Consider the following 56025-nt stretch of genomic DNA (forward strand, 5'->3'; position numbering starts at 1 on the left):
CGCGCGCGGATCATCAACTTCCCCAAAATATGCGGAAAAATCATCCATCGGTCGCCTCCAACTATGGAGACCACCCAAGAATCCCATTCGATCAATCGTTCAAGCCCATATGCGATTCCCCTGCCCTGGAAGGGGAGGTGGCAGGGCGTAGCCCTGACGGAGGGGTGTCACGCTCTCGATAGGGTGACACCCCTCCACCGGCTTCGCCGGTCCCCCTCCCCTTGCAGGGGAGGATTTTAGGGACATGCGCGAAGTCGATCCCGCATTTCCCATTTCCCCCAACCTGCCCTATCCTCCGCCCATGCCCTCCCCCGACCTCATAGACCGCTGGCGCCATCATCTTGCACTCGACCGCCGCCGGTCGACGCATACGGTGCGCGCCTATGTCGCGACGGCGGAGCGACTGGTCGCTTTTCTCGAACAGCATCATGGTGCGGCGGTGACCGCTTCCAGCCTCGCGCGGATCGACCAGGCGGACCTGCGCGCCTTTCTGACGGTGCGGCGGATGGACGGGATCGGCAATCTGTCAGCGGCGCGCGAGCTTTCCGCGGTGCGCGGTTTTCTACGCTTTATCGGCGGCGAGGACGCCCGCGTGCCACTGCTCAAGGGACCACGGGCAAAGCGCGGCCTGCCCCGCCCCATCTCGCCCGACGAAGCCGTCGCGCTGGCGCAGGATATCGCCGAAACCGCGCGCCTGCCGTGGATCGGTGCGCGCGACTGGGCGGTGCTGCTGCTGCTCTACGGCGCGGGACTGCGCATTGGCGAAGCCATGGGGCTGACCGGCGCGGCGCTGCCGCTCGCCGATACGCTGCGCGTCACCGGCAAGCGCAACAAGACCCGGCAGGTCCCGCTATTGCCACAGGTTCGCCAGGCGATCGAGGCCTATGTCGAGCAATGCCCCTTCCCCATGACCCGCGATGAAGCGCTGTTCCGGGGCGCGCGCGGCGGTCCGCTGTCGCCTGCGCTGATCCGCCGCGCCGTGCAGGGCGCGCGCGGTCGGCTGGGCCTGTCGGACCGCACCACGCCCCATGCGCTGCGCCACAGTTTCGCGACGCATTTGCTGGGGCGGGGCGCGGACCTGCGCAGTTTGCAGGAGTTGCTCGGCCATGCCAGCCTGTCATCGACCCAGGTCTATACCCAGGTCGATGCAGCACATTTGATGGACGTCTATCGTAACGCCCATCCGCGGGCCTAACCTTTGGGCCGTCAGGTCACCTACAGCAACAAGCGTATGTAACCGCATGTATTGTCAATAATGCCATTTGCCATAACTAGCCATTCATGGTTCGCACATCATTCTGCGATACCCGACCCCGCACGAACCGGTGATAGCAGGGGATAGCTTCAATGGATAATCGCACCGGCTGGATCATGACCATTAGCTTGATTGTAGTGCTATCCCTCTTAGCTCTGCTGAAGAAGCCTCTCACTGGATATCTATCGCGCAAAAATGGCGTGCAAACAGCCGCGCAACGCTGGGCTGTAACGCCGACTTCCTATTTTCAGCATTATCCCGGCCACGGGCAGGGATATTCTGGCTATACCGATCACGCGGCAATGGGTTACGAAGTGAATGACAGCTTATTGCAACAGTCACCCGAAATGCAGTTTGCTCTCGCAGGTTTTGCGCTGGGCTTCTTGGAAGGAATCGCAGATCGCGACGGCATTGGCGGTAAGCGCGTACAAATCCTTAGCCCAACAATGCTAGATCAACATGCGCTTGGATGGCTGGGCCTGATGCAAAGCAAAGGCATCGACAATGCGCCGCCATCCACCCAAAATCTACATACCATCATCAATTTGATCGGACGTGAATTGCGGGAATCTGGACCCGTCTGCATTCCTTACTGGGAAAAATGGCAGAGCCGGAATTATGGAAATCCTCGTCAAGAAAGCCTGCGCCGAAGTCGGACCACCGCAACAAAGCAGCAGGCACTGGTGATCCATTACGAAGAGCGACGAGAGGATGGACACCGGCTTGGACAATCTGCCGTAATGACCGATTAGGGTTAACCCTTGGGTCGCCAGGTCGCGAGCCGCCATAGATAAATCAGCACCGCCCCGACGACGCAGATTGTCGCCGCCGGGCCGATATATTTGTCGATCTCGCTGAAATTGCGGCCCAGCACGAACCCGGCATAAGCGAGGATGATGTTCCAGATCAGCGCGCCGCCTGCGGTCCAGGCCAGGAATTTGATATGCCCCATCCGAAACAGTCCGGCGGGCAGCGAGATCATCGTCCGCAGCGCGGGCATGAAGCGGAAGACGAACACGACGATCTGGCCATATTTGCCGAACAAGCGATCCAGCGCCTCGACATCGCGCCACTCCAGCGTCGCCCAGCGGCCGTAGCGATCGACCAGCGGCTTCAACCGGGCAAAGCCGAGCACATGGCCGATTATATACCAGAAATAATTGCCGATCGTGGTGCCGATCGTCCCGGCCAGTAGGAGCCAGCCCATGTCCATCCGCCCCTGGCCGACACGAATGCCGCCAATGCCCATGATCAGTTCGGACGGGATCGGCGGAAAGACATTTTCCAGCACCATCAGCAGGAAAATGCCCCAATAGCCGCCCGCATCGATCAGGCGGAGAACCCAGTCAGTCAAACCACGCGCTCCCCGTCATGCCAGCGCACGCTAGCATCCCTCTTTCTTGTCGCGCCAGAGGAAGAAGGGAGATCCCAGCTTTCGCTGGGATGACGATGGAGCATCATGCGGATTAGGCCGCCACGCGCGCTGCCAACCGGGCGTCGATCGCGTCCCAGATCAGCCCGCCGGTGTCGGTCCCGTCGAACGCCTCGATCGAGACGATGCCAGTCGGCGAGGTCACGTTGATTTCGGTCAGCCATTCGCCGCCGATCACGTCGATGCCCACGAACAGCAGGCCGCGACGCTTGAGTTCCGGTCCCATCGCCGCGCAGATTTCGCGCTCCTTGTCGGTCAGCACGGTCTTGGCCGCAGAGCCGCCGACCGCCAGGTTGGACCGGATCTCACCCGCGCCGGGAATGCGGTTGACCGCCCCCGCGACTTCGCCATCGACCAGCACGATGCGCTTGTCGCCCTCCGCGACGCCGGGGATGAAGGCCTGAACCATGAAAGGCTCGACCCATGAGGCGTTGAAGAGTTCCACCAGCGAGGAAAGGTTGGCCCCATTTTTACCGACATGGAACACCGCCACGCCGCCATTGCCATAGAGCGGCTTGACCACGATCTCGCCATGTTCGGCGAGGAAAGATCGCACTTCGGCCAGGTCGCGGGTGATCATCGTCGGCGGCATGAAGCGCGCATAGTCCAGCACGAACAATTTTTCCGGCGCATTGCGGACGCTGGCGGGGTCGTTGACCACCAGCGTCTCATCCTGCACCCGCTCCAGCAAATGGGTGGCGGTGATGTAGGACAGGTCGAACGGTGGGTCTTGCCGCATCAGCACGACATCGACATCGCGGCCAAGGTCGATCATCTCTTCCGGCCCATAAGCGAAATGATCGCCATCCACCTTCTGCACATGCACCGGCCGCGCCTTGGCCAACACCCGGCCGTCGCGGAACGTCAGGTCATGGGCGAGATAATGGTAGAGCCGGTGCCCGCGCGCCTGCCCCGCCAGCATGATGTGGAAAGTCGAATCGCCCGCGATCTTGATGCCCTCCATCGGGTCCATCTGCACCGCGACGGTCAGGGGGTTGAGTTCGGTCATGCGCTGCGCTTCCTTCTTCATCCGTTCGTGCTGAGTAGGGACTGAGCGAAGTCGAAGTCCCGTATCGAAGCATCGCCCGGCCCCCTCCTTCGATACGCCGCTTCGACTTCGCTCAGCGGCTACTCAGGACGAACGGGGAAGCGAGGTTCACCCCCCATGCCAGACATTCGCCAGATGGCGTGGCGGGCGGCCCGGCGCAAGGAGGATGACGTCGATTCGCATATCGTCCCCCGCTTTGCCCAGCTCATGCCACAATATTTCCGCCGCCGCCGCGACCCGGCGCAACCGCCGCTCGTCGATCGCCAGGTCCAGTTCCGCCGCCGTGGCGCGCGCCTTCACCTCGACAAAGGCCAGCATCGCGCCCTTGCGCGCCACCAGATCGACCTCCCCTGCCGCTGTCCGCATCCGCCGCCCGACAATCTGCCAGCCTTTCAGCCGCAGCCACCAGGCCGCGATCCGCTCCGCCTGACGCCCGCGCCGCTCGGCCGTTTCGCGCTTCACCCCTTCAATTCCGTCGCCCGATCGTAGAGCGTCCGCCGGTCCAGCCCCAGCTTCTTGGCCACCTCGCCCGCCGCCTTCGACACGGACAGCCGGGTCAGCGCCTCGCGCAGCGCCGCGTCGGCATCTTCGGCGGTGGCGGGCGGCGCTTCGCCCGGCGGCCCGACCGTCACCACGATCTCCCCCCTGGGCGCGGCCTCGGCATAGCGGGCGGACAGTTCGCTCAGCGTCCCGCACGCCGTTTCCTCGAACGTCTTGCTGATCTCTCGGCTGACCGCTGCCTCCCGGTCGCCCAGATGCGCCGCCATCGCCGACAGGCTTTCCGACAGGCGCGGGCCGCTTTCGTAGAAGACCAGAGTCGCCCGCAATCCCGCCACCTCGTCCAGCGCATCGCCCCGTGCCTTGGCCTTGCTCGGCAGGAAGCCCATGAAAAGGAAACGATCGGTCGGCAGCCCCGACAGCGTCAGCGCTGCGATCGCCGCGCTCGGCCCCGGCAGCGTCGTGATCATGCGCCCCGCCGCCCGCGCGTCGCGCACCAGCTTGTAGCCCGGATCGGAAATCAGCGGCGTCCCCGCATCCGACAACAGCGCGACCGATTCGCCCGCCATCCGCTCGACCAGCCGCTGGCGCACATTTTCGCCGCTATGGTCATGATAGGGCAGCATCGGCCGATCAGAGCCTGCATGGCGGAGCAGCCGCGCGCTGACCCGCGTATCCTCGACCGCGACGACATCGGCCAGCCGCAATACCTCCGCCGCACGGGGAGTGAGGTCACCAAGGTTGCCGATCGGCCCCGCGACGATATAAAGCCCAGGTTCAAGACCCGATGATTGAGTTTCCATAAGGACGCCAGATGACAGAGACGGATGCCTCCCGGCAAGCGGACTTGTTCGCTTCCCTCAAACGCGGCGCACGGCTGGCTTTCGCCGCGAGCGCCCTGCTGCTCGCCGCCTGTCAGTCGATCGTCCCCAAGGGACCGGCACCGACGACGCCCAGCGGCCCGGCCCAGCCGTCCGGCCCGACCGTGACCGAAGGTCTGCCGACCGACACGCTGCGCCATCGCGTCGCGCTACTGGTGCCGATGACCGGCACCAATGCGGGCGTCGGCCAGTCGATCGCCAACGCCACCACGCTGGCGCTGATGGATACCAAGACGGACAAGGTCCGCATCACCACCTATGACACCGCGCTGGGTGCGGCGGCGGCGGCCAACAAGGCGCTCGCCGATGGCAACCGCCTGATCCTTGGCCCCTTGCTGGCCGACGACGCCCGCGTGATCGGGCCGATCGCGGCGCGCGCCAATGTGCCGGTGATCAGCTTTTCCAACGACAGCGGCGTCGCCGGCAGCGGCGTATATATCATGGGTTACAACCCCAATCAGTCGATCGAGCGCGTCGTCGGCTTCGCCCGGCAAAAGGGGCTGAGCCAGTTCGGCGCGCTGATCCCGCGCGGCACCTATGGCGAGCGGGCGGGCAATGCCCTGCTGCGCGCGGTCGAACAGGCGGGCGGCACGGTCGTATCGATGCAGACCTTCGACCGCAGCCCCGCATCGATGACGGCGGCGGTCAAGAAATTGCAGGCCTCCTCCAGCTATGACGCGCTGCTGATCGCCGACAGCGGCCGCGTCGCGCTGCAGATCGCGCCGATCGTGCGCAAAAATGGCGGCGCGACCGCGCGGCTGCTCGGCACCGAATTGTGGAATACCGAAGGCACGCTGGCGGCCAGCCCCATGCTGCGCGGTGCCTGGTTCGCCAGCGTCTCCGACAGCCTCTATCGCCAGCTCGCCACCAAATATCGCGCCCGCTATGGCAGCACGCCCTTCCGCCTGTCCTCGCTTGGCTATGACGCCGTGCTGCTGACCGTGCGGATCGCGCAGGACTGGAAGCCCGGCAGTGCCTTCCCCGCCGCGCGGCTGCGCGACGCGGGCGGTTTTTCCGGCATCGACGGTGCCTTCCGCTTCTCGCGCTCCGGCGTTGCCGAACGCGCGCTCGAAGTGACCGAAATCGGCGCAGGCAACATGACCGTCATCGCGCCCGCGCCCCGCAGCTTCGGGGATTAAACCGACCGTCCGCCAGGCGCAGGATTTTCCCTGTCCTGCGCCTGGCGATGGCGGCATAGTCCCATCTGGTCCGTTTCGGGTCTGAAAAGGGAGCGCTCGTCCATGTCCTTGACCGTCCGCATCCTTGTCGCGCTGATCCTGGGCCTGGCAGGTGGTATCGCCCTTGCTGAAGGGGGTCAGGGGTGGGACGTACCGCTGCTGTCCGTTGCGCAGCCGATTGGCAAGGCGTGGCTCAACGGCCTGCAAATGCCGCTCATCCCCCTCATTTTCGCGCTGCTCGTGACCGGCATTGCGCAGGCGGCCACGACAGCACGCACCAATGGCATGGCCGGGCGCGCCATTGGCCTGTTCGCCCTGCTGCTGGTCGCCTCCTCCACGGTCGCGGCGCTCGTTGGGCCGTTGCTGCTGCAGCTCTGGCCTGTGCCTTCGGGCGCGGTCGGCATGTTGACGGGGGCGCAGGGCGCGGCGGAGGTGCCCGGCGTGCGGCCGTCAGCCGACTGGCTGCTGGGCTTCATCCCCGCCAATCCGATCAAGGCGGCCGCCGAGGGCGAGGTCGTCGCCGTCGTGCTGTTCGCGCTCATCTTCGGCTTTGCCGTTACCCGCATCGCCGACGCGCGTCGCGCGCAGTTGACCGGCCTGTTCGACGCGCTGACCGACGCGCTGCTGGTCGTGGTGCAATGGGTGCTGTGGCTTGCCCCGATCGGCGTGTTCGCGCTGGCGCTGGTGGCGGGCGCGCGGTCGGGCCTCGCCACCGCTGGCGCGTTGCTCCACTATATCGGCTTCATCGTGCTGATCTGCCTGGTCGTCACCCTGCTCGTCTATCCGCTGGTGGCGCTGCTCGGCCGAATCGCGCCAGGGCGTTTCGCGCGCGCCGCCTTCCCGGCCCAGGCCATCGCCTTCTCGACCCAAAGCTCGATCGCCTCGCTGCCTGCCATGATCCAGGCAAGCGACGGGCCGCTGGACGTCCGCCCGACCACGCGCAGCATCGTCCTGCCGCTCGCCATATCGCTGTTCCGCATCACCAGCCCGCCCGCCAATCTGGGCGTCGCCCTCTATGTGGCGGCGATGAACGGGGTCATGCTGGGACCGGTGCAATTGGCCATGGGCGTGGCGATCGCCGCGATCGTCAGCCTGGCCGCGGTCGGCCTGCCCAGCCAGGTCAGTTTCTTCACCACCACCGGTCCCATCTGCCTTGCCATGGGCGTGCCGGTGGAGGCGCTACCGCTGTTGCTGGCGGTGGAGACGGTGCCCGACATCTTCCGCACCGTCGGCAATGTGACCGCCGACATGGCGGTAACGCGCATCATCGATCAGAACGGCGTTATGGAATCCGACGCGCCGTCAGGATCTTGACCGGCGCTTCCAGCATCTGCCCCTTCATCACGCCCTCGCCCGCTGTCGCGGATTTGGGTGCGGCCAGAATGGCCTTCACCACGTCCAGCCCTTCGACCACATGGGCGAAGACAGCAAAGCCCTGATTATCGCCCGGCGCGTCCGGCTGGGCGTCCATGGCGGGCATCTTGCCCAGCACGATGAAGAAGTCGCCAGTCGCGCTCCCCGGCGCATAGCGCGCCATCGACAGTGCGCCCTCATCATGGGTCAGGCCCGTCTGGCTGGTCGGCTCATGCTTGATCGGTGGCCGGATGCGCTTGGGATCATTCTGTGCCCCGCCCTGCACGAAGCCATAATCGGCCGCGCCGACGCCGCGATAAAAGACGGTGCCGTCCAACCGCTTCTGATCGACATAAGCGAGGAAATTGGCGGCGGTGACAGGTGCCTTGTCGGCATGGACGGCGATCACGATCCGCCCCGCTGCGGTGTCGAGCGCCACCTGCACATCGGCGGGCGCCTGCGCCAAAGCGGGCGAGAGGGTCAGGAGTGCGGCGAGCCAAAGGGCGAGGAAGCGAATCATGCCGCCAGCCTAGCCCTTCATGCGCCCGATGCCAGCCCCTCAGCCCTCCAGCTGGCGCAACAGCGCGCGGACGTCGGCGTCGATATCGGGATTGCTCTCGCGCAACTGTTCGATCGTGCGGACCGCATGGATCACCGTGCTATGATCCCGCCCGCCAAAGATGCGGCCGATCTCCGGCAACGAACGCGGCGTCATTTTCTTGGCGAGATACATGGCCACCTGGCGCGGGCGCGCCACCGCGCGAGCGCGGCGCTTGGAGCGCATTTCCGACACGTCGATGCGAAAATGGGCGGCACACACCTTCTGGATTTCGTCCACGGTGATGCGCCGGGCATTGGCGCGCACGGCGTCGGCCAGCATCCCCTGCGCAAAATCCAGGTCGATCGCCCGGCCGGTCAACTGGCCATAGGCGACGAGCTTGTTGAACGCGCCTTCCAGTTCGCGGACGTTCGACCGGATTGAGCGGGCGAGAAAGTCGATTACGGCATCGGGCACCGGCGGATCGCCCGCAACGGCGCGCTTGGCTTCGAGGATCGCCAGGCGCAGCTCAAGGCTGGCGGGCTGGATGTCCGCCACCAGGCCACCGGCGAGGCGCGACAGGATGCGCGGATCGATCGATTCGAGCGCCTGGGGTGCCCGATCGGCGGTCACGACGATGCGCGCGCCGGTGTCGATCAGATCGTTGATCGTGTGGAGAAATTCCTCCTGCGTCGACCCCTTGCCCGCAATGAACTGGATATCGTCGATCAACAGCAGCCGCGCCGCGCGCAACCGCGCCTTGAACGCCATCGTTTCATTGGCGCGCATCGCATTGACGAACTCCATCATGAAACGCTCGGCCGACATGTAGAGAACCGGCGCGCCGGGCGAGTGTGCAGCGAAAGCGGCTGCGATCGCATGCAGCAGATGCGTCTTGCCCTGGCCAGTGCCGCCCTGGATGAACAGCGGGCTGAACCGCGGCTGCGCCTCGGCTGCCATGGCTTTTGCGGCCGAGCAGGCCAGTTGATTGCTCTCGCCCACGACGAAGTCGGCAAAGCCATGGCGCGGCGTGAAATTGACCGCGCTGGCGACGGCCTCGGGCAGCGGCTCGACGACCGGCTCCACGGCCGCGACGTCGAGCAGTCGAGGACCGCTGGCGTCGGGCGCGCGCAGCACGCGGATGTCGCGCACCTCGGCTCCGGCGCTGCGCCAGGCCATGCGCAAACGATCACCAAACTGGCCCGTCACAAAGTTCGCGCTGAAATCCGTGGCGACCAGCAAATCGAGCGTCTGCGAATCGGGGCAATAATCACCCAGCCGAACCGGCTTGAGCCATTGGTCGAACATGCGCGCGCCAATGTCGCGGCGCAGACCGGCGCGGATCATCGTCCAGGTGGTTTCGAGGTCGGCATGTGCCTGTACCCCTGCATCCTCCTGCCAATCCACCACGCCTATAATTTCCGTCATTATCGTGCCGACCCTACCAATATGCCCCCTGCCTTCGGGCAGGAACCAGCGACGCGAACGAACCCACCGGCAAAAGCCCCTGCTTTGCCGAGTCCATCCCATCCACTGACTAAATGACGGCCGCACAGAGATGATTCGACGGCGGCCGGATGTCGAAAATAGACAGGGCGGCTCCCTCCAATCAAGGGCGCGGCGGTTCAAAAAAATGAAATAAAGCCGTTGACTCGGCAAACCCGCAGAAAAGGGTTAGTTGCGAAAATATCGCCATTTTTGAGTTAGTTATTTGGTTATTATCTTGAGGCTACCAGTCGAATCGCGGGAATTGCTTGTGTCCGCTGTGTGACCATCTTGTGAATCAACATGAAAAAGCCCGCTTCCCTGATGGGAGCGGGCTTGTTCATTCCCTGGAAACGGGAAAAGGCTCAGGCGAGCGCGCTGACAGCCTTGGTCAGGCGGCCGAACTTCCGCGAAGCCGTGTTCTTGTGCATCACGCCGCGCGCAACGCCGCGTGCCATTTCCGGCTGAACCGACTGCAGCGCGGTGGCGGCAGCGTCCTTGTCACCAGCGGCGAGGGCGGATTCCACCTTCTTCACCAGGGTGCGGATCCGGCTGATGCGGGCACCATTGATTGCGGCGCGACGTTCGTTGCGGCGGATGCGCTTCTTGGCTTGCGGCGTATTGGCCATTTAGAGTCCTCGGTTCTCGTCAATATTTGAAAAGAGACCAGTCGGACTCGCCAACCCGCCTCATGAAGGTGCGCGCCTTACAAGGGTTCGTTCCGGTCGTCAACCAGTCGGACCCGCTTCACCGCTGACATGTCGGACAGAAAAAGGTGGATCGCCCGCCATCGACGCGGCGCTGCACCGTGCCGCCACAGGGGCATGGTTCGCCTTCGCGACCATAGACGCGCCATTGCTTGGAAAAATAGCCCAACTCCCCGTCCGGCCGCGCATAATCGCGCAGCGTCGATCCGCCCGCGACGATCGCGGCGGCCAGCACCGTGCGAATCGACTCGACCAGCAGGGTAAGGCGTGGACGACTGATCTTCCCCGCCGCTCGCGTCGGCGCGATGCCCGCCATATTCAGCGCTTCGCACACATAGATATTGCCCAGCCCGGCCACGATTCGCTGGTCGAGCAACGCCGCCTTGATCGACGTCGCCCTGCCCTTCAGCACGGCCGCCAGATGGGCGGCATCGAAATCCGGCCCCAAGGGTTCCGGCCCCATCCGGGTGAACGGACCATAGGCTTCCCATGCCTCGCTGCGCACCAGATCGATAAAGCCGAAGCGGCGCGGATCGTTGAGCGCTAGTTGCCGCCCTGCCCCCGTTTCCAGGATCAGATGATCATGCGTGCCGATTTCGGTCGGGTCCACCCGCCATCGGCCCGACATGCCCAAATGAAAGATCATCATGTCGCCCCGATCGGTGGCGATCAGCCCATATTTGGCGCGCCGGGTGAGCGCTATGACGCTCGCCCCCGTCAATCGCTGGCGCAGATCCACCGGGATAGGAAAGCGCAGGTCCGCGCGGCGCGGCTCGACACGGGCGAGAACCGCGCCCTCCAGCACGGATCGAAGGCCCGCAACGGTGGTTTCGACTTCGGGAAGCTCTGGCATAAGGACCATCTAGGCAAGAGCGCTTCCAATTCCCAGCTTCTTGGCTGGAATGGCACGCAATCTCTGTCTAGAGGATCAGGCATGAACGAAACAGCATCCTTTGGCTATCGGGACGTCGATGCCGCCGAAAAACAGGGCATGGTCCGCGAGGTCTTTTCCAATGTCGCGGCCAAATATGATCTGATGAACGACGCCATGTCGGTGGGCGCGCATCGCTTGTGGAAGGATCAGTTCGTCGCCCGCGTCAAACCGCGGCCGGGCGAAGCGATCCTCGACATGGCGGGCGGCACCGGCGACATCGCCTTTCGCATGCATAAATATGGGGCCGACGTCACCGTGTCTGACATCAACCCCGAAATGCTGGGCGTGGGCATGGAACGCGCCAAGAAGAAGGGGCTGGAGGGCCTGCTCTGGTCGGAACAGAATGCCGAGCAACTGACCTTCGCCGATCGCAGTTTCGATGCCTATACGATCGCCTTTGGCATCCGCAATGTGACGCATATCGACCAGGCATTGGCGGAAGCGCATCGCGTGCTGAAATTTGGCGGGCGCTTCTTCTGCCTCGAATTTTCGACCACGACCTGGCCGGGCTTTTCGGACGTGTATGACGTCTATTCGCACAAGCTGGTCCCGCAGCTGGGCAAGCTGTTTGCCAATGACGCCGACAGCTATCGCTATCTGATCGAATCGATCCGCCGCTTCCCTCCCATGCCCCAATTCGAGGGCATGATCCGCGACGCCGGATTCGTGCAGACCAAGGTCGAGCCGATCCTGGGCGGCCTGGTGGCGATCCATTCGGGCTGGAAGATTTGATCCCCGCATGACGTCGCACATCACCCATATCTGGCGGCTCCTCAAATGGGGGCGCACGCTGGCGCGCCATGGCGCTTTGCGCGGAATCGAGCGCGATCCGCTGACGCCAGCCTCCGTGCGGCGGCTGGTGCGGCTCGCGCGCTTCGGCGCCCGCGTGCCCAAGCAGCCGCGCTATGCCGATGCCTTCCAGTCGATCGGTCCAGCCGCGATCAAGCTGGGGCAGACGCTGGCGACCCGTCCCGACCTCGTCGGGGAGGAAGCGACGCTTGACCTGCTGCGCCTGCAGGACGCGCTCCCGCCCGTCCCCTTCGATACGATCCGCAAGCAGATCGAAACGAGCTTCGGCAGGCCGCTGGAGGCCATTTATGCCCGCTTCGATGAAGCGCCGGTCGGCGCGGCCTCCATCGCGCAGGTGCATCGCGCGCTGACCACCGATGGCCGCGATGTCGCGGTCAAGGTCATCCGCCCCGGCGTCGCTGAGCAATTCAACCGCGACATCATGACCTATGAATGGGCGGCTGCGCATATCGAGCAATTGGGCGGCGAAATCGCCCGGCTGCGCCCGCGCCTCGTCATCGCCAATATGAAGCGCTGGACCGCGCGCGAACTCGACCTGCGGCGCGAAGCCGCCTCGGCATCCGAACTCGCCGAAACGATGGTCGCGGAACCCGGCTATCGCATTCCCAAGATCGATTGGGATCGCACGACCGGCAAGGTCATGACGATGGAATGGATCGACGGCATCAAGATTTCCGACCGCGAAGCGCTGATCGCGGCGGGGCATGACCTGCCCGCCATCGCCGCGCGGCTGGTCAACGCCTTCCTGCGGCAGGCGATTGCAGAGGGCTTCTTCCACGCCGACATGCATCAGGGCAATTTGTTCGTGACGGCCAATGGCGACATCGTCGCGATCGACTTCGGCATCATGGGGCGGATCGACCGGCGCGCGCGGATGTGGCTGGCGGAAATTCTCTACGGCCTGATCACCGGCAACTATAAGCGCGTCGCGGAAATCCATTTCGAGGCGCAATATGTGCCCGCGCACCATGATATGGCCGAGTTCGCGACCGCCCTGCGCGCCGTGGGCGAACCGATGCGCGGCAAGCCGGTGCGCGAATTGTCGGTCGGCGGTATGCTCGACGGCCTGTTCGCCATCACCCGCGACTTCGACATGCAAACCCAGCCGCATCTGCTGTTGCTGCAAAAGACGATGGTGATGGTGGAGGGCGTGGCAACCTCGCTCGACCCCGACATCAACCTGTGGGAAACCAGCGGCCCCTATGTGAAAGGCTGGCTGCGCGATGAACTTGGCCCGGAAGCCAAGGCCGCCGACACGCTGATCGAAAATTGGCGCACATTGCAGCGACTGCCGGGCCTCGTCCGCCGGATCGAAGACGCCTTCCCGGAAAAGGGCGGCGCCCCGCCCCCACCCCCGCTGACCGAAGTAAAGCTGATCCGCGTGGGCGGCGGCTGGCGCTATGCGGTGGTGGCGATCATGGCCGCGGCGGCTGGCGTTGGGGCGACATTGCTATTATCTTCATCGCTATGACCCGCGAAGAAGCCATTGCCCGGATCAAACCGCATGAGGCGGAACTGCGCGCGGCGGGGATCACCTCACTCGCGTTGTTCGGATCGGTGGCACGCGGCGAAGCGCGCGCGGATTCGGACGTCGATCTGATGTGCGACATTGAAAAAGGCAAGGTTGCCAGCCTGCTCGACTTTATCGGGTTGCAACTCCGATTGGAAACTATTCTGGGTGCCTCAGTCGACCTTGCAGAACGCAAAATGCTGATGCCGACAATTGCTCGTCATGCTAGTCGAGATACGGTGCCTGTTTTCTGATGCTGGCGGAAGATCGTGATCTTGCCTATTTGCAGACGATCGTGTTGCTCGCAGAACGCATCAAAACCCATCTTGATAAGGTGACGGTCGCCCAGTTCATGGACAGCTACGACGACATTGATCTCCTATCCTATCGCCTGTCGATGGTCGGTGAATATGCCAACAAGCTGTCAGCGAGTTTCCGGGCAAGCCACGATCACATGCCCTGGATCGCGATGATCGGCCTGCGCAACATCGTGGCGCATGAATATGCGCGCGTCGATCCCAGCCGGATATGGGCGACAGCGACCAACGAACTGGCCGCTCTTGAAAAATTATGCCGGGATCAAATCGAATTGCGCGAGTCATGACACCCCGCATCCTCCTCATCATTTCCGGCGGCATAGCGGCGTACAAGGCGCTCGAACTCGTCCGCATGCTGCGCAAGCGCGGGATGACGGTGCGGGCGGTGCTCACCCGATCCGCGCAGGAGTTCGTGACGCCGCTGTCGCTAGGGGTGCTGACCGAGAATCCGGTCTTTACCGACCTGTTCAACCTGAAGGACGAACAGGAAATCGGCCATATCCAACTCAGCCGTCAGGCCGATCTGGTCGTGGTCGCGCCCGCGACGGCCAACATCCTTGCCAAGATGGCCAGCGGCATTGCCGACGACCTCGCCACCACCTTGCTGCTGGCCACGGACAAGCCAGTGCTGGCGGTGCCTGCGATGAATGTGCGGATGTGGCATCATCGTGCGACCCAGCGCAATCTGGAGCGGCTCCACGCCGACGGCGTCCACATCATGACCCCCGACGATGGCGCGATGGCGTGCGGCGAATTTGGCACCGGACGGCTGCCCGAACCCGACGCAATCGTTGCAGAAATCGAGCGGCTGTTGGCGATGCCAAAGAGCGGTGATCCGCTCGACGGACAGCCGGATTTCTCTCCACCTCCGTTCGGTTCGAGCTTGTCGAGAACGCCGCACAACGTTCTCGACAAGCTCGAACCGAACGGGGTTAGCTTGCGCGGCAGGCATATCCTCATCACCGCCGGTCCCACCCATGAACCGATCGACCCGGTGCGCTACATCGCCAATCGATCGTCGGGCAAACAGGGTTTCGCCATCGCCGCTGCCGCCGCGCAAGCGGGCGCGCGGGTAACGCTGGTGGCGGGGCCGGTACATCTCCCCACCCCTCAGGGCGTGACCCGCATCGACGTAGAGACCGCCCGCGACATGCTGGCCGCCGTCGAGAGCGCCCTCCCCGCCGACGCCGCGATCATGGTTGCGGCCGTCGCCGACTGGCGCACCGCCGATGCCGCCGACCAGAAGCTCAAAAAGGATGGCTCCGGCCAGCCCGCGCCGCTCGCTTTGGTCGAGAACCCCGATATCCTCGCGACGCTCGGCCACCATGCCCAGCGCCCCGCCCTGCTCATCGGCTTCGCCGCCGAGACACAGAAGATCGCGGAACATGCCCAAGCCAAGCTGGCGCGCAAAGGTGCGGACTGGATCGTCGCCAATGATGTGTCGGGCGATGTGATGGGCGGCGATGCCAACGCCGTGCAGATCGTCACCGCGTCCGGCATCGACAGCTGGCCCGTCATGCCCAAAGATCAGGTCGCGCAAAAACTCATTGAAAAGGTTGCTGATGCCCTCTCCCCTCACGCCCATTGATATCCAGCTCAAGCGCCTGCTCCATGGCGAGGGACTGCCCGTCCCCGCTTATGCCACCGCCCAGGCCGCGGGCATGGATGTGGTGTCGGCGGAGGAACTGACATTGCAACCGGGCGGGCGGCACGCCGTCGCCACCGGCTTCGCCATGGCAATTCCGCAAGGCTATGAGGTGCAGGTCCGCCCCCGGTCGGGCCTGGCGCTCAAACATGGGATCAGCCTGCCCAACACGCCCGGCACCATCGACGCCGATTATCGCGGCGAATTGAAGATCATCCTCATCAACTTAGGGGACGCGCCCTTCCCGATCCAGCGCGGCGACCGCATCGCCCAGCTGGTGGTCGCCCCCGTTCAGCTTGCCAGCTTCGTCGAAGTCGATAGGCTGGACGATACCGAACGCGGACAGGGCGGCTTCGGTTCGACAGGAGTGTGACACAATGACGATGCTGCTTTCGCTGATGCTGGCCGCAACCCCGGTGGCGGGCGCGGACGCGCCGCCCATGCCGACTGATCTGGCGAGCGTGCCGGTGATCGAAGGCTGGCTGGGGCGCAAGATTTCGCCGCGCTGGTCGGAGGATGTGGCCAAGCTCTATCGACGCGGAGACTGCAGCGGTGCCGTGCCCTATGAGGGATCGCGTTTGCTCGAAATCGGCATGCTGTTTCTGCTGACGGGTGACGGCAAACCATTGAAGGTCGCCCCCGTCAACGCCCGCTGCCCCGGCGTCGAAAAGTTCGTGAGCGGCCGCATCCTTGGTTCGCTGCGCGGTTCCTTCCCCAAGACCGGCGCAGCGCAGCCGCGCTGGATGCGCTCGCAAGTGCGTTTCCTGTGGTCCGACGCGCCGTGACGCTGACTGACGACCAACTCGACCGCTATGCCCGGCATATTGTGCTCAAGGAAGTTGGCGGGTCGGGCCAGGCACGGCTGTTGTCAGCCGATGTCGCGCTGATCGGCGCGGGCGGCATCGGCAGCCCGGCGATCCTCTATCTGGCGGCGGCAGGCGTCGGCACGATCCGGGTGATCGACGATGACGATGTCGCTTTGTCCAACCTGCAACGGCAAATCCTGTTCGGCACCGCCGATGTCGGCGCGCCCAAGGCGGAAGCGGCGATGGTGGCGGTCGCCCGGCTGAACCCCGACGTCAAGCTGATCCCGATCAACGCCCGGATCGATGCCGATAATGCAGCGCTGATGCTGCGCGATGCCGATGTCGTGCTGGACGGCAGCGACAGTTTCACGACCCGTCTGGCGGTGGCCGACGCGGCCCACCGGCTCCGCATTCCGCTGGTGTCCGCAGCCGTCGGCCCGTTCGAGGGGCAGATCGCCACCTATCGCGGATGGGAAGCGGACAAGCCCTGCTACCGCTGCCTGGTCGGCGCGGCACAGGATGCGCCGGAGCGCAATTGCGCCGAAACCGGCGTCATCGGCGCATTGACCGGCGCGATGGGCAGCCTCGCCGCGCTGGAGGTGATCCGCGCGCTGGTGCCGTTCGGCGCGGACATGGCCGGACGCTTGCTGATCGCCGACCTGCTCTCCATGCGATTCCGCACGCTGGACGTGCCCAAAGACCCCGCCTGTCCGGCCTGCGCCGCGCATCTATGCGTCCCCTGAGGATCATCGTCGCGACGGCCGATGCCGAGCGGTTGCGCGGCGCTTTGATCGTGGCGAGTGCCCATGCCGCACTCGGCGGCGCGGCAGCCCTGTTCCTGCAACTCGATGCCGTGGGCCTGCTCCGCGCACCGATCGCCGCGCCCCAGGATGATGCCCACCGGGCAGCGGGATTGCCCGATCTCGCCGCCGTGCTGGCCGAAGCCCAGGCGCTGGGCGTCGCGATCAGCGCCTGCCAGAGCGGGCTGGCGCTGTGCGGAATGACGGCGGAGGATCTACCGAACGGCATCGATGTCGGCGGGCCGGTCGGCTTCCTGCAAGCGACCGACGACGAGGCGCGGCTGCTGATCGCCTGATCTAACGAAGCACCGGAAGGTAACGCCAACGCTCGACGCGGCTCGTGCGAACGCTCGCCTTCACGACAGGATCGGCAGCGGACATCCCGTCGGGCAGAGGCAGCAACCAGAAATGCGCCGCACCGGCCAAGGCGCACAGGCAGAACAGCGCCGCCGCCAGTCCATAGCCTCGCATATTCATGCCTCCTGCTGCTGCACATCCCGCAGGAAAATATCCTCTATCCGCGCGCCGAACAAGTCGGCAATCCGAAAGGCGAGCGGCAGCGACGGATCATATTTGCCCGTTTCTATCGCATTGACGCTCTGGCGCGATATGCCAAGCTGCGCTGCCAAATCGCCCTGGCTCCACGCCCGCTCGGCACGCAGCTGCTTGAGCCGATTCTTCACGCACAGCCCGCCGCGCCGGTTTGCCGCCAATTGACCAACTGACCTACAGCCAGTCCCACGCACCATAATGGCCAGACGAAAAAGATCGGCAGCGCAGGCACATTGGTAAAGAGTTCGAGTAGCCCCCAGACGCTGGTAATCGCCAGGGCAAAGCCGGTAGCGATCAGGAATTTGCGTATTTCCAACATGCGCAGATATTCATCGTCCAGTTCCACGAGGAAACGCGCCATCGCCCAGATCCAGCCCAGGGCGGCAAGGCCGGGCACCAGCGCGATCGCCACGGTCGCGACATTCGCCGCCGCGCCGTCAGGGATCAGCCAGGATGCCAGCCCCACGGCACCGACATAGGCAAGGCTGAGCGGAATCATACGGCCGGTATAGCGCCGATAGGCGGGGTTTCGGGATGCGTTGGTCATGTCAGCCCTCCTACATATGATGACAAGCACCCTTTACATTTCTCGCGCCGCATATGTCAAGTTACATTGACACCGCTGCCCGCGCATTCCCCACCCCCTTCCCTTGACAGGCCGAACCGCCCATTTATGGGGAAGGCGCGGCTTTTGGGGCCGCGACTTGCCCGTATTTCAAGGAAATCCCGTGTCCGCCATGCTCAAAATCACTCTGCCCGACGGTTCCGTGCGTGAAGTCGCGCCCGGCACTACCCCGGCGGATATTGCGGCAGCGATCGGGCCGGGCCTCGCCAAGGCGGCGATCGCGGCGCGGGTCGATGGCGAATTGCGCGACATCATGCGCCCGCTGGAGCAGGACGCAGCGCTCGCGCTGGTGACGGCCAAGGATGAGGCCGATGCGCTGGAACTGGCGCGGCATGACTTTGCCCATGTGCTGGCCGAAGCGGTCCAGCACCTGTTTCCCGGCACCCAGATCACCTTTGGCCCGTCGACCGACGACGGCTTCTATTATGACTTCGCACCCAGCGCGGATCGTGGCCCCTTCACCGACGACGATCTGCCCGCGATCGAGGCGGAGATGCGCCGCATCATCGCCGCCGACAAGCCGTTGATCCGCAAGGAGATCGACCGCGAGACGCTGATCGCGCAATGGCAGGCTGCAGGCGAGACGTTCAAGGCGGAATGGGCGGCCGAACTGCCCGGCGACGAACCGCTGACGGTCTATCATTCGGGGGATGGCTGGTACGACATGTGCCGGGGTCCGCATCTCGCGTCCACCGGGCGGCTCAACCCGGATGCGTTCAAGCTGACGCGCGTGTCCGGTGCCTATTGGCGCGGCGATCAGAAAAATGCGATGCTCAGCCGCATCACCGGCACTGGCTGGCTCAACAAGAAGCAGTTGGCCGAGCATCTCACGCGCCTAGAAGAAGCGGCCAAGCGCGACCATCGCAAGCTGGGCGCGGAGATGGACCTGTTCCACCTGCAGCAGGAAGCGCATGGCAGCGTCTTCTGGCACCCCAAGGGCTATCTCATCTGGCGTCAACTCGAAGCCTATATGCGCCGCGCGATCGACGATGCGGGCTATCGCGAGGTCAAGACGCCCCAGGTGATGGACGCGCGCCAGTGGGAGATTTCAGGCCATTGGGGCAAATATCGCGAAAATATGTTCGTGATCCCCGACGAAGTGCCCAATGTCGAGGATGAAGGCCCGTTGGTATCGGACGATGCCGACTGGATGGCCTTGAAGCCCATGAACTGCCCGGCGCATGTGCTGATCTTCCGCCAGGGGATCAAAAGCTATCGCGACCTGCCGATGCGTCTCTACGAAAATGGCTGCTGCCACCGCAACGAGCCGCATGGCGCGCTCCACGGCCTGATGCGCGTGCGCCAGTTCACGCAGGACGACGCGCATATCTTCTGCCGCGAAGACCAGATTGTCGAGGAAGTCCGCGCCTTCTGCGCCCTGGCCGATCGCATCTACAAGGATTTCGGCTTCACCTACTCGATCAAGCTGGCGCTGCGCCCCGAAAAGCGGTTCGGCAGCGAAGAGATGTGGGACAAGGCCGAGAATGAACTGCGCGACGCGGTGGCGGCGGCGGGCCTCAACACCCCCGACTATGGCTGGGAAGAGCTGCCCGGCGAAGGTGCTTTCTACGCGCCCAAGCTCGAATGGCATCTGACCGACGCGATCGGCCGCACCTGGCAGGTCGGTACGATCCAGTCGGACCGCGTGCTGCCCGAACGACTCGACGCCAGCTATGTGGGCGAAGATGGCGCAAGGCATCGCCCCGTCATGCTCCACCGCGCAATTTTCGGCAGCTATGAACGCTTCATCGGCATCCTGATCGAACATTATGCCGGTCGCTTCCCGCTCTGGTTAGCGCCCGTGCAGGCCGTCGTCGCGACCATCGTGTCGGACGCGGACGACTATGCCGCCGAGGTGCTGACCAAGCTGCGCGCGGCGGGAATCCGCGCCGAAGCGGACATCCGCAACGAGAAGATCAATTACAAGGTGCGCGAGCATAGCCTCGCCAAAGTCCCCAACCTGCTGGTCGTGGGCCGACGCGAAGCGGAGGAAGGCAAGGTCGCGTTGCGCGTGCTGGGCAGCGATGGCCAGACCTTCCTTTCGCTCGACGAGGTGATTTCGCGCCTTGCAAATGAAGTCCGCTCGCCCGATATGTATTGAGGCAGCAATGCCACAGGGTTCGTGATTCCGCTTGCGCAGGACCACGGACCCCTTTCGGCTTTGCCAAAAAGCCGCTAAGAGTCACTCGTTTTTGCAACGACCATAGGAGATACTGCTATACGTCCCCCAATGATGCGCCGCCCACTGGCGCCGCCGCCGAAATCCGGCCCTCGCTACAATGAATTCATCACGGTCCCCAAAGTCCGCGTGATTGACGGGGAAGGCGAGAATCTGGGTGTGATGTTTACGCAGGAAGCGATCGAACAGGCGGCCGATGTCGGCCTCGACCTGGTCGAAGTCTCTCCGCCCGCGGACCCGCCGGTCTGCAAATTTCTGGACATCGGCAAGTTCAAATACGAAGCCCAGAAAAAGGCGAATATCGCCCGCAAGACCCAGAAGACGCAGGAACTCAAAGAGATCAAGATGCGTCCGAACATCGACGATCATGACTATGATACGAAGATGAAGAAGGTCCATGGTTTCATCGAGGATGGCGACAAGGTGAAGATCACCCTGCGCTTCCGTGGTCGCGAACTCAGCCACCAGCAGCTCGGCATGGCCCTGCTTCAGCGGGTGGCGGAAAATGTCGCCGAGACCGCCAAGGTCGAAGCCTATCCCCGCATGGAAGGCCGCCAGATGCTGATGGTCCTCGCGCCGAAATAAGCGACGGCGTTGCCGGGTAGAGAGATGCGAAGGGGCGGTGCCGCAAGGTGCCGCCCTTTTTGGTTGCGCGTGGCCAATGCGCCTTTTGTAACAAAGTATTGCCGCGCCCGCCTGTCACCCCTCCCCCACTTGACGATCGCACCGTCGCCCGTCATCGGCACTCCATATACTGCGACTTACTCGCAATATTAACTGGGGTGAATATTGATGAACCGGGGTTCCTTACTGTCGTCACGATCCAACCGGCTGCGCGTCAGCATGCTGGCGCTTATCGCCGGATTGTCGCCCTGGACGGCCATGGCGCAGGCCCCCGAAGAGGCGGAAGACCAGTCGAACGCGATCGTCGTCACCGCCGCCGGATACGCGCAGGACATCGTTGAGGCCCCCGCCAGCATCACCGTGCTGGGCCGCGAGGAATTGCAGGAAAAGCGGTTCGGCAGCCTGGCCGAAGCCCTGCAGGATGTGCAGGGCGTCGATGTCGGCGGCGAAGCGGGCAAGACCGGCGGCCTCAACATCTCGATTCGCGGCATGCCCAGCGATTATACGCTGGTCCTGATCGACGGCCGCCGCCAGAATGCGCCAGGCGGCGTCACCCCCAATGGGTTCGGCGAAACCTCCACCAGCTTCCTGCCGCCCTTCTCCGCGATCGAGCAGATCGAGGTCGTGCGCGGGCCGATGTCCACCCTCTACGGGTCGGATGCGATGGGCGGCGTCGTCAACATCATCACGCGCAAGGTCGGCGACCGTTGGGTCGGCACCGCCACCGCCGAAAGCACCATCCAGGGCGATGACCGCTTCGGCAATATTCAGTCGATCAACGGCTTCGCCCAGGGTCCGGTGATCGACAATCTGGTCGGCCTGACCCTGCGTGGCAGCGTCTTCCACCGCGAAGGATCGGACATCCCCATCCCCGGCGATCCGGCGCTGACGCTCGGCCGCAATCCGGTGCGGTCGGACATCTACACCTATGGCGGCCGCCTGACCTTCACCCCCCATGCCGACCATGACCTGTGGATCGAATATGATCGCAACGAGCAGAGCTATGACAATAGCGAAGGCCGGCTGGGGACGCTGGGGTCAGGCGGCTATGCGCCGGAACAGCAGTTCAACCGCAGCAATTATGTCCTGGCCCATAGCTGGCGTATGGGTTTCGGCCAGCTCGACACGACGCTGACCCGCAATGAAACCGAAACCATCGGCCGCCTCATCCCCAATGGCACGCCGGGCGCGACGCCGGGCAGCCCCCGCACGCTCGAAGCGCGCAACGATATCATCGACTCGCGTTTCGCGGGCAAGGTCGGCGCGCTCGCCTTCACCGTCGGCGGCCAATATTGGAAGGCCCGCATGGTCGAGGGCGTCGCGCCCGAACCCTTCACCTTCACCCAATGGGCGGGCTTTGCCGAAGCGACCTGGACGATCGTCGACGGCTTCAACCTCACCGGCGGCGCGCGCTATGACGATCACTCGACCTTCGGCAGCAAATGGTCGCCGCGCGCCTATGCGGTGTGGAACATCAACGACAATGTGACGCTCAAGGGCGGCGTCAGCCGCGGCTTCAAGACGCCGCGCGTCGAACAGATTGCCGAGGGGATCATCGGCTTCGGCAGGCAGGGCACGCTACCTTTGCTCGGTACGCCAGGCCTGAGTCCCGAATCCAGCACCAGCTACGAAGCTGGCCTCTATTATGACAGCCATGGCTTTTTCAGCGGCAACGTCACCCTTTTCAACAATGACTTTAATGACCGGATCACCTCCGGCGTCTTCGTGCCCAACTGCCAGTTCGCCGCATCCCCCAATCGGCCAGGTTGCGTCGATGTCGGCAATTTCCCGACGATCGAACAGTTCAGTCAGTCGATCAATATCGACAAGGCCCGGACGCGCGGTGCAGAGGTCGCGACCCGGTTCACTTTCTCGCCCGCCGTCTCGCTGGTGCTCAATTACACCTATACCGACAGCGAGCAGTTGAGCGGGCCGAATGAAGGACAACCCCTGGTCGGCATGCCCAAACATATGCTGAACGGCAATCTGCGCTGGAAACTTGGGGACAAGGCCAGTGTCTGGGCGCGCGCCGAAATCCGGTCGAGCCGTTTCCGCAACGACGCTGATGACCGGGCGGGCGTTGGCGACTTCCGGGGCTATGAGCTGTTTCATATCGGCGGATCGTATCAGATCACGCCCGCCTTCCGCCTGGCGGCCACCGTCAACAACATCTTGGACACCGATTATGCCGAATATCTGTCCTATGACAGTGACGGCGCTGAGGTGTTCACGTCGGCCTATGCGATAAACCAGGAAGGTCGTCGGCTATGGCTGTCGGCAACGGTGGACTTCTAAGCGCGGATGGTCGGGACGAACCGCACCGCCTCATTCAGGCGGACGGTTTGTCCCGATACAGGGCCGGAAACATCGACTTGAACGCCGCCAGCTTGGGCGCATCCCAGCGCTGGATATAGGGGTGGCGCGGATTCTTGCGCATGAAATCCTGATGATAGGTGTCGGCGTCCTGGAAGCCGGTGAACCGCTCCACCTTGGTCACGATCGGATCGCGCCAGAGGCCTGCTTTGCTCAGCTGTGCAAGATAGGCGTTCGCCGCCTTCCCCTGCTCGGCATTCAACGGATAGAGCGCGCTGCGATACTGCGTGCCGCGATCCGGCCCCTGCTGGTTCAGCGTGGTGGGATCGGCGATCACCGAAAAGAAGACGCGCAACAGCGTGCCATAGCTCACCTGCTTGGGATCGTAGGTGACTCGCACGGCTTCGGCAAAGCCGGTATTGCCGCCGCTGACCATCTCATAATCCACGCGGCGGCTATTCGGCCCGCCCGTAAAGCCCGACTTGACGAGTTGCACGCCCTTCACATGGGAAAAGACGCCCTCGACACCCCAATAGCAGCCACCCGCGAACACGGCCGTCTCCAGCGCGCGCGTGGGCGCGGCGTCGATCGTAGCGACCGGCGCAAGCACCGTGCGCTCGGCGTGCAAAGGACCGGCGAGCGTGAAGCCCGCCAACAAAGTCAAGATCAGGCGGTTAGAGCGCCGCACTGGGGCTGCCAGTCGCCGCGATCGCCGACGTGCTCAGGATCGGCTGCTCGTCGGGCTGCAACAGGACCATGCCAACAAGACCAATCGCAAAACCGCCCGCAAAGCGCAGGAACAATTCGGATTTCAAAAATGCCAACATAGCCTGCGCCTTTCTTATTCTGCTTTCGGCTGGGTGTGCCGTTTGGTTACATCTGCTTGTCTTGCCCTTTGCTGAATGACCGATGGCGCGTTAACGGCTTTCGACCAAAGCAAGGGATAGAACGACGAGCGGATTATAACCTTAATCAGTTTCTTTCTGAAACCGGGATATAGCGCCCGTCGCGCCATCTACAAGACGGCACGGGTCGAAAAGGACCGTTTCCATTTTTGATGATTTTAGGCCCGACCCTGCCACGCAGGGGCGCACCGGCCGAATTGCGGCCGGTGCGACTTCCCTTATTTCAGCGCGGCGCAGGCTTCCTGAATGCGCGTGCAGGCCTTTTTCAGCACATCTTCCGACGTCGCATAGCTGATGCGGAAGGCGGGCGAGAGGCCGAAGGCGGCACCGTGGACGGCCGCAACCTTCGCTTCGTCCAGAAAATAGGCGATCAACGCTTCGTCATTGTCGATCCGCACGCCCTTGGGCGTCATCTTGCCGATCACGCCGCTGGCGTCGGGATAGACATAGAAGGCGCCTTCGGGCGTCGGGCAATCGAGGCCCGGCGCGTCGTTCAGCATCGCCACCACCATGTCGCGGCGCTTCTTGAACACGGCGTTGCGCTCTTCGAGAAAGTCCTGCGGGCCGGTCAGCGCGGCAACAGCGGCAGCCTGGCTGATCGAACAGGGGTTGCTGGTCGACTGCGACTGCAGCTTGCCCATCGCCTTGATGATCCATTCGGGACCACCGGCAAAGCCGATACGCCAGCCGGTCATCGAGAAGGCCTTGGAGCAGCCATTCACGGTCAGCGTGCGGTCGTACAGCTCCGGGCAGACCTGCGCGATCGTCGCGAACGGCGTCGATGCGTACCAGACATGCTCATACATATCGTCGGTCATGACCAGCACATGGGGATGGCGCAGCAGCACATCGGCCAGCGCCTTCAATTCCTCCGCCGAATAGGCCGCGCCGCTGGGGTTGGACGGCGAATTGAGCATCACCCATTTGGTGCGCGGGGTGATCGCGGCGTCCAGCTGGGCGGCGGTGATCTTGTAGCCCTGACTTGCCGGGCCTTCGATAAAGACAGGCGTGCCGCCCGCAAAATTCACGATGTCGGGATAGCTGACCCAATAGGGTGCCGGGATGATGACCTCGTCGCCCGCATCCACCGTCGCCAGCAGCGCATTGAAAAGCGTATGCTTGCCGCCGGAGTTCACCGTGACCTGGCTGCGCTTGTAGACCAGCCCATTGTCGCGCTTGAACTTGAACATCACCGCTTCCTTGACGTCGGCAGTGCCGTCCACGTCGGTATAGCGGGTCTGGTTGTTGCGGATCGCGGCAATGCCCGCTTCCTTGACGAAATCGGGCGTATCGAAGTCCGGCTCGCCCGCCGACAGGCCAATAACGTCCACGCCTTCGGCTTTAAGCGCATTCACGCGGGCGCTCATGGCGAGCGTGGCGGACGGCTGGATACGGCCCAAGGCGGCGGAAGTCTGGCTCATGGCAACAATCTTTCTTCAAAGCGACGTCCAAGCGCTCGGCACAGCCCGCCATCGTGGAAATCGCGACAAAAAATAGTAGAATCCCCTCACCCGCCCATAGGACGGATGCCGCGTCCCTTAGTGCGCAACGGGCAAAGGGGCAACCGGCCAGATGGCGGACAATGGCTATTCGGCAGGAAAGCCCGGCTATGGCGCCAGCGTCGCCGCGACCATGCCGCGCGCGGCATTGCCGATGAAAAAGCCCCGCTCCAGGTCGGACACGCGCAGGTCACCTTCGACCGCCTCGCCCATGTCGATCAAGCTCTGGCGCAATATGCCCGGCAGCAATCCGCGCGCTAGCGGCGGCGTCACCAGCTTGTCGCCCCGCTCCACGAACAGCGAGGAAAAACAGCCTTCGGTCAGATAGCCTTTCGCGTCGATCAACGCGACCTCATAGGTGCCGCCGCGCTTCAACGCATCGCGATACAGGCTGCGGTCGGTGGTCTTGTGCAACAGGCGCAAATCGTCGGCGGGCGCATGGCGCGGCACGACCTTGACCGGGACGATCGCCTGTGGCCAGCCGATATGATCGCGCACCTCGATCGCCACAGCGCCGCTGCGCGATGCCATCAACCGCACCCGGCTGCGGTCGCGCAGGCGGAAGGTCGCGGCCTGCAATTCGTTGCGGACGGCATGGCGATCGAAGGCGAAGCCGAACGCATCCGCACTCGCCTTGAGCCGCGTCAGATGCAGCTCCAGCAACCTGATCCCGTCGAGCGGGTCGAAGGCCATGGTTTCAATAAGGTCGAAGCGTCGATCAGCCAGTGACATTGCCGTTATTCCAAGCCCTTGCCGGTGCGAGAGTCAAGCTGGAGACATCAAGCCGGGGCAAGAAAGCGCCCCTTGGCCAGGCATTCGGCCCATTCCGAATCCACCTGCGAATCCGCGACGACGCCCGAACCAAGGCCCAGCCGACCGACACCGCTGCCTTCCGCGACGCATAAAGTGCGGATCGACACATTGAAGGCCGCATCGCCCTCCGGGTCGATCCAGCCCATCGTGCCGGTATAGACGCCGCGCGCATGAGGTTCGACCGCATCGATAATCTCCATCGCCCGCACCTTGGGCGCGCCGGTGATCGACCCGCACGGAAAGAGGATGCGCAACACATCGACCGGAGACAGGCCGGGCAGGATGCGCGCGCGCACGGTCGACACCAGTTGATGCACGGTCGGGAAACTCTCGACCTTGAACAGATCCGGTACGATCACGCTGCCCGCGCGCGACACCCGCGACAGGTCGTTGCGCAGCAGGTCGACGATCATCAGATTTTCGGCGCGCTGCTTGGGATCGGCGGCAAGCCAGCGCGCAAGGTCCGCATCCCGCTGCGGATCGGCATCGCGCACTGCCGTCCCCTTCATCGGCCGGGCGGTCAGTTGCCCCCGCACCTGGGTAAAGAAGAGTTCGGGCGAGAAGGATAGCAGCGCATGATCGCCGGTGCGGATCACCCCGCCATAGCCCGCCGCCGCGCGCGGCCGGACGGCGGCATAGAGCGCCATCGGATCGCCGGTCAGCGGCACATAGCAGGGGAAGGTCAGGTTCGCCTGATAGATGTCGCCCGCGCGGATATAATCCTGCACCGCGTCGAAGGCGACGCGATAGTCCGCCTCCTCGATCATCGGCCGCAACGGCCCGACCTGCGCGCCGGTCGGATCGGGCAGCATCGCGGGCAGCGTGCCGGGCGGGATCAGCCGCACCCCTTCGAACAGACCGAACCACAAGAGCGGCGCCCCATCCGACCGCTGGTCGTGGCGACGGCCGATCGGCGCCAGCCGCTCCTCCAGCGCCAGCCCGGCTTCATAGCTCATATAGCCAGCGACATGCAGCCCGGCCTCGCAAGCGTCGGCGATGCGGTCGAGCGCTGGCTGCACCTCCTCCATCCGGTGCGCGGCGATGACCGACACGGGATCGCGATAGAGCCGCGCAGCCGCGGCGTGGCGCGGGCGGGCATCATCGAACAGGGCAAAGATTTCGGTCGGGCCGGGAAGACGCATGGGCGTGTCTTAACAGGCTTTGCGCGCGGCGAAAGGCCGATCCAAGGTGCAGTGTCCTTGCAGCAGCGCAACGAACGGCCTACCCCATGCGGCCATGACCGATCCCCTCCCCGATCCCGCCCCCGATGCCGTGGCGGCGCGCCCGTTCGGACCAGCGCTCGCTTTGGCGCTGCGGGGTCGCTGCCCGGCCTGCGGCGAGGGCCGTTTGTTCGCGCATTTCCTCAAGCCCGTGCCCGCCTGCGCCCACTGCGGCCAGCGCTGGGATCTGCATCAGGCGGATGATTTCCCGTCCTATATCGTCATCCTGTTGCTCGGTCACATCCTGGTGCCACTGATGATCGAAGTGAACAGCGCCTTCGCCATTCCGCTTGGGTGGCAGACGGCGATCTGGCCGACGCTGGCCTTCCTGCTGGCGGTAGCGATGATCCAGCCGGTCAAGGGCGGCGTCATCGCCTTCCAATGGACGCGACGCATGGCCGGGTTCCGGTAAAGGTCACCGGTTTTAGGGGCCGCCCCCCTCCGTTCGTTTCGAGCGAAGTCGAGAAACGCTCGAACCAAACGAGGATCGGGAATCCAATCAGTCCGGCTGGCGCAGGAAATTCCGCTCCATCGCCTCGCGCAGCGTTTCGTCGATCTCGCGACGCCCTTCCGCGCCATGGGTGACGACCGTGGTGTCGCAGGTCGCGACGCATACGCCCTTCTGGAATCCCGCCGAGCTGATCGTCCAGCTGGTCCGGCCGATATGGCCGATCGCGCAATGGACTTCGAACGGATAGGGAAAATGCGATTCCTCGATGAAGTTCAACTGCACCGCCGCGACCAGCCAGCGCACGCCCTGCTCCTGCGGATGGCGGCCCAGATGATGGTGGAACCGGATACGCGCGGTTTCAAAGATGCCCGATATCGCCACATTGTTGATGTGGCCCATCGTATCGAGATCCTGAAAGCGGGTGTCGATGCTGGTGACGAAGCGATAGGCTTCTGGAGTGAACCGCCAGGATTCGGGTTTGGCCATGTCCTGATTTCCCTCTAACAATGTTGCACTTGCCATAGCCCTGCTGGCCCATGATGCAATCGCACCCGCGAAATTGGGCGCAGTGCGACCTTTATGACACAATGAAAGTCCCGCTTTTGCGTGGGTCGCCCGAAGCATCGCAAAAACGTCATCGTTACGTCACCGTTATGTCAATGCCCGCTCATTGCGGTGCAACATGTCGCGCCTACGGCCCCCGACCAAGCCGGCTACCGGTTTTTCCAAGGGGGAAATTTTCACATGCGTCCTGCCACAGCCTTGCTGCTCGCCTCCACCATGTTGGCCAGCACACCCGCCTTCGCTCAGACGGCCTCGCTCGCCGTCCCCGCCGCTGCGGCGGCCGTGGAAGGCGAAGAGATCATCGTCTTCGGCCGTGGCGAAACCCGCCAGGTGCAGGAAATCAAGGCGCGCGACATCATCGTGCTGACGCCGGGCACCAACCCGCTCAAGGCAATCGAAAAGCTGCCCAGCGTCAACTTCCAATCCGCCGACCCGTTCGGCAATTATGAATGGTCGCAGCGCATCACCATCCGCAGCTTCAACCAGAATCAGCTCGGCTTCACCTTCGACGGCATCCCGCTCGGCGATATGAGTTATGGCAACCATAATGGCCTGCACATCACCCGCGCGATCAGCAGCGAAAATATCGGCAGCGTGCGCGTGGCGCAGGGCGCGGGTTCGCTGGGCACGCAGGCAACCGGCAATCTTGGCGGCACCGTCGAAACCTTCTCGATGGACCCGGCCGACAGCTTCGGCGCGCAGGGCAATTTCACCTATGGCAGCAACGACACGATGCGCGCCTTCGGCCGCATCAACCTCGGCAGCGCCGACGGCATTCGCGGCTATGTGTCCTACGGCTATGGTTCGACCGACAAATATAAGGGCACCGGCGTTCAGGACCAGCATATGGGCAATGCCAAGGTCATCATTCCCATCGGCGAAGCCAAGATCGACGGTTGGCTGAGCTATTCGGATCGCCGCGAACAGGATTATCAGGACATGTCGATGGGCATGATCCGCCGCCTCGGCTGGGACTGGGACAATACTTTCCCCGATTACACCCGCGCGATCGACTATGCCGACCGGCTGAACGACGTTGACCTCATCAGCAACAGCGGCGGATCGCCCTTCCCCGATGGTCTCTTCGACTATAGCGGCGCGAGCGTCGCCACCGGCCAGACCTATCCCGGCAATGTCACCAGCGCCGACGATGCCTATTATGACGCGGCTGGCCTGCGCAAGGACTGGTTGGGCGCGATCGGCTTCACCACCCCGCTCGGCGAGCAGGCGAATCTGAAGCTCAAGGGCTATTATCACAATAACAGCGGCATGGGCCTGTGGGGCACGCCTTATGTCGCCAGCCCCAATGGCGTGCCGATGTCGATGCGCACGACCGAATATGACATGGACCGCATCGGCGCATTCGGCAGCGTCGATTTCGTCATCGGTGCGCAAAATCTGAGCGTCGGTGCATGGTATGAGAATAACAAGTTCAACCAGGCCCGCCGCTTCTATGCCTTTGCCAGCCGCACCGAACCGGGCCTGTCGTTCCGCGACTATCCCAAAAATCCCTTCTTCACCCAGTGGGAATTCGACTTCACCACCGACACCTTCCAATATCATGTCCAGGACAAGATCGACCTTGGCATGGTGACGATCAACCTGGGCTGGAAGGGCTTTAAGGTCACCAACGAAGCCGAAGCCATCGTGCAGGCGACCTTCCCGCAAGGCAAGATCAGCGCCGAAGACTGGTTCCAGCCAACGGCCGGCTTCGTTGTGGAAGTCAGCCCCGAAGCGGAAGTGTTCGGCGGCTTCAGCCAGTCGACCCGCGCCTTTGCCAGCGCCACCACGACCGGCCCCTTCTCGACCAACCAGGCCGGTTTCGACGCGATCAAGGATGATCTGAAGCCCGAAGAGTCGGACACCTATGAACTCGGCCTGCGCTACAACACGCCGATGTTCAACGGTACGCTGGGTGCTTACCTCGTCAACTTCCGCAACCGCCTGCTCGCGGTGCAGGTCGGATCGGCGATCCAGGGCAACCCTTCGGCACTCCAGAATGTCGGCGGCGTCCGCTCCATCGGCGTCGAAGCGGCGGGCGATCTGAAACTGGGCGGCGGCTTTGGCCTCTATGCCAGCTACAGCTACACCGACGCCACCTATCGCGACGATGTCGTGAACGGCAACGGCGTGGTGGTCGCGGCGATCGAAGGCAAGACCGTGGTCGACAGCCCCAAGCATATGGCGCGCGGCGAACTCAACTATGACGACGACAAGCGCTTCTTCCGCGTCGGCCTCAACTATATGTCGCGTCGCTTCTACAGCTACACCAACGACGCCTCGGTCCCCGGCCGTCTGATCGTCGACGCCTCGCTCGGCTATCGTTTCACTGACAAGATCGAGTTGCAGCTCAACGCCACCAACCTCTTCGACAAACGCTATGTCGGCACCATCGGGTCGGGCGGCTTCGGCAATAGCGGCGACGCCCAGACCCTGCTGGTCGGCGCCCCTCAGCAATTCTTCGCCACGGTGAAGGCCGGGTTCTGACGTAATATCATCCTCCCCTTTAAGGGGAGGTGGCTGGCCGCAGGCCAGACGGAGGGGTGTCACCCTATCGATAGGGTGACACCCCTCCGTCATCGCTACGCGCTGACACCTCCCCTGCCAGGGGAGGATGACCCGGCAGCCCGAAGTGTTGACCAATTTCAACTCCGGACAAAAATGTACGTTCGTTTCGAGCGAAGTCGAGAATCATATGCGACACGTTATCCGCTTCTCGACACGCTCGAAGCGAACGGCAGCTGGGACAATGACCATGATCAAAGCCGCGCTTCTCCTCGCCACCGCCCTCGCCGCCTGCCTTCCCGGCACGGCGCTGGCGGAGCCGGTGCTGCTGATCTCGATCGACGGGCTGCGGCCCGGCGACGTGATCGAGGCACAGAAGCGCGGTCTTGCCATTCCCAATCTGCGCCGCTTCCTGACTGACGGCGCCCATGCCTCCGGCGTCACCGGCGTCGCGCCGACGCTGACCTATCCCAGCCACACGACGCTGATGACCGGCGTATCACCCGCCCGGCACGGCATCGTCGCCAATAACAGTTTCGATCCCACTGGGATCAACCAGGGCGGCTGGTACTGGTATGCCCCCGACATCAAAGTGCCGACTTTGTGGGAAGCCGCGACCAAGGCGGGCCTGTCCACCGGCAACATTCACTGGCCGGTCAGCGTTGCGCCCAAGGGCGTGACCTGGAACCTGCCGCAAATCTGGCATACCGGCCATGGCGACGACGCCAAATTGCTCGATGCGCTGGCGACGCCGGGGCTATCGGCCGAACTGGCAACCAAGGTCGGCCAGCCCTATGCGATGGGCATCGACGAAAGTCTTACCGGCGACCAACTCCGTGGCAAATTCGCCACCGCGCTGATCGCCACGCACAAGCCGCAATTTCTGACCGTCTATTTCGCCGCGCTCGACCATGAGGAACATGCGAGCGGCCCCGACAGCCCGGCCGCGAAGGCCGTGCTGGAAAAGATCGACGCCATCGTCGGCGATCTCGTAGCCGCGGAGATGCAGGCGCATCCCGACGCCGTAATCGCGGTCGTCAGCGACCATGGCTTTGAAGCGACGCACACCGCCATCAACCTCTATCGCCCCTTCATCGACGCCGGGCTGATCACGATCGGCCCCGATGGCAAGGTCGCCTCTTGGCTCGCCATGCCCTGGATTTCGGGCGGATCGGCCGCGATCATGCTGGCTCGCCCCGACGATGCGGCGCTGACGGCGCGGGTGCAAGCGTTGCTCGACAAACTCGCCGCCAATCCCGCCAACGGCATCGCGCAGGTGGCAGACAGGGCGCAGACCGCCGCGATCGGCGGCAATCCGCAAGCGACCTTCTATATCAACCTCGCCCCCGGCTTCGTCACCGACATCTATCGCGGCCCGACCGCGCCGGTGCGCGCGCATAGTCCGGTCAAGGGCATGCACGGCTATTTCCCCGGCCCCGCCAATCTGCAGGCGAGCTTGCTGCTGATGGGCAAGGGCGTGCCCCGCGGCAAGAATCTGGGCGCCATCGACATGCGCGCCATCGCACCGACGCTGGCGACCATCATGGGCACCACGCTGCCCGATGCGGACAAGCCCGCGATCGACCTCAAGCCCTATGGCAACGCAGCGTTTCGCGGCACGCAATGGACTTCGTTGCACAGGCGACATAGCTTTGCCCCGGTTCATCGATCCGGGGGTTTCCCATGCCGCGCTACAGCCTTGCCGCCATCATCCTGCACTGGGCGATCGCCGCCCTGCTCGCCTTTCAGATCAGCGTCGGCTGGGCGCTGGAGGATCTCGGCGCGCGCGGCTTTGCGCTCTATCAACTGCACAAGTCGGTCGGCATCGCCATCCTCGCGCTCACGCTGCTGCGGATCGGCATACGCTATTGGAAGCCGCGCCCGGCGAAACTGGAGGGCGGTTGGCAGGGTGCCTTGGCTTCGACCGTACATATCGGCCTCTATGCTTTCATGCTGGGCGCGCCGCTGACCGGCTGGGCGCTCGTCTCGACCGCCAAGGTCAAGGTGCCGACGCTCATCTTCGGGATCATCCCCCTGCCCCATCTGCCGCTGCCCGCGTCCGCGCATGGCCTGGCCGAAGGCGGGCACGGCCTGATCGCCTGGCTCGGCATCGCGCTCATACTGCTCCATGTCGCGGGCGCGCTGCGCCATCATCTGCTGATGCGCGATGGTCTCATCTGGCGGATGATCCCCAACCGCTCGACCGCGCTGCTGGTCGGACTGCCCGCCCTGATCCTGCTCGGCTTTGCGCTGGGCCGGGTGATCCTGCCCGCTGCTGCACCCGTCGAAGTGGCAGCCGCGCCCTCGGCACCCGTGGCGCAACCCGAAGAACTGGTGCCCGTGGCCAATGTAACCGAGCCGGACAATAGCGCCGTCGCCAATGAAATGGTTGCCGAGGAGGAGGAGGAACCCGTCGGCCCACCCCCGGCCTGGACCGCACAACCCGGCGGCCGCATCGGCTTTGCCGTCGGCAATGACGGCCAGACGATCAGCGGCTCCTTTGCCAAATGGACCGCTGCGATCGTCATGGACCCCGACCATCCTGAAACCGCCGACATCCGCGTATCGATCGACATGGCCAGCGCCAGCGTCGGCGACGCCTATCAGAACGGGATGTTGCCGGGCGACGAATTCTTCGCCGTCGCCGCCCATCCGACCGCGACCTTCACCGCCAAGGGCGCGGAAAAAACAGGAGCGAACGCCTATCGCGCCAGCGGCCAACTCAGCCTCAAGGGCGTGAGCAAACCCCAAACCATCCGCTTCACCCTGTCCGGCGACGGCGCGACCCGTAAGGTCACCGGCACCGCCACCATCGCCCGCGCCGCCTTCGACGTTGGCAATGGCGACAGCAGCGGGAGCCTGGCCCCCAATGTAGCGGTGACCTTTGCTTTCACGGCGAAGCAAAGGTAATAGACGTCTCTTCCCCGTTCGGGCTGAGCCTGTCGAAGCCCTGTTCTTCTCCTCAAGAAGTGCAGCCCTTCGACAAGCTCAGGGGCGAACGGATCATGGCATGGGAGCAGACAATCAGAACCGCATCCCGACACCCACGCCGAACACCCATGGGTCCAGGCTCACCTTCACCCGCTGCACCCCTACCGCCGCCGTGGTCAGCCGCGCCTTCGTGTCGATGTCGATATATTTAACGTCGAAGTTCAAAAACAGCTTGTCGTTCAGGTCGATATCGACCCCCGCCTGCCCGGCCCAGCCGACGCTGTCGGACAGATGCACCTTGGTCTTGCCGACCGCGCCTTCCAGCGCGCTGGACGCGTCATTGTTGAAGAACAACGTATAGTTGACGCCCGCGCCGACATAGGGACGGATCTTGCTGCCCGGCGCGAAATGATATTGCACGGTCAGCGTCGGCGGCAGCGCGTTGGTCGCGGCCAGCTTGCCCAGCGATCCGGTCGTCCCCGTCTTGCCGCTCACCGTATGGCGGCTGGTCGCGGCGATCAGTTCGAAACCGATATTATCGGTCGCCATGTAAGTGATGTCGATTTCCGGCGTGATGGTGTTGTTCACCTTCACCTTTTCGCCCGGAAAGCCCGGCAGCACGCTACCGCTCTTCTCATTGGGCGCGACCATGATGCCGCGCAGGCGGACAAGCACGTCGCCCTGCGCGGCCTGCGCCGGGGCGGCCATGGCAGCAGCGGCGCAGGCCGTGGCGAGCAGAATGGTCTTGATGGTCATGATAAATCTCCCTGTCTGGTGGGGAGCGCTCTGCCGCATCCGGCACGGCGCGGCATTGACGGGGCGCAAGCTGCAATTTGATCTGGCGCAATGCAGCCGCGGCGACTTGCTGCGATCACCCAGCCCATGTGGACCTATCATACTGACCTGCTCGCCCGGCCGGTGCCGCGCTACACCAGCTATCCCACCGCTGCCCAGTTCAGCGATAGCGTCGGCGCGGCGGAGATGGGCCAGCGGCTGGACGCGCTCGCGCCCGACACGCCGATCTCGCTCTATGTCCACATCCCCTATTGCCACGACATCTGCTGGTATTGCGGCTGCAACACCGGCGCGGCGAACAAGGCGCAACGGCTGACCGCCTATGTCGAAGCGCTGGAGCGCGAAGTCGCGCTGATCGCCGCCCTGCTGAACGGACGCGGCCGGGTGACGCGCATTGCCTTTGGCGGGGGTAGCCCCAATAGTCTGCCGCTCGTCGATTTCATCCGGCTGATGCAGCAATTATTGCGCTGCTTCGACGCCCATCATGCCGAACTTTCGGTCGAACTGGACCCGCGCCGCCTGGACGCGGACTGGATCGACGCGATGGCGGCCATGGGGGTCGATCGCGTCAATCTGGGCGTCCAGACCTTCAGCCCCCATGTCCAGACGCGCATCGGTCGCATACAGCCGCTGGACATGGTCGAACGCGCCGTGGCACGGCTCGACAAGGCAGGCGTCGCCACGGGCTTTGACCTCATGTATGGCCTGCCCGGCCAGAGCATGGACGACCTGTCCGCCACGCTCGACGCCACCATCCGCCTCGCGCCCGCGCGCATCGCCCTGTTCGGCTATGCCCATATGCCGCGCTTGCTGCCGCGCCAGCGCCGGATCGACGCCAGCGACCTGCCCGATGTGGCCCAGCGATTCGCGATGGCCGCCATGGGCCATGATGCGCTGACGCAGGCAGGCTATCGCGCGATCGGCTTCGACCATTTCGCTTTGCCCAGCGACGGCATGGCGCTCTCCGCCGCGCAGGGCCGCCTGCGCCGCAATTTTCAGGGCTTCACCGATGATCCCGCGCAAATATTGATCGGCATGGGGGCCAGCGCCATCAGCCAATTCCCCGACCTGATCGTCCAGAATGCGAAACAGGCCGGCCCTTGGCGCACCGCGATCGAAGCCGGCCAGCTCGCCACCACGCGCGGCCTCGTCCGCACCGCGCAAGACCAGCGTCGCGGCCGCATCATCGAAGCCTTGCTCTGCCAAGGCGAAGTGCATCTGGACGCCGCCGACCCCCAACCCGACCTCGACCGCTTCGCACAACGCGGACTGGTCGAACGGAGCGGAAACCGCCTGCTGCTGACTCCCGAAGCACTACCCTATGCCCGCAGCATCGCCGCCTGTTTCGACGCCTATCTAGAACCCGTCGAAACGCGGTTCAGCCATGCGGTCTAGCGCGGCGCTCGCCAGCACGCTGGCCTGCCTGTTCCTCAACGCCCCGCTGCCCAGCGCGGATGCCAGCTCCGCCTGGTATTGCGGCGCAGGCCTTGCGGGCCAATGGGTGCCGCCCTGGCTGCCCCAGCCCGGCCCCAGCCGCCACGACATCGCCTGCCACCTCATGACCGGATGCCGCCGCGAGGAGCAGCGCGAAGAGGCCTGAGCCGGATGGTGGCTAAGCCGCGCCCGGTACTCTGGACAGGCTCGGAAGGCTGCGCCATGGTCGCCCCCAACGCCCCTCATCCACAGGATGCCCCGCCATCATGCGCGCGCCCTTCCTTGCTCTGCCCTTCGCCTTGCTCGCCACGTCCCCCGCATCGGCCGCCCAGCCCGGCGGCGGCGCATTCATGTTCGAAAGCGGCACCAGCCTGCTCGCCAAATGCCGTAACAAGGCTCCCGAATATGGCCTCGCCTGCACCGCCTATATCGTCGGTGTGGTCGATGGCATCCGTAAGGATCTGTTCATCGGGCGCGGCCGACGAGTCTGCTGGCCCGACAGGATGAGCGCGGACGACGCCCGCCGCACCGTAGTCGCCTATCTCGAACGCTGGCCCGACCAGCGACGCAGCCCAGCCTCCGTTTTGGTCAGCGTTGCGCTAAACGACCGCTATCCTTGCCAAAAATAGCCGATCGATCACACTGATCGAAAGGATCATTGCGCGGCGCGCCCGTGCGGCTGCTATAAACTTGCCTTGAAGGGCGCGGCGGCGTAGGTGCGGCCCCTGTTTTTTTGGTTCATGTAGGAGACTCGTCGTGGCGGCGAAATGGACGCCGGATAGCTGGCGCGCGCACAAGGGCATTCAGATGCCCGCCTATCGTAATGCGGAGGCTCTGGCCGCCGTGGAGGCACAGCTTGGCCAGTTTCCGCCGCTCGTCTTTGCAGGCGAAGCCCGCAACCTGAAGGCGGATCTCGCCAAGGTCGCGGCTGGCGAATCCTTCCTGCTGCAGGGCGGCGATTGCGCGGAGAGCTTCGCGGAATTCCACCCGAACAATATCCGCGACACGTTCCGCGTGCTGCTGCAGATGGCGGTCGTCCTGACCTTCGCGTCGAAGCTGCCGGTGGTGAAGGTCGGCCGCATGGCGGGCCAGTTCGCCAAGCCGCGCTCGGCCGATACCGAAGTGATCGATGGCGTCGAATTGCCCAGCTATCGCGGCGACAATGTCAACGACATCGCGTTCACCGCGCAGGGCCGCGAGCCGGACCCGCAGCGGATGGTGCAGGCCTATAACCAGTCCGCCGCCACGCTCAACCTGCTGCGCGCCTTCTCGACCGGCGGCTATGCCAGCCTCGACCGGGTGCATGGCTGGATGCTCGATTTCATGGGTCGCTCGCCCTGGGCCGCGAAGTTCGAACAGATGGCCGACCAGATCGGCCAGGCGCTCGACTTCATGCGCGCCTGCGGCCTGTCGGCGGAAACCGTGCCCCAGCTTGGCGGGACCAGCTTCTACACCAGCCATGAAGCGCTGCTGCTGCCGTTCGAACAGGCGCTAACGCGGCAGGATTCGCTGACCGGCGACTGGTACGACACGTCCGCGCATATGCTGTGGATCGGCGACCGCACCCGCTTCGAAGGGTCGGCTCATGTCGAATATCTGCGCGGCATCGGCAACCCGATCGGCCTCAAATGCGGTCCCAGCCTGGAGCCGGACGCGCTGCTGCGCCTGCTCGACACGCTGAACCCCGCGCGCGAAGCCGGACGGATCACGCTCATCACCCGCTATGGTCATGACAAGATCGAGGCGGGCCTGCCCAAGCTGGTCCGCGCGGTGTTGCGCGAAGGCCATCCGGTCATCTGGTCGTGCGACCCGATGCACGGCAATGTCGTCAAGGCCGCCAATGGCTATAAGACGCGTCCGTTCGACCGCATCCTGGCCGAAGTGCGCGGCTTCTTCGCCGTCCATCGGGCGGAAGGCAGCTTCGGCGGCGGCATCCATGCCGAAATGACCGGTCAGAATGTGACGGAATGCACCGGCGGCGCCATCGCCATCACCGACGAAGGCCTGGCCGACCGCTACCACACCCACTGCGACCCGCGTTTGAACGCGGCGCAGAGCCTGGAGTTGGCCTTCCTGCTGGCCGAAATGCTCAACGAAGAGTTGAAAGAACGCCGCGCGGCGGCGTGAGGATACCCCGGCACCGAATCATAGAATTTCGGTGCCGGGCCTCGCTCAAACCTTCACGATCTGCTTACCCCGGTTCGCCCCCGTGAACAGCCGCGCCAGCGCCGCCGGGGCCGCTTCGAACCCCTGCTGCTCATCGACCTGCCATTGCAGCCGCCCCGCCAGCACCAGCGCCGCCAGCCGATCGCGCATCGCGCCCCAGCGTGGCTGTTCGTCCAGGATGATGAACCCTTCCATCCGCGCCCGGCGCAGGATCAGGTTGAAATAATTGCCCGGCCCGGCAATCTCCCCGCCCTGTTCATAACGGCTGATCCCGCCGCACAGCACCACCCGCGCGCCGATCGCGAGTCGCGCCAGCATCGCGTCCAGCACCATGCCGCCGACATTGTCATAGACGATGTCACACCCCTTGGGGGCCAGCGCCTTGAGCTGCGCCGCGACCTGCCCCTCGCGATAGTCGATGGCCGCGTCGAACCCGGCCTCCTGCGTCAGCCAGGCGCATTTTTCTGCGCCACCCGCAATGCCGATGACATGGCATCCCGCAACCTTGGCCAATTGCCCCGCGACCGATCCCGTCGCCCCGGCCGCACCGGACACCACCACGACATCGCCCGCCACCGGGCGGCCGATCGCGTGAAAGCCGTGCCAGGCGGTCAGGCCCGGTATCCCCAGCACGCCCAGCATCGCATGGGGCGGCAGGTCGGGATGGCAGATATCGAAGCCCTCGCCATCGCTCACCAGATATTCCGTCCAGCCGGTCATCCCCGCGACCATCGTACCGACCGGCCAGCGGCCATCCCGGCTCTCGACCACCTCCGCGACGCCCATGCCGCGCATCACATCGCCCAGCTCGATCGGCGCGACATAGCCGCCGAAATTCTCCATCCACCCCTTTTGCGCGGGCTCGAAACCCAGCCAGCGCACCGCCAGCAGCATCTCGCCCGCGCCCGCCACTGGCATCGGCACCTGCGCCAAGCGGAAGTCGCCATCAGCGAGCGCACGCCCGACCGGTCGGTCCGCCAAGTGCCATTGCCGCATCATCGCCTTCTCCATCGTCACGCCTTGCCCAAGATGATCTGCGCCGCCCGCCAGCCCAGCGCCATCGCGGGCGCATTGGTATTGCCGCTAATGAGACGAGGCATCACCGAACAATCGGCGACGCGCAGCCCCTCGACCCCATGAACCTTCAACGCCGGATCGACCACCGCCTCGTCCGCCGCGCCCATCCGGCACGTCCCCACGCCATGCAATCCACTGGTCGAGAGCGACCGGAAACTCTCCAGCAGCGCATCGTCATCCTGCACCGCCGCGCCGGGGATCAGTTCCTCGCCAACATCGCCCGCCAGCGCCGCCTGCCCCACATAGGCGCGCATCAGCCGGATCGCTGCAATCGCCGAACCTTTGTCCGCTTCGCTGTCCAGCCAGTTCGGCGTGATCGCCACGCCATCCCCCGGTTCGCGGCCCCGCGCTTGCACTTCCCCCTCGCTGCTCTGCCGCAACAGGCTGCCCGACACGGTGAGGCCCGGCCGCTTGTCGATATTGCCGAGCGGTACGGCATCGTTCGCATCGCCCAGCGCAAACATATAGCCGCTGAGGTACAATTGCAGGTCGGTGCGCGGTCCCGTGACCCCGGTGGACAGGAACGCCCCCACCTCGAACGGCCCCGTCGCCATCGGCCCGTCCCGCCGCAGATAATAGCGCGCGACCGACGCCAGCAGCCCCAGCCCCTGATAGCGCCCCTGGATACCACTGTTCCGCCGCAAGCGGAACGGCATGGAGTAGGACAGATGCTCCAGCATATGCCGCCCGACATGGGCATTATGATGCCGCACCGCGATCCCGCTGGCGGCCAGCGCATCGCCATCGCCGATCCCCGACCGTTGCAATATCTGCGGGCTTTCGATCGTCCCGGCACAGACGATCACTTCGCCATCGCAATCCACGCTGAACGGCCCGCGTTCGCCATGGAGCAGTTCGACCCCGACCGCCCGGCCATTGGACAGCCGCACATGGCGCAGCAGCGTGTCGGTCATCACCGTGAAATTGCTGCGCTTCATCGCCGGACGCAGAAACACCTTGGCCCCGCTCTCGCGCCGTCCTTTCCGGATATTATGGCAATAATAGCCGACCCGCCCGCCGACCACGCTGTTGAGGTCATCGGTACGCGGCAGGCCCATCTGCTCGCCCGCCGCGATCAGCCGTTCGGCCAGCGGATAGCGATAGGTACGCGGCGTCACATGCACCGGCCCGCCTGCGCCCCGCAGCGCGCTGCCGCCCAGCCCATGATCCTCAATGGCGCGAAAGGCGGCGACCATCGACTGGGCATTCCACCCGGTCGCGCCCGCCGCTTCCCAATCGTCATAATCCTGTGGCTCGCCCCGGCTCCAGATCATGCCGTTGATCGCCGACGATCCGCCCAGCCCCTTGCCCCTGATCCACATTTCCTGCGCCGGTTCGTCCGGGCGGCGCGGCTGGGCGACCGGATAGGCCCAGATATGCGCCGGGTTGGACACCAGCTTGGCAATCCCCTTTGGCATGGCGATCAGCGGCGACCGATCCGGCCCGCCCGCCTCCACCAGCAGCACCCGATTGCGCGGATCGGCCGACAATTGCTCGGCCAGCACGCAGCCGGTCGATCCAGCGCCGATGATGATATAGTCGAACCGTTCGGGCAGGTCGGCCATGCGTCGCTCCTCTGCGCTGTGGGTTCAGGCCTTGTCGCGGTGGTCGCGCTTGATCTTCTTGGCCAGGCTCCATTTATGGACTTCGGTCGGCCCGTCATAAATGCGGAAGGCGCGGACCTCGCGGAAGATCTGCTCGACGATCGTGTCGCCGGTGACGCCCGTCCCGCCCATCACCTGCACGCATTTGTCGGCGATCCGCATCAACGCCTCGGACACCGCGACCTTCGCCATCGAGCTTTCTACGGTGCCCAGCGATCCGCCGTCCAGCACGCTGGCGCACCAATCGATCATCAATTCGCTTTGCTGGATGTCGATCCAATTTTCCGCCAGCATGAAGCCGACGCCCTCATGATCAACCAGCGGCTTGCCAAATGCCATCCGGCGGCAGGCATAGTCCGCCGCAATCTCCTGCGCGCGGATGCACCCGCCCAGCCAGCGCATGCAATGCGACAGCCGCGCGGGCGACAGGCGGATTTGCGCATATTTGAACCCCTCGCCGCTCTGCCCCAACATCTGGTCGGCGGGCACACGCAGATTGTCGATCGTCACGATCGCATGGCCGCCTGGCATCGAACTGTCGATCGTGTCCAGCACCCGCTCGATGCGGATCGCGGGATCGGGCAGGTCCACCAGGAACATGCACGCGCCGTCATCGGACTTGGCCATGACGATCCCGACCATCGCCCCCTGCGCCCCGGTGATGAACGCCTTGCGCCCGTTGATCACCCAATGATTGCCATCGGGCACGCAGGTCGTCTGCATCATCGACGGGTCCGACCCCGCCCCGCCATCGGCCGCCGGTTCGGTCATGAAAAAAGCGGAACGACCACGCCCGTCAAGCAAGGGGGCAAGGAAATGCGCCTTCTGCTCCGCCGTGCCGACCTTGCCCAGCAGATACATATTGCCCTCGTCCGGGGCCATGGTGTTGCAGGCGAGCGGCCCCAGCGGCGAGAGGCCCGACTTGATCAACACGGTCGCCGTCTCGCGCTGGGTCAAGTGCGATCCGTCGGGCAGGACATGGGGCGTCAGCACGCCCGCCGCCCGCGCCTTCTCGCGCAATTCCATCACCAACTCGTCGCTCGGCCCATGAAAGCCGCAGCGCGGGTCGCCTTCATAGGGCACGACAACCGTGCGGACGAATGCCTCGACCCGATCGGCTATTTCCTGCGCGCGCGGCGTACTGAACATGGCTTCTATCCTTCTGGATCAGTTGAACTGGATCGGGCGTAGCGGGTCGGTCCCGTCGAAATCCTGCGCAGCCCGCGCCACCATGGCGTAAAAATCGGTCAGCTGCGGCACCGGCGCATAGAGTTCGGTCATATGTCCCTGCGCCGCGACCGTATCGACAAAGGCGAAGACGAAACCGTCATTCATCTCCGCCCGGCAGGCGAGGTCATGGCCCGCCGCCGCGAAGTCCTTGATCGCTACATCCACATCGTCGACGAACAGCGCCACATGATGCAGCCCCTGCGCGCCGGGCTGCGCGAACATGTCGCGAAAGGCGGATGGCCCTTCCCCATTTTGCTGCACGAACTCGATCATGATATCGCCCCACTGGCCATAGGCGGAGCTATGGTCGAGCGGCCGCTCCATCCCGCGATGGACGCAGCGCCGCAGCGGGATATGATCGGCAATGAAATAAGGGCCGGACCCATGGAGCCGATGATGCGCCAATGCGGCAAGGCGCACGTCCGGCACGAAATAGGCCAATTGCCGGATCGCCAGCCGGTTCATCAACGGCCTTGTCCCTGCGCCGTCCGCCGCCCGATCGCCGCCAGTTCGGGCAGCGTATCGACCAGTGACTGCGCTTCGGGCGAGGATGCCGTGCCCCGCGTCATCCGCCCCTTGATGCCATGAATGATCGCCGCGAACCGAAACATGTTGAAAGCGAGGTAGAAGGGCAGATTGTCGATCCCGTCCCGCCCGGTGCGCGCGCAATAGGCCGCGACATAGTCCGCCTGAGACGGAATATTCAGCGCCACCAAGTCCGCACCCTTGAACCCGCCGATGATGTGCGGCGGCAGGTGATACATCATCAGATGATAGGTGAAGTCCGCCAGCGGATGGCCGAGCGTCGATAGCTCCCAATCCAGCACCGCCAGGATGCGCGGCTCGGTGGGATGCCAGATCATATTGTCGGCGCGGAAATCGCCATGGACGATAGTCGTCTCATCGCCTGCGGGAATCTGCCCCGGCAACCAGTCGGCCAGCCAGTCCATATCGTCGTTCCGCCCCGCCGCCTCATCCTCGCGATATTGCCGCGACCAGCGCGCGATCTGCCGCGCGAAATAGCTACCTGGCTTGCCATAGTCGCCAAGGCCGATCGCCTGAGGATCGATCCCGTGTAACTGCGCGATCGCGGCGTTCATCGCGTCGAAATAGGCAGGCCGTTCCTGCGGCGTCAGCGCAGGCAGGGTCGAATCCCAGAAGATGCGCCCCTCCACCATGTCCATGACATAGAAGGGCGTGCCGATGACCCCGGCATCCTCGCACAGGCCATGGACCGGGGCGACCGGAAAGCCCGCCTGCCCCAGCGCTGCCAACACCCGATATTCCCGCTCTACCGCATGCGCACCGGGCAACAATGTGCCCGGTGGCTTGCGCCGCAGCACATAGGCGCGGGTCGGCGTCACCAGTCGATAGGTCGGGTTGGACTGGCCGCCCTTGAACTGTTCGACCGACAGCGGCCCGGCATAGCCAGCGACATGGGCCTGCATCCACGCATCGAGCGCCGCGACCTCGAACCCATGGCCCGCACGCACCGCACCGGTCCCTCCGAATCGCTCCTGCCGGTCCTCGCTCACGGCCTCATCCTCTCCTGCGCTGCCTCTTCCCCGACGCAATGGGGCGTCGGGCCAGGCTTGTCCCCTCTCCTTTGTTTCAGGTGCGCGCCCCACCTCTCTAAAATCGCAGTTAGCAAGACCCAGGAAATAGCGCATCCCGAACGATGAAACTAAGCCGCACCAAGCAGGCCATTCGTCAAGCGCCTTAAAGAACGCACAATAGGGGAGAGTATATGCAAAGGAAGCCTTTGGTCCGTCCAGTCATGCTGGCACTTGGCAGCACATTACTATGGGCCATGCCCGCCATGGCGCAGGATCAGACCGCCCAGCCCCAGGCCGATGCCCAGGCGATCGACCCCAACGCCATCATCGTCACCGCCCGTCGCCGCGAAGAAAGCCTGCAGGACACGCCGGTCGCGATCACCGCGGTCAACGCCGCGATGCTGGAAAACAAGGCGGCGGTGAATATCGGCGACCTGACAGGCGGCGTCCCCAACCTGCTGATCACCAACCAGAATTCGGGCGCGGCCGCCGCGAACCTCGCCATCCGTGGCCTGACCTATGCCGACGTCGAAAAATCGCAGGAACCGACCGTCGGCGTCGTTGTCGATGGCGTCTTCATCGGCACCAGCACCGGGCAATTCTTCGACTTTTTCGACATCGAGCAGATCGAAGTGCTGCGCGGCCCGCAAGGCACATTGTTCGGCCGCAACACGATCGGCGGCGTCATCAACATCCGTCGCACCCGCCCGACCGGCGAGTTCGGTGCCAAAATGGAAGTCTCCTACGGCAAGTTCAACACGCTTGCGACCCGCGCCGTGGTCAACGCGCCCTTGTCCAGTGACGGCAGCATCGGTGCCAAACTCTTCTATTTCCATAATGAAACCGACGGCTGGTATCGCCAGGGGCAGACCGGCGAGCGCCGGGGTTTCGGCAATAATGAGAATTTCGGCGGATCAATCCTGTTCGCGCCGAAGGATAGCGGTTTCGATGCCCTCTTCACGCTCGAAAAGCAGGTGCAGAAGGCCGATCCCGTTGTCGCCAGCCTGACCCAGACCGGCGAAGTCTTTTGCGGCCTGATCCCGGCCAATGAATGCAACCGCAACAACACGACCGACCTGTACACCGTGTTCGGCCTGCCCAACGAAACCAACTATTCCGCGCCCGCCGCGACGCTGGAAATGAATTATGATGCGGGCGACGTCAAACTCACCTCCGTCACTGGCTGGCGCGATTCGCGTGAGAACCAAACGCAGGATTTCGACGGTTCCTCGACCGACCTCTATTATGTCCGGCGCTTGCAGAATTATGAGCAGTGGAGCCAGGAATTGCGCGCCGCTGGCAAGTTCAGCGACAGTTTCGACTATGTCGTAGGGCTGTTCTATTTCAGCTCCGAATATCGCTTGACCCAGTATAGCCGCGTCTTCGGCTTCGCCCCGACTGTCCCTCCTGAAATCTTCGACACCAACCCCCAGGTCGTGAACGGCAAGACCAAGTCCGTCGCCGTCTTCGGCGATTTCAACTGGGCCTTTGCCGACCAATGGCGCCTGTCCTTCGGCGGTCGCTTCACCCGCGACAAAAAGTCGCTCGACAATAGTTTCGGCGGCATCGAAATCGGCCGTGGCACCGACACGTTCAAGAAATTCACGCCCAAGGTCGGCGTCGATTTCCGCCCGAACGACGATGTCATGTTTTATGGTAGCTGGTCGCAAGGCTACCGGTCGGGCGGCTTCTCGCCCCGCGCGGGCACGGCCGCCAGCGCCGGCATCGCCTATCAGCCCGAAGTGGTCGACAGCTTCGAAGTCGGCGGCAAGTTCGACCTGTTCGACCGCAAGCTGCAGTTCAACGTCGCGGCCTTCTATTCCAGCTACAAGGATCTGCACCAGAACAACACGCTCAATTGCCCAAGCTGCGCCACCGGAAACGAGACGATCACCTCAAACGTCGGCTCGGCCAAGATCAAGGGTCTGGAGTTCGACTTCACCGCCCGGCCGACGTCACAACTAACGATCACCGGCTCGATGGGCCTGCTCGATTCCAAGTTCAAGGGCTTCATCGTCGGCGGTATCTCGCCCGTGTCGGGCGCCGTCGTACCCTATGACTATTCGCGCAACGACCTCATCTATAATCCGAACATGACCGCGTCGTTGGCGGCCGACTACACCATGCCCACCAGCTTTGGCGAAATCATCGCGAATTTGAGCTATCGCTATATCGGCCGCTATGATCAGCAAATCTCATTGGGGCCAATCTCCGGCGACCTGACCAACGGGCCGATCATCGTCAACGGCAACGATCCGCGCGTGCGGACGGACAAGCAGGGACTGGTGGATGCCAGCGTGACCACCAAGTTCGAACTGGGCGGCACCGAAGCGCGCCTGACCCTGTTCGGCCGCAACCTCGCCAATGATCGTGGTCCAACCCATGGCTTCACCGTCGGCGGCCTGTGGTCCTTCGGCACGGCGCGCGAACCGCGCACCTATGGCGCGACGCTGGGCGTCAAATTCTGATCGCCGAAACAGTCTGAAAAGCCAAAGGCCGGGGCGCAATCCCCGGCCTTTCTTTTTGGCAGCCTCTCGCCCCCAGGCACAAAAAAAGGGGCGTCGGAGCCATAGCCCCGACGCCCCATCAACCGATCAATCGGGCGTTACAGATCGCCGTTGATATATTTCATGATCGTATTCTGGAACTGACGGATCTGGATTTCCTGATAATTGGCCAGTTGCACCTTATCGTTCAGCGAGGCCTTCAGCCCCGTCTGCACATGCGGCAGATTTTCCATATCCTGTTCGAACACGTCGCCCAAAATACCCAGTTCGGGTGCTTCGGTCCATTTCTGATCGACCGACAGGAATTTCATCGGAGGAGCCTTGGGATGCGCCTGCCCCGGCGGAACGCGGGTCAGGACGCGGACTTCCATCAGGCAATGGTCGACATCGTGCCAGGGCCGCCAGCGATAGACGATATTGGGCTGGAACCCGGCCCAGGGGCTGAAGTTGGGGAAGACGTTGTAGAGCAGCGCATCCATCATCTCCGCATCGGACGCGAAGCTGACATCATGGCCGAACATGGCGGTGGTGGTATCGCGCAACGAAGCGCCCAGCGCCGCCCGCGCCGAAACGCCCTCTGGCACCTTGACGTTATAACCGCCCGCCGCCGCTTCCTTATCCTCATAATTATCGGACGACCGGCCATTATATTTGACGAATTCATCCACGATCCACTGTTCCGCCTTGTCGGTCGGATCGACATGCGGCGACATGGTGCCGAACGGCGTCACCGTCAGGTTCACATAGTCGCCATAGATATTATACATCGAATTGGCATCGCCGGTGAACGGCAGCAATTGCGGATGGGTGACGACGGTGTGCCAGCTTTCCATGAAAGCCTCCATCACCACCTTCCAATTGGCGGGCACCACCTTGCCCACCCACATCGCCGTCGCACATTCCTCCTGCCGCCAACGCTTGAAATGCTCCGGCATGGGCGCGAGAAATTCATCGAGCGTCGGCCCGTCCGCCGCCTCGCGAATGAAGATATAGCCAGCCCAGCGCCCGACGCTGATTTCGGGCAGGGACATCTCCTCGTCTTTCAGGTGCGAGAAGTCCCAGCGGCACGGGATCTGCTTGATCGACCCATCATTATTCCAGGTGAATCCATGAAACGGGCATTGCAGCTCGGCCGACCAGCCATCGCCGGTCTTGAGCTTGCGCCCGCGATGCAGGCAGACATTGGCGAAGGCCCGAACCGAACCATCCTCTTGCCGGATCAGCAGAAAGGATTTGCCGACATTCTCATAGACGACATGATCGCCCGGCTCCGGCAATTCCTCTTCGCGCGCCGCGAACTGCCAGGTGCGCGGCCACATCTTCTGCTTTTCCAGCTCGAAAAATTCGGCGCTGGTATAGCGGCTCGCCGGGATCGGGTCCGACCCCAGATTTTCATATTCGTCGGTATAGAGAAATTCCGGCACCGGATTGGTGTCCGCCAGCATCAGGTCGCGGACGCTCGTGCCAGGGCAGCGCGGCAGCGGTGCGCCTTTGATCCGGGGATCGCTTTCAGCCATCACTCTCTCTCCTAAATTCTCGCCCGCCCGGCTGCGCCGCATAGGCGACGCGCCGAATCCTTGGTCGCTTGTTCAAATATAGCGACGCGATCACTGCGCGACCATCCCCCCATCGACGACAAATTCGCATCCGGTGATGTAGCGCGCATCGTCCGACGCCAGGAAGGCGACCATCGACCCGATGTCGGCGGGTTCGCCCATGCGGCCCATCGGGATGGTCGCGACGATCTGGTCGAATATCTCCTTATTATCGGCGATCGCCACCTGCTGCATGTCGGTCCAGATCATGCCGGGATGCACCGTGTTCACACGGATATTGTCACGCGCCGTCTCCAGCGCGACCGACTTGGAAAACAGCCGCACGCCGCCCTTGCTGGCGGCATAGGCAGCGGTGCCCTGCACGCCCACTAGCCCCGCGATCGAAGACAGGTTGACGATCGACCCGCCATGCCCCTGTACCCGCATCTGGTCGACGGCGACCTTGGTGCCCAGATACACGCTGTCGAGATTGACCGAAATCTGCTTGTGCCAGTCCGCCGACGTCATCTCGCTCATCGGCCGCAACACGGCGATACCGGCATTATTGACCAATATATCGATCTTGCCGAAGGCGGCGATCACTGCCTCGATCACCTTGGTCCACAAGGCTTCGTCGGTCACATCCTGCGCCATCGCCTGCGCGGCAAAGCCCTGCGCGCGCAATTCCTCGGCCCGCGCATCGACCGCCGCGCCATCCAGGTCGGTCAGGAACAGGCTCGCCCCCTGGCCCGCCATCTTGAGCGCGGCCGCAAAGCCCAAGCCATTGGCGGATGCCGCTCCGGTCACCAATGCCACTTTGCCGTTGAGGTCGATCATCATGCGCCAGCTATCCTCTTGTCGAACTGTTTGGGGCGCAGACTGGCCATTATGGCGCACCGTGCAACTAGCGCTAGTCAGAGTCCCCGCCGGGCCGGGCCGCCCTACCTATCACCTTACCGAGTTCCGGCAGGACGCCGCAGGCGCTATGCTGCACGCCAAAGCCAATCGGCTATGCCATGAGAGAGGGTTTGCAATGGGCTATCATGACGTCATCGGCCAGGAAGCCGAAAAGATGCTCGAATATGTCGAGACGGGCACCACCCACAGCGCCGCCGACACGATGGAAGTGCCCGCCACCGCCTATACCGACCCCGCCTATTTCGAGCGGGAGAAGGCGGAAATCTTCATGAAGCTACCTTTGCTCGCCGCATTGACCGCCGAAATGCCCAATCCGGGCGATTACAAGGCGATGGAATTGCTCGGCAAACCCGTCCTCATCACGCGCAAGAGCGACGGCACGGTCGCGGCGATGCTGAACGTCTGCACCCATCGCGGCATGATCCTCAAGCCCGAAGGCCATGGCAATGCCAAGCGCTTTTCCTGTCCCTATCATGCCTGGACCTACAGCAATGACGGCAAGCTGATCGGCGTTGCCGAACCGCAGAAATTCGGCCCCATCTGCAAGGAGGAACGCAACCTCACCGCCCTGCCCGTCGCCGAAGCGGGCGGGATCATCTGGATCTGTCTGACGCCGGGGCTGGAATTCGACATCGCCGCGCATCTGGGCGGCATGCTTGATGACCTCAATGCCTATGGCCTGGGCGATTGGCATTATTGCGGGTCACGCCGCATCTATGGCCCCAATTGGAAGATCGCCTATGACGGCTATCTGGAGGGCTATCATTTCGCCGCCGCGCACCCCACCACCATCCATCCGCGCACCTTCAGCAACATCATGCACTTCACCGCCTTCGGGCCGCATATGCGCGTCGGCTATCCCCAGGTGCGGATCAAGGAAGCGCTGGGCGCGATCCCGCGCGCCGGTTGGGGCGAGCATGAAAATGAAGGCTATGACTTCGTCCGCACCATCTTCCCCAATATCTCCATCTTCTTCGCGCCCGAAATCACCCAGGTCGCCCAGCTCATCCCCGGCGACACGCCCGGCAGCAACATCACCAACCTGATGTTCATCCGCCGTGAGCCGCCCAAGGACGATGCCGACGCGGCAGCGATCGAAGGCATGATGGACTGGCTGCGCGACGTCGTGAATGACGAGGATTATGGCGTCGGCCTGCAAGTGCAGAAGGGCTTGGAATCGGGCGCGGTAAAATCGGTCATCTTCGGCCGCAACGAGCGCGGCAACCAATATTTCCACAAATATGTCGACTATCTCCAGCGCGCCGACCCGGACGAAAGCCCGCCGGAATTATAAGGCGGAGGGGGAGCGGTAGGACAGCATCCCCTCCCCGTTCGCCCTGAGCCTGTCGAAGGGCTCTTCTTCTTGAAAATGAGTATAGGGCTTCGACAAGCTCAGCCCGAACGGACTGGAAGTAAGTCCGAACGGGCCACGTATCCCCACCCTACAGCGTCGTCACACCCTCATTCAACCGCACCACCGTCTTGCCCGTGGTCACGCCCGACATCAGGTTAATGAAGGCACTCGGCGCATTCTCGATGCCCGTGGTCACATTCTCCTGCGCGATCAGCGCGCCCGACCGGATCCATTCACCCAATTGCGCCTCGGCCTCTTCCAGCATGTCGAGATGCTCATAGGCCAGGAACCCGCGCATCGTCACCCGGTTGACCAGCACCTGCCACAGGTTGCGGATCGGATAGGGTTCGTCATGATTATTATAATTGGCCATCATGCCGCAGGTCACGATCCGCCCGAAGGCCGCCATGTTGGGCAGCATCGTATCGAGGATCAGCCCGCCGACATTGTCGAAATAGACGTTCGCCCCGTCGGGACAAGCCGCCTTGATCGCGGCATCCAGGTCCGGCTCGGCGCGATAGTCGATCGCCGCGTCGATGCCGAAGGTCCCCGTCACCAGTTCCGCCTTGTCCTTCGATCCGACGATGCCGACCGACCGGCAGCCCGACAGCTTGGCGACCTGGCACCCCACGCTGCCGACCGCGCCCGCCGCCGCGCTCATGACGACGGTGTCGCCCGCCTGCATCTCGCCGATCCGCTTCAACCCGACATAGGCGGTGATGCCCGACCAGCCGAGCGCGCCCATATAGGCGGTCAGCGGCACGCTAGGGTCGACATGGACATTTTCGATCGCGAAATTGCCGGGGTTCAGGATCGAATATTCCTCCCACCCGACAAAGCCCCGGCCATAATCGCCTTCCTTGAAGCCCGGATTGCGCGACTGGATCACCCGGCCCAGCACCATGGTCGGGATGATCCCGCCGATCGGCGTTGCGGGCAGATAGCTGTCGTCGCGATCGTCCAGCATCCCGCGCACGGCCGGATCGATAGCGAACACCTCGTTCTGGATCAGGATTTCGCCCTCTTCCAATGCGCGCACCTGCCCTTCGACAAGGCGAAAATTCTCCGGCACGGGCACGCCATGCGGGCGCGAGGCAAGGACGATCTGGCGGTTGAGCAAGGCGGTTCTCCAGCTTGGGCGCGCGTTGGGCGCGTCTTTGACCCGGCTATGCCCTGCCCCACCGCCACGCGACACTGGCGAAATGCACAGCTGCCCGTCGGCAAAATCCTCCCCTGTAAGGGGAGGTGGCTGGCCGCAGGCCAGACGGAGGGGTGTCACGCTCTCGATAGGGTGACACCCCTCCACCACCCGCTACGCGGGCGGTCCCCCTCCCCTTACAGGGGAGGATCTTGGTAGGCTCCGCACAGCATCATGCAGAAACTACAAACGCCATGTTCAAAAAGAAAGCGCGCGAAGCCGGGTGGCTCCGCGCGCTCCAGGAAGTCGCGCTATGGGAGAGGGGGAGATCAGCGCGAAGCGTATTGACGGCCTTTGCTGGCGACGGCCCAGCGTTGCGGCGTTGCGCCCGGTGCGGCTTCGCGCACGAAACATTGGCCGCGGCGCGCCTGCACGATGCGGCAGGCGCTCAGGGCGTCGGCGCGGCTGGCAAAGCCGCTGATCGCCAGGCGGTGGAAGGTCTTGCCCTTGACGGTCGCCTGGCTGGTCAGCACGGGGAATGCCGACAACATCATGTTGCCGCCCGCCATCTGCATCCATTTTTCCTTGGCGATGCCCGCACTGTCATAGGCACCCAGCTGGACCACCCAATTGCTCGCGCCATTGGCGACCGGCTTGATGAAGGCAACCTGCTGCATCCGCGCGGCAGGAGTGGCGGCGGGCTGCGCCTTGGCGCGGGACTTGGGCGCGATCCGCTTGCCCGACCGATCCTCGATGATGAAGTCGCGGACAGCGACCCGTACAGGCTTGGGGCTGGCCTTGATGACCGGTGCCGCCTCGACTACGGGCGCGGGCGCAGCCTCTGCGATCTGCACCGGGGCCTGCGTCTCGACGACCGGCATCGGATCGGCCTGCGCCATCTCCACTGGCGCAGCAACGGCGGATGGTGCCGACAATGCCAGCGCCACCGGCTGTCCCCTATCATTAGAATCGATCGTCACGCCCATCAGCGCCGCGACGCGCATCGGCGCCAGCGAAGGCTCCGCAATCTGCGCCCAGTCGGAAATGCGCTTGTTCGCGGCCAATGGCTCCATGTCCATGCCCGCGACCATCCGCGCATCCTTCCAGCGCCCGGCCAACGCATAGGCATAGGCCAGGTTCTGGCGCGTCCGCGCTGTAGCGGATGGATCATGGATGGCTTGCGACAATATCCGCACGCCTTCCTGCGGGTCGCCAGCCATCGCCATGGCCAAGCCATAGTCACCGGCCGGAACCGTAGAGGCGTTCGTCACCAACAGGTTGCGCGCGGCGTCCGACCGACCCTGCGCCACCTGCACCAGCGCCAGGCTGACGATCGTGCCGACGTCGCCATTGCCCAGCGTCATCGCATCGCTCAGTGCCGCTTCCGCCGAGGCAAAGCGCCCCGCCTGCACATAGGCGCGGCCCAATAGCTGGCGATAGGTGGCATTGTCAGGGGCGAGCTGCACGGCGGCTTCGGCGGCGGCAACCGCCTTGGTCGCGTCGCGTGATGCCAGCGCCTTTTCCGCAATGGCCGCCTGCTTGGCGGGATCACCCTTGGGCAAACCGACCGATGCCGAGGGACGGAAGGCCGCCCCGGTACAGCCCACCATCGTCGTGGCGACGAGCAGCGATGCGATCGCCGCCTTGCCGAATGTCGTGCGCTTCATATGCCTACCCACCTTCTATGCCTTGTCGCCGCGCATCTGCGGCAGCTGCTGAGTCAGCCGGTCGATTTCCGGCAACGTGTCGATGAAGTCATCGAGCGCCTGCGTAACAATCTGTTGCGCCGACCGTCCTGTGACGGCGCAGGCAAGGCGCAGTTTCAAATGGCGTTCAGCCTCCAGCCGCAACGTGAAGGCGGCCTTGCGGCCCGGTGCCGGTGTCGGCGCGGACGCGGCCTTCTTGCGTGGCGCAGGTGCGGCCTTGATCCGTTCGGCCAGTTCCTCGCGCGCCAGCACGACCGGCGGCACAGCCACGGGCGCCGTCATCGGCGTCAGGCCGATCGCGACCGGCGGTTCCTCGACCGGGCTCGGCACCGGCTCCACATCGAAGCCCATGTCGTTCCAGCCCAGATCATCCTGCGGCACCGCATTGCCGACGGTGCGGCCAAAGCCCATCATCGGGCGGCGCATCGCGGGTTGCGCGGCACCCTTGCGCGCGAGCAGGCCCGACGTCAGCGATGCGAGCGGTTTGGGTTCGGCCATGACGCCTGCCTCCCTTACTGGCCGATCACGCGGCGGCCGAAGCCCCCGCCGGTCGGGCGAGCCGCGACGGTGCCGACGCTGCCCTGGGGCACGGAAAAGACCGTGCGGCGAAAATTCTTTTCCAGTCGATCCGACACATAGGACCAGAGCTGGACCACTTCGGCGGCGGAGCGCCCCTTGGGGTCGACCTCCATCACCGTGCGTCCATCGATCATCGACGCGGCGAAATCGGTGCGGTGATGCAATGTCACCGGCGCGACCGTGCCATGTTGCGACAGGGCGACGGCGGCTTCGGATGTGATGCGCGCCCTGGGCGTCGCGGCATTGACAACGAAGAGCAGCGGCTTGCCCGCCCGTTCGCACAGATCGACGGTCGCGCCCACGGCACGCAGGTCATGCGGGCTGGGCCGCGTCGGCACCACGATCAGTTCGGCGACGGAGATCACGCTCTGGATCGCCATGGTAATGGCGGGCGGCGTGTCGATGACGGCCAGTTTGAAACCCTGTTGGCGCAATGTCTCCAGGTCGGCGGCCAGCCGCGCAACCGTGGTCTGGGCAAAGGCTGGATATTCCGCCTCGCGCTCATTCCACCAGTCGGCGAGCGAGCCTTGCGGATCGATGTCGATCAGCACGACGGGACCGGCGCCTGCCATCTGCGCCTGCACGGCCAGATGACCCGACAAGGTGGTCTTGCCCGATCCGCCTTTCTGCGACGCCAATGCCAAAATCCGCAACGAATATCCCCCCAGAAAATCCAGTTCCGGTCGGGACTGCCACAACTGCACCTAAAAATTGGTTAACCCACGCGCTTCTTTGCTTGGGGCGAGGACTGGTCCAGCCAAGTCCCACCCGATCCTGCGTCTCTTATGCTAACGTGAATTTAACCTTGTTTGCGCATCACCAGCGCAAAGCTGTTCGCGCGGGAGCATGGGACTATGACGTATCTTTGGAAGAGCATGGCGCTGGGATGCCTGATCGGCTTGGCCGCGCCAGCGATGGCCGACGTCAAGGCAGGCGTCGACGCTTGGCAGCAGGGCGACTATGCCAAGGCGATCGCTGAGTGGCGGCCGCTGGCGCTCGCGGGCGATCCCGATGCGCAGTTCAACATGGGCCAGGCCTATAAGCTGGGTCGCGGCGTCCAGCCCGACCTGACGGCCGCGCTCGACTGGTATCGCAAGGCCAGTGCCCAGGGCCATTTGCGCGCCGAGGATAATCTGGGCCTGCTGATGTTCCAGCAGGGCGATCGCGCGAACGCCATGCCCTTTCTCCAGCGCGCGTCGATGCGCGGCGAACCGCGCGCGCAATATATCGTCGGCACGACCCTGTTCAACGGCGACCTGATCGGCAAGGATTGGGTGCGCGCCTATGCGCTGATGACCCGCGCGTCGGCATCGGGCCTGCCGCAGGCGGCGACCAGCCTGACCGAGATGGACAAGTTCATCCCCGAAGATCAGCGCAAGCAAGGCCTCGCCCTGGCCGCCAGCCTGGAGAAATCGGAAAAGACGGGTGCGCTCGCCGCTGCGAGTCCTGCCCCGGCCAAGCCCGCGCCGGTACGGTCCGCCACCTCGGCGGTGCGGACGACGGAATTGCCGCCCTCGACCATCAATCAGCCTGCCCCGGTTGCCACGCCGCCAGCGCCCCGGCCTGCGCCCAAGCCTGCGCCGCAGGTTGCGGTCGCCAAACCCGCGCCGCGCCCGGCACCCGCCATCCCCGACCCCGCCGCGTCGGGCGGCTGGCGCGTCCAATTGGGCGCGTTCAGCGAAGATGGCCGCGCCCGCGCGCTGTGGAACCAGATGACCGGCAAGGTCAGCGGCCTGTCCGCCTATCAGCCCTATCTGGTCAAGGCCGGCACCGTCACCCGCCTGCAGGCCGGCCCCATCGCCAGCAGCAGCGACGCCGCGCGCCTGTGCGCGAAGATCAAGGCCGCCGGTGCGGACTGCATGCCCAAGAAGATGTAATATTCACCGGCGCAGAGCATGACCCACAAGACTCCTCCCCCTTGAGGGCAGGGGAATCGCATATGGGCTTGAACGATTGATCGAATGGGATTCTTGGGTGGTCTCCATAGTTGGAGGCGACCGATGGATGATTTTTCCGCATATTTTGGGGAAGTTGATGATCCGCGCGCG

The 56025-nt window shown here is 64.0% G+C and carries 55 protein-coding genes and 1 pseudogene; 27 read left to right on the forward strand and 29 right to left on the reverse strand.

The genetic code is table 11. The features are described 5' to 3' along the window. Positions 1-301: 301 nt before the first annotated feature. Positions 302-1195, forward strand: a complete 894-nt coding sequence (locus SxD43FB_RS18740) for a tyrosine recombinase XerC (protein ID WP_096063527.1) — start codon at positions 302-304, stop codon at positions 1193-1195. 152 nt (positions 1196-1347) lie between these two features. Further along, complete coding sequence (locus tag SxD43FB_RS18745; RefSeq protein WP_096063490.1) at positions 1348-2007, forward strand: hypothetical protein; 660 nt, start codon at positions 1348-1350, stop codon at positions 2005-2007. Positions 2008-2009: 2 nt separating this feature from the next. Here the strand turns inward: SxD43FB_RS18745 and SxD43FB_RS18750 are convergent, their stop codons facing one another. The 4 genes from SxD43FB_RS18750 to rsmI form a co-directional block, all read right to left on the reverse strand. Next, positions 2010-2609, reverse strand: a complete 600-nt coding sequence (locus SxD43FB_RS18750) for a DedA family protein (protein WP_096063491.1) — start codon at positions 2607-2609, stop codon at positions 2010-2012. 112 nt (positions 2610-2721) lie between these two features. Beyond that, the gene (gene gshB, locus SxD43FB_RS18755; protein ID WP_096063528.1) at positions 2722-3696 is read right to left on the reverse strand and encodes a glutathione synthase; all 975 of its coding nucleotides are present in this window, start codon (positions 3694-3696) and stop codon (positions 2722-2724) included. A gap of 147 nt (positions 3697-3843) precedes the next feature. After that, positions 3844-4197: a YraN family protein gene (locus SxD43FB_RS18760; RefSeq protein ID WP_096063492.1), complete on the reverse strand. Its 354-nt coding sequence runs from the start codon at positions 4195-4197 to the stop codon at positions 3844-3846. After that, on the reverse strand, positions 4194-5036 hold the full coding sequence (gene rsmI, locus SxD43FB_RS18765) for a 16S rRNA (cytidine(1402)-2'-O)-methyltransferase (protein WP_096063493.1): 843 nt from the start codon (positions 5034-5036) through the stop codon (positions 4194-4196). Before rsmI ends, SxD43FB_RS18760 begins: the two co-directional genes overlap by 4 nt. Before the next feature lie 11 nt (positions 5037-5047). Between rsmI and SxD43FB_RS18770 the strand changes: the two genes are divergently transcribed. Both SxD43FB_RS18770 and SxD43FB_RS18775 read left to right on the forward strand, forming a co-directional pair. Continuing rightward, complete coding sequence (locus tag SxD43FB_RS18770; RefSeq protein ID WP_096063494.1) at positions 5048-6253, forward strand: penicillin-binding protein activator; 1206 nt, start codon at positions 5048-5050, stop codon at positions 6251-6253. 102 nt (positions 6254-6355) lie between these two features. Continuing rightward, positions 6356-7606, forward strand: coding sequence for a dicarboxylate/amino acid:cation symporter (locus tag SxD43FB_RS18775; RefSeq protein WP_096063495.1), 1251 nt, complete (start codon positions 6356-6358; stop codon positions 7604-7606). On the opposite strand, the gene SxD43FB_RS18780 is transcribed toward SxD43FB_RS18775, so the two are convergent. From SxD43FB_RS18780 to mutM, 4 genes are all read right to left on the reverse strand, one after another. Then, complete coding sequence (locus SxD43FB_RS18780; protein ID WP_096063496.1) at positions 7575-8165, reverse strand: peptidylprolyl isomerase; 591 nt, start codon at positions 8163-8165, stop codon at positions 7575-7577. The genes SxD43FB_RS18775 and SxD43FB_RS18780 overlap by 32 nt on opposite strands. Before the next feature lie 39 nt (positions 8166-8204). Beyond that, on the reverse strand, positions 8205-9611 hold the full coding sequence (gene dnaA, locus SxD43FB_RS18785; RefSeq protein WP_096063497.1) for a chromosomal replication initiator protein DnaA: 1407 nt from the start codon (positions 9609-9611) through the stop codon (positions 8205-8207). Between the two features lie 422 nt (positions 9612-10033). Then, positions 10034-10297: a 30S ribosomal protein S20 gene (gene rpsT, locus SxD43FB_RS18790; RefSeq protein ID WP_037477262.1), complete on the reverse strand. Its 264-nt coding sequence runs from the start codon at positions 10295-10297 to the stop codon at positions 10034-10036. A 118-nt stretch (positions 10298-10415) separates the two neighbouring features. Then, positions 10416-11228, reverse strand: coding sequence for a bifunctional DNA-formamidopyrimidine glycosylase/DNA-(apurinic or apyrimidinic site) lyase (gene mutM, locus SxD43FB_RS18795; RefSeq protein WP_096063498.1), 813 nt, complete (start codon positions 11226-11228; stop codon positions 10416-10418). A gap of 81 nt (positions 11229-11309) precedes the next feature. Here mutM and SxD43FB_RS18800 point away from each other — a divergent pair, with 81 nt between their 5' ends. The 9 genes from SxD43FB_RS18800 to SxD43FB_RS18840 are packed head-to-tail and all read left to right on the forward strand — an operon-like array spanning position 11310 to position 17493. After that, positions 11310-12041 (forward strand): class I SAM-dependent methyltransferase, encoded by a 732-nt coding sequence (locus SxD43FB_RS18800; RefSeq protein WP_069065172.1) that lies wholly within the window; start codon positions 11310-11312, stop codon positions 12039-12041. 7 nt (positions 12042-12048) lie between these two features. Then, complete coding sequence (ubiB, locus tag SxD43FB_RS18805; RefSeq protein WP_096063499.1) at positions 12049-13590, forward strand: 2-polyprenylphenol 6-hydroxylase; 1542 nt, start codon at positions 12049-12051, stop codon at positions 13588-13590. After that, the gene (locus SxD43FB_RS18810) at positions 13587-13883 is read left to right on the forward strand and encodes a nucleotidyltransferase domain-containing protein (protein ID WP_096063500.1); all 297 of its coding nucleotides are present in this window, start codon (positions 13587-13589) and stop codon (positions 13881-13883) included. The genes ubiB and SxD43FB_RS18810 overlap by 4 nt, the downstream gene beginning before the upstream one ends. Beyond that, positions 13883-14233: a HepT-like ribonuclease domain-containing protein gene (locus SxD43FB_RS18815; protein ID WP_096063501.1), complete on the forward strand. Its 351-nt coding sequence runs from the start codon at positions 13883-13885 to the stop codon at positions 14231-14233. The genes SxD43FB_RS18810 and SxD43FB_RS18815 overlap by 1 nt, the downstream gene beginning before the upstream one ends. Continuing rightward, positions 14230-15534 (forward strand): bifunctional phosphopantothenoylcysteine decarboxylase/phosphopantothenate synthase, encoded by a 1305-nt coding sequence (locus SxD43FB_RS18820; RefSeq protein ID WP_096063502.1) that lies wholly within the window; start codon positions 14230-14232, stop codon positions 15532-15534. Before SxD43FB_RS18815 ends, SxD43FB_RS18820 begins: the two co-directional genes overlap by 4 nt. Further along, positions 15509-15964 (forward strand): dUTP diphosphatase, encoded by a 456-nt coding sequence (dut, locus tag SxD43FB_RS18825; protein WP_096063503.1) that lies wholly within the window; start codon positions 15509-15511, stop codon positions 15962-15964. Before SxD43FB_RS18820 ends, dut begins: the two co-directional genes overlap by 26 nt. 4 nt (positions 15965-15968) lie before the next feature. Beyond that, on the forward strand, positions 15969-16376 hold the full coding sequence (locus SxD43FB_RS18830; RefSeq protein WP_096063504.1) for a hypothetical protein: 408 nt from the start codon (positions 15969-15971) through the stop codon (positions 16374-16376). Next, positions 16373-17140, forward strand: coding sequence for a HesA/MoeB/ThiF family protein (locus SxD43FB_RS18835; RefSeq protein WP_096063529.1), 768 nt, complete (start codon positions 16373-16375; stop codon positions 17138-17140). The genes SxD43FB_RS18830 and SxD43FB_RS18835 overlap by 4 nt, the downstream gene beginning before the upstream one ends. Next, positions 17128-17493 (forward strand): DsrE family protein, encoded by a 366-nt coding sequence (locus tag SxD43FB_RS18840; protein WP_096063505.1) that lies wholly within the window; start codon positions 17128-17130, stop codon positions 17491-17493. The genes SxD43FB_RS18835 and SxD43FB_RS18840 overlap by 13 nt, the downstream gene beginning before the upstream one ends. A gap of 1 nt (position 17494) precedes the next feature. Here the strand turns inward: SxD43FB_RS18840 and SxD43FB_RS25350 are convergent, their stop codons facing one another. The 3 genes from SxD43FB_RS25350 to SxD43FB_RS18855 are packed head-to-tail and all read right to left on the reverse strand — an operon-like array spanning position 17495 to position 18296. Beyond that, entirely contained in the window at positions 17495-17668 is a 174-nt protein-coding gene (locus SxD43FB_RS25350; RefSeq protein ID WP_156106324.1) for a hypothetical protein, read from the reverse strand. A 2-nt stretch (positions 17669-17670) separates the two neighbouring features. Beyond that, on the reverse strand, positions 17671-17880 hold the full coding sequence (locus SxD43FB_RS18850) for a helix-turn-helix transcriptional regulator (protein WP_037479687.1): 210 nt from the start codon (positions 17878-17880) through the stop codon (positions 17671-17673). Then, on the reverse strand, positions 17877-18296 hold the full coding sequence (locus tag SxD43FB_RS18855) for a hypothetical protein (protein ID WP_096063506.1): 420 nt from the start codon (positions 18294-18296) through the stop codon (positions 17877-17879). Before SxD43FB_RS18855 ends, SxD43FB_RS18850 begins: the two co-directional genes overlap by 4 nt. A 190-nt stretch (positions 18297-18486) precedes the next feature. Between SxD43FB_RS18855 and thrS the strand changes: the two genes are divergently transcribed. From thrS to SxD43FB_RS18870, 3 genes are all read left to right on the forward strand, one after another. Beyond that, positions 18487-20475: a threonine--tRNA ligase gene (gene thrS / locus SxD43FB_RS18860; protein WP_096063507.1), complete on the forward strand. Its 1989-nt coding sequence runs from the start codon at positions 18487-18489 to the stop codon at positions 20473-20475. Between the two features lie 129 nt (positions 20476-20604). Next, positions 20605-21138 carry a translation initiation factor IF-3 gene (infC, locus tag SxD43FB_RS18865; RefSeq protein ID WP_096063508.1) on the forward strand — a complete coding sequence of 178 codons (534 nt, stop codon included), beginning with the start codon at positions 20605-20607 and terminating at the stop codon, positions 21136-21138. Positions 21139-21345: 207 nt separating this feature from the next. Beyond that, entirely contained in the window at positions 21346-23472 is a 2127-nt protein-coding gene (locus SxD43FB_RS18870; RefSeq protein ID WP_096063509.1) for a TonB-dependent receptor, read from the forward strand. Between the two features lie 34 nt (positions 23473-23506). Here SxD43FB_RS18870 and msrA read toward each other — a convergent pair whose 3' ends face one another. From msrA to pabB, 5 genes are all read right to left on the reverse strand, one after another. Beyond that, positions 23507-24178, reverse strand: a complete 672-nt coding sequence (gene msrA / locus SxD43FB_RS18875) for a peptide-methionine (S)-S-oxide reductase MsrA (RefSeq protein ID WP_096063510.1) — start codon at positions 24176-24178, stop codon at positions 23507-23509. After that, positions 24165-24317, reverse strand: a complete 153-nt coding sequence (locus tag SxD43FB_RS25355) for a hypothetical protein (protein ID WP_171899209.1) — start codon at positions 24315-24317, stop codon at positions 24165-24167. Before SxD43FB_RS25355 ends, msrA begins: the two co-directional genes overlap by 14 nt. A gap of 296 nt (positions 24318-24613) precedes the next feature. Beyond that, positions 24614-25816 (reverse strand): pyridoxal phosphate-dependent aminotransferase, encoded by a 1203-nt coding sequence (locus SxD43FB_RS18880; RefSeq protein ID WP_069065186.1) that lies wholly within the window; start codon positions 25814-25816, stop codon positions 24614-24616. 186 nt (positions 25817-26002) lie between these two features. Next, positions 26003-26626 (reverse strand): aminotransferase class IV, encoded by a 624-nt coding sequence (locus SxD43FB_RS18885; protein ID WP_069065187.1) that lies wholly within the window; start codon positions 26624-26626, stop codon positions 26003-26005. 47 nt (positions 26627-26673) lie between these two features. Next, positions 26674-27849, reverse strand: coding sequence for an aminodeoxychorismate synthase component I (gene pabB / locus SxD43FB_RS18890; protein WP_096063511.1), 1176 nt, complete (start codon positions 27847-27849; stop codon positions 26674-26676). A gap of 94 nt (positions 27850-27943) precedes the next feature. On the opposite strand from pabB, the gene SxD43FB_RS18895 reads away from it, so the two are divergent. Next, on the forward strand, positions 27944-28339 hold the full coding sequence (locus tag SxD43FB_RS18895) for a DUF983 domain-containing protein (RefSeq protein ID WP_096063512.1): 396 nt from the start codon (positions 27944-27946) through the stop codon (positions 28337-28339). 87 nt (positions 28340-28426) lie between these two features. Here the strand turns inward: SxD43FB_RS18895 and SxD43FB_RS18900 are convergent, their stop codons facing one another. Continuing rightward, complete coding sequence (locus SxD43FB_RS18900) at positions 28427-28864, reverse strand: thioesterase family protein (protein WP_069065189.1); 438 nt, start codon at positions 28862-28864, stop codon at positions 28427-28429. Between the two features lie 258 nt (positions 28865-29122). On the opposite strand from SxD43FB_RS18900, the gene SxD43FB_RS18905 reads away from it, so the two are divergent. The 3 genes and pseudogenes from SxD43FB_RS18905 to SxD43FB_RS18915 all read left to right on the forward strand — a co-directional run bounded on the left by SxD43FB_RS18905 (position 29123) and on the right by SxD43FB_RS18915 (position 34357). Beyond that, on the forward strand, positions 29123-31429 hold the full coding sequence (locus tag SxD43FB_RS18905) for a TonB-dependent receptor (RefSeq protein WP_096063513.1): 2307 nt from the start codon (positions 29123-29125) through the stop codon (positions 31427-31429). 268 nt (positions 31430-31697) lie between these two features. Next, a pseudogene (locus SxD43FB_RS18910) lies at positions 31698-33038 on the forward strand (ectonucleotide pyrophosphatase/phosphodiesterase); the annotation flags it as partial. Positions 33039-33130: 92 nt separating this feature from the next. Continuing rightward, on the forward strand, positions 33131-34357 hold the full coding sequence (locus SxD43FB_RS18915) for a YceI family protein (protein ID WP_096063514.1): 1227 nt from the start codon (positions 33131-33133) through the stop codon (positions 34355-34357). A gap of 114 nt (positions 34358-34471) precedes the next feature. On the opposite strand, the gene SxD43FB_RS18920 is transcribed toward SxD43FB_RS18915, so the two are convergent. Continuing rightward, a complete protein-coding gene (locus tag SxD43FB_RS18920; RefSeq protein WP_096063515.1) occupies positions 34472-35134 on the reverse strand; it encodes an OmpW family outer membrane protein in 663 nt (220 codons plus the stop codon). 126 nt (positions 35135-35260) lie between these two features. Here SxD43FB_RS18920 and hemN point away from each other — a divergent pair, with 126 nt between their 5' ends. The 4 genes from hemN (at position 35261) to SxD43FB_RS18940 (ending at position 38734) form a co-directional block, all read left to right on the forward strand. Further along, positions 35261-36568 (forward strand): oxygen-independent coproporphyrinogen III oxidase, encoded by a 1308-nt coding sequence (hemN, locus tag SxD43FB_RS18925; protein ID WP_096063530.1) that lies wholly within the window; start codon positions 35261-35263, stop codon positions 36566-36568. After that, positions 36558-36773 carry a hypothetical protein gene (locus SxD43FB_RS18930; RefSeq protein WP_096063516.1) on the forward strand — a complete coding sequence of 72 codons (216 nt, stop codon included), beginning with the start codon at positions 36558-36560 and terminating at the stop codon, positions 36771-36773. Before hemN ends, SxD43FB_RS18930 begins: the two co-directional genes overlap by 11 nt. Positions 36774-36873: 100 nt before the next feature. Beyond that, positions 36874-37236, forward strand: a complete 363-nt coding sequence (locus SxD43FB_RS18935; RefSeq protein WP_096063517.1) for a Rap1a/Tai family immunity protein — start codon at positions 36874-36876, stop codon at positions 37234-37236. A gap of 127 nt (positions 37237-37363) precedes the next feature. Continuing rightward, positions 37364-38734, forward strand: coding sequence for a 3-deoxy-7-phosphoheptulonate synthase class II (locus tag SxD43FB_RS18940; protein ID WP_037476258.1), 1371 nt, complete (start codon positions 37364-37366; stop codon positions 38732-38734). 45 nt (positions 38735-38779) lie between these two features. Here the strand turns inward: SxD43FB_RS18940 and SxD43FB_RS18945 are convergent, their stop codons facing one another. Genes SxD43FB_RS18945 through SxD43FB_RS18965 form a run of 5 tightly spaced genes read right to left on the reverse strand, consistent with a single transcriptional unit; the run spans position 38780 to position 44219 of the window. Continuing rightward, positions 38780-39784, reverse strand: coding sequence for an NADP-dependent oxidoreductase (locus tag SxD43FB_RS18945; protein WP_255245808.1), 1005 nt, complete (start codon positions 39782-39784; stop codon positions 38780-38782). 2 nt (positions 39785-39786) lie between these two features. Continuing rightward, entirely contained in the window at positions 39787-41415 is a 1629-nt protein-coding gene (locus SxD43FB_RS18950) for a GMC family oxidoreductase N-terminal domain-containing protein (RefSeq protein WP_096063518.1), read from the reverse strand. Positions 41416-41439: 24 nt separating this feature from the next. Further along, positions 41440-42603, reverse strand: coding sequence for an acyl-CoA dehydrogenase family protein (locus tag SxD43FB_RS18955; protein ID WP_096063519.1), 1164 nt, complete (start codon positions 42601-42603; stop codon positions 41440-41442). An 18-nt stretch (positions 42604-42621) separates the two neighbouring features. Beyond that, positions 42622-43149 (reverse strand): VOC family protein, encoded by a 528-nt coding sequence (locus SxD43FB_RS18960; protein ID WP_096063520.1) that lies wholly within the window; start codon positions 43147-43149, stop codon positions 42622-42624. Beyond that, entirely contained in the window at positions 43149-44219 is a 1071-nt protein-coding gene (locus SxD43FB_RS18965) for a phosphotransferase (RefSeq protein ID WP_255245806.1), read from the reverse strand. Before SxD43FB_RS18965 ends, SxD43FB_RS18960 begins: the two co-directional genes overlap by 1 nt. A gap of 212 nt (positions 44220-44431) precedes the next feature. Between SxD43FB_RS18965 and SxD43FB_RS18970 the strand changes: the two genes are divergently transcribed. Further along, positions 44432-46708 carry a TonB-dependent receptor gene (locus tag SxD43FB_RS18970; RefSeq protein ID WP_037476083.1) on the forward strand — a complete coding sequence of 759 codons (2277 nt, stop codon included), beginning with the start codon at positions 44432-44434 and terminating at the stop codon, positions 46706-46708. Between the two features lie 137 nt (positions 46709-46845). Here SxD43FB_RS18970 and SxD43FB_RS18975 read toward each other — a convergent pair whose 3' ends face one another. Both SxD43FB_RS18975 and SxD43FB_RS18980 read right to left on the reverse strand, forming a co-directional pair. Then, positions 46846-48264 (reverse strand): aromatic ring-hydroxylating dioxygenase subunit alpha, encoded by a 1419-nt coding sequence (locus SxD43FB_RS18975; protein ID WP_096063522.1) that lies wholly within the window; start codon positions 48262-48264, stop codon positions 46846-46848. Between the two features lie 90 nt (positions 48265-48354). Continuing rightward, positions 48355-49119, reverse strand: a complete 765-nt coding sequence (locus SxD43FB_RS18980; RefSeq protein WP_096063532.1) for an SDR family NAD(P)-dependent oxidoreductase — start codon at positions 49117-49119, stop codon at positions 48355-48357. 196 nt (positions 49120-49315) lie between these two features. Between SxD43FB_RS18980 and SxD43FB_RS18985 the strand changes: the two genes are divergently transcribed. Beyond that, positions 49316-50494 (forward strand): SRPBCC family protein, encoded by a 1179-nt coding sequence (locus tag SxD43FB_RS18985; protein ID WP_096063523.1) that lies wholly within the window; start codon positions 49316-49318, stop codon positions 50492-50494. Between the two features lie 148 nt (positions 50495-50642). Here the strand turns inward: SxD43FB_RS18985 and SxD43FB_RS18990 are convergent, their stop codons facing one another. The 4 genes from SxD43FB_RS18990 to SxD43FB_RS19005 all read right to left on the reverse strand — a co-directional run bounded on the left by SxD43FB_RS18990 (position 50643) and on the right by SxD43FB_RS19005 (position 54630). Continuing rightward, positions 50643-51833, reverse strand: a complete 1191-nt coding sequence (locus tag SxD43FB_RS18990) for an NADP-dependent oxidoreductase (protein ID WP_255245807.1) — start codon at positions 51831-51833, stop codon at positions 50643-50645. A gap of 188 nt (positions 51834-52021) precedes the next feature. Continuing rightward, complete coding sequence (locus SxD43FB_RS18995; RefSeq protein WP_096063524.1) at positions 52022-53359, reverse strand: tetratricopeptide repeat protein; 1338 nt, start codon at positions 53357-53359, stop codon at positions 52022-52024. Positions 53360-53374: 15 nt separating this feature from the next. Continuing rightward, positions 53375-53896, reverse strand: a complete 522-nt coding sequence (locus SxD43FB_RS19000) for a hypothetical protein (protein WP_096063525.1) — start codon at positions 53894-53896, stop codon at positions 53375-53377. 14 nt (positions 53897-53910) lie between these two features. Beyond that, positions 53911-54630, reverse strand: a complete 720-nt coding sequence (locus SxD43FB_RS19005; protein WP_096063526.1) for a ParA family protein — start codon at positions 54628-54630, stop codon at positions 53911-53913. Positions 54631-54831: 201 nt separating this feature from the next. Here SxD43FB_RS19005 and SxD43FB_RS19010 point away from each other — a divergent pair, with 201 nt between their 5' ends. After that, on the forward strand, positions 54832-55854 hold the full coding sequence (locus SxD43FB_RS19010) for an SPOR domain-containing protein (RefSeq protein ID WP_096063534.1): 1023 nt from the start codon (positions 54832-54834) through the stop codon (positions 55852-55854). The last annotated feature ends 171 nt before the right edge of the window (positions 55855-56025 follow it).

This window comes from Sphingobium sp. D43FB, assembly GCF_002312805.1.
Taxonomy (GTDB): domain Bacteria; phylum Pseudomonadota; class Alphaproteobacteria; order Sphingomonadales; family Sphingomonadaceae; genus Sphingobium.

What these genes read in the sequence shown, in the direction of transcription:
- SxD43FB_RS18880 (WP_069065186.1), bottom strand. Translation starts at nt 25,816, where the DNA reads ATGAGCCAGACTTCCGCCGCCTTGGGCCGTATCCAGCCGTCCGCCACG.
- SxD43FB_RS18780 (WP_096063496.1), bottom strand. Translation starts at nt 8,165, where the DNA reads ATGATTCGCTTCCTCGCCCTTTGGCTCGCCGCACTCCTGACCCTCTCG.
- SxD43FB_RS18775 (WP_096063495.1), top strand. Translation starts at nt 6,356, where the DNA reads ATGTCCTTGACCGTCCGCATCCTTGTCGCGCTGATCCTGGGCCTGGCA.
- SxD43FB_RS18955 (WP_096063519.1), bottom strand. Translation starts at nt 42,603, where the DNA reads ATGTTCAGTACGCCGCGCGCGCAGGAAATAGCCGATCGGGTCGAGGCA.
- SxD43FB_RS25355 (WP_171899209.1), bottom strand. Translation starts at nt 24,317, where the DNA reads ATGTTGGCATTTTTGAAATCCGAATTGTTCCTGCGCTTTGCGGGCGGT.
- SxD43FB_RS18920 (WP_096063515.1), bottom strand. Translation starts at nt 35,134, where the DNA reads ATGACCATCAAGACCATTCTGCTCGCCACGGCCTGCGCCGCTGCTGCC.
- thrS (WP_096063507.1), top strand. Translation starts at nt 18,487, where the DNA reads ATGCTCAAAATCACTCTGCCCGACGGTTCCGTGCGTGAAGTCGCGCCC.
- SxD43FB_RS18945 (WP_255245808.1), bottom strand. Translation starts at nt 39,784, where the DNA reads ATGGAGAAGGCGATGATGCGGCAATGGCACTTGGCGGACCGACCGGTC.
- SxD43FB_RS18820 (WP_096063502.1), top strand. Translation starts at nt 14,230, where the DNA reads ATGACACCCCGCATCCTCCTCATCATTTCCGGCGGCATAGCGGCGTAC.
- ubiB (WP_096063499.1), top strand. Translation starts at nt 12,049, where the DNA reads ATGACGTCGCACATCACCCATATCTGGCGGCTCCTCAAATGGGGGCGC.
- SxD43FB_RS18840 (WP_096063505.1), top strand. Translation starts at nt 17,128, where the DNA reads ATGCGTCCCCTGAGGATCATCGTCGCGACGGCCGATGCCGAGCGGTTG.
- SxD43FB_RS18905 (WP_096063513.1), top strand. Translation starts at nt 29,123, where the DNA reads ATGCGTCCTGCCACAGCCTTGCTGCTCGCCTCCACCATGTTGGCCAGC.
- SxD43FB_RS25350 (WP_156106324.1), bottom strand. Translation starts at nt 17,668, where the DNA reads ATGCGAGGCTATGGACTGGCGGCGGCGCTGTTCTGCCTGTGCGCCTTG.
- SxD43FB_RS18745 (WP_096063490.1), top strand. Translation starts at nt 1,348, where the DNA reads ATGGATAATCGCACCGGCTGGATCATGACCATTAGCTTGATTGTAGTG.
- SxD43FB_RS18935 (WP_096063517.1), top strand. Translation starts at nt 36,874, where the DNA reads ATGCGCGCGCCCTTCCTTGCTCTGCCCTTCGCCTTGCTCGCCACGTCC.
- SxD43FB_RS18900 (WP_069065189.1), bottom strand. Translation starts at nt 28,864, where the DNA reads ATGGCCAAACCCGAATCCTGGCGGTTCACTCCAGAAGCCTATCGCTTC.
- SxD43FB_RS18855 (WP_096063506.1), bottom strand. Translation starts at nt 18,296, where the DNA reads ATGACCAACGCATCCCGAAACCCCGCCTATCGGCGCTATACCGGCCGT.
- gshB (WP_096063528.1), bottom strand. Translation starts at nt 3,696, where the DNA reads ATGACCGAACTCAACCCCCTGACCGTCGCGGTGCAGATGGACCCGATG.
- infC (WP_096063508.1), top strand. Translation starts at nt 20,605, where the DNA reads ATGATGCGCCGCCCACTGGCGCCGCCGCCGAAATCCGGCCCTCGCTAC.
- SxD43FB_RS18980 (WP_096063532.1), bottom strand. Translation starts at nt 49,119, where the DNA reads ATGATCGACCTCAACGGCAAAGTGGCATTGGTGACCGGAGCGGCATCC.
- SxD43FB_RS18960 (WP_096063520.1), bottom strand. Translation starts at nt 43,149, where the DNA reads ATGAACCGGCTGGCGATCCGGCAATTGGCCTATTTCGTGCCGGACGTG.
- SxD43FB_RS18995 (WP_096063524.1), bottom strand. Translation starts at nt 53,359, where the DNA reads ATGAAGCGCACGACATTCGGCAAGGCGGCGATCGCATCGCTGCTCGTC.
- SxD43FB_RS18915 (WP_096063514.1), top strand. Translation starts at nt 33,131, where the DNA reads ATGCCGCGCTACAGCCTTGCCGCCATCATCCTGCACTGGGCGATCGCC.
- SxD43FB_RS18815 (WP_096063501.1), top strand. Translation starts at nt 13,883, where the DNA reads ATGCTGGCGGAAGATCGTGATCTTGCCTATTTGCAGACGATCGTGTTG.
- SxD43FB_RS18770 (WP_096063494.1), top strand. Translation starts at nt 5,048, where the DNA reads ATGACAGAGACGGATGCCTCCCGGCAAGCGGACTTGTTCGCTTCCCTC.
- hemN (WP_096063530.1), top strand. Translation starts at nt 35,261, where the DNA reads ATGTGGACCTATCATACTGACCTGCTCGCCCGGCCGGTGCCGCGCTAC.
- SxD43FB_RS18870 (WP_096063509.1), top strand. Translation starts at nt 21,346, where the DNA reads ATGAACCGGGGTTCCTTACTGTCGTCACGATCCAACCGGCTGCGCGTC.
- SxD43FB_RS18800 (WP_069065172.1), top strand. Translation starts at nt 11,310, where the DNA reads ATGAACGAAACAGCATCCTTTGGCTATCGGGACGTCGATGCCGCCGAA.
- dnaA (WP_096063497.1), bottom strand. Translation starts at nt 9,611, where the DNA reads ATGACGGAAATTATAGGCGTGGTGGATTGGCAGGAGGATGCAGGGGTA.
- SxD43FB_RS18930 (WP_096063516.1), top strand. Translation starts at nt 36,558, where the DNA reads ATGCGGTCTAGCGCGGCGCTCGCCAGCACGCTGGCCTGCCTGTTCCTC.
- rsmI (WP_096063493.1), bottom strand. Translation starts at nt 5,036, where the DNA reads ATGGAAACTCAATCATCGGGTCTTGAACCTGGGCTTTATATCGTCGCG.
- pabB (WP_096063511.1), bottom strand. Translation starts at nt 27,849, where the DNA reads ATGCGTCTTCCCGGCCCGACCGAAATCTTTGCCCTGTTCGATGATGCC.
- dut (WP_096063503.1), top strand. Translation starts at nt 15,509, where the DNA reads ATGCCCTCTCCCCTCACGCCCATTGATATCCAGCTCAAGCGCCTGCTC.
- SxD43FB_RS18975 (WP_096063522.1), bottom strand. Translation starts at nt 48,264, where the DNA reads ATGGCTGAAAGCGATCCCCGGATCAAAGGCGCACCGCTGCCGCGCTGC.
- SxD43FB_RS18810 (WP_096063500.1), top strand. Translation starts at nt 13,587, where the DNA reads ATGACCCGCGAAGAAGCCATTGCCCGGATCAAACCGCATGAGGCGGAA.
- SxD43FB_RS18830 (WP_096063504.1), top strand. Translation starts at nt 15,969, where the DNA reads ATGACGATGCTGCTTTCGCTGATGCTGGCCGCAACCCCGGTGGCGGGC.
- SxD43FB_RS19010 (WP_096063534.1), top strand. Translation starts at nt 54,832, where the DNA reads ATGACGTATCTTTGGAAGAGCATGGCGCTGGGATGCCTGATCGGCTTG.
- SxD43FB_RS19000 (WP_096063525.1), bottom strand. Translation starts at nt 53,896, where the DNA reads ATGGCCGAACCCAAACCGCTCGCATCGCTGACGTCGGGCCTGCTCGCG.
- SxD43FB_RS18885 (WP_069065187.1), bottom strand. Translation starts at nt 26,626, where the DNA reads ATGTCACTGGCTGATCGACGCTTCGACCTTATTGAAACCATGGCCTTC.
- rpsT (WP_037477262.1), bottom strand. Translation starts at nt 10,297, where the DNA reads ATGGCCAATACGCCGCAAGCCAAGAAGCGCATCCGCCGCAACGAACGT.
- SxD43FB_RS18970 (WP_037476083.1), top strand. Translation starts at nt 44,432, where the DNA reads ATGCAAAGGAAGCCTTTGGTCCGTCCAGTCATGCTGGCACTTGGCAGC.
- SxD43FB_RS18740 (WP_096063527.1), top strand. Translation starts at nt 302, where the DNA reads ATGCCCTCCCCCGACCTCATAGACCGCTGGCGCCATCATCTTGCACTC.
- mutM (WP_096063498.1), bottom strand. Translation starts at nt 11,228, where the DNA reads ATGCCAGAGCTTCCCGAAGTCGAAACCACCGTTGCGGGCCTTCGATCC.
- SxD43FB_RS18895 (WP_096063512.1), top strand. Translation starts at nt 27,944, where the DNA reads ATGACCGATCCCCTCCCCGATCCCGCCCCCGATGCCGTGGCGGCGCGC.
- SxD43FB_RS18950 (WP_096063518.1), bottom strand. Translation starts at nt 41,415, where the DNA reads ATGGCCGACCTGCCCGAACGGTTCGACTATATCATCATCGGCGCTGGA.
- SxD43FB_RS18985 (WP_096063523.1), top strand. Translation starts at nt 49,316, where the DNA reads ATGGGCTATCATGACGTCATCGGCCAGGAAGCCGAAAAGATGCTCGAA.